This is a genomic window from Gemmatimonadota bacterium (assembly GCA_009838645.1).
Taxonomy (GTDB): domain Bacteria; phylum JAAXHH01; class JAAXHH01; order JAAXHH01; family JAAXHH01; genus JAAXHH01.
In genome coordinates, this window is record VXRC01000035.1 from 1 (window position 1) to 57,671 (window position 57,671).

At 63.1% G+C, this 57,671-nt stretch carries 49 protein-coding genes, 1 tRNA gene and 3 pseudogenes; 20 read left to right on the top strand and 33 right to left on the bottom strand.

What is annotated here, in order from left to right:
• Window positions 1-132 precede the first annotated feature (132 nt).
• Together F4Y38_09860 and F4Y38_09865 are read left to right on the top strand one after the other, a co-directional pair.
• On the top strand, window positions 133-864 hold the full coding sequence (locus F4Y38_09860; protein MXY49580.1) for an iron transporter FeoB: 732 nt from the start codon (window positions 133-135) through the stop codon (window positions 862-864).
• A 4-nt stretch (window positions 865-868) separates the two neighbouring features.
• Complete coding sequence (locus tag F4Y38_09865) at window positions 869-2,287, top strand: ferrous iron transporter B (protein MXY49581.1); 1,419 nt, start codon at window positions 869-871, stop codon at window positions 2,285-2,287.
• Here the strand turns inward: F4Y38_09865 and cysN are convergent.
• From cysN to cysC, 3 genes are all read right to left on the bottom strand, one after another.
• Window positions 2,265-4,187 (bottom strand): sulfate adenylyltransferase subunit CysN, encoded by a 1,923-nt coding sequence (gene cysN / locus F4Y38_09870; GenBank protein ID MXY49582.1) that lies wholly within the window; start codon window positions 4,185-4,187, stop codon window positions 2,265-2,267. The genes F4Y38_09865 and cysN overlap by 23 nt on opposite strands.
• 117 nt (window positions 4,188-4,304) lie before the next feature.
• A complete protein-coding gene (cysD, locus tag F4Y38_09875; protein ID MXY49583.1) occupies window positions 4,305-5,210 on the bottom strand; it encodes a sulfate adenylyltransferase subunit CysD in 906 nt (301 codons plus the stop codon).
• Window positions 5,211-5,218: 8 nt separating this feature from the next.
• Window positions 5,219-5,836, bottom strand: coding sequence for an adenylyl-sulfate kinase (gene cysC / locus F4Y38_09880; GenBank protein ID MXY49584.1), 618 nt, complete (start codon window positions 5,834-5,836; stop codon window positions 5,219-5,221).
• Window positions 5,837-5,977: 141 nt separating this feature from the next.
• Here cysC and F4Y38_09885 point away from each other — a divergent pair, with 141 nt between their 5' ends.
• The 10 genes from F4Y38_09885 (at window position 5,978) to F4Y38_09930 (ending at window position 21,066) form a co-directional block, all read left to right on the top strand.
• On the top strand, window positions 5,978-7,522 hold the full coding sequence (locus F4Y38_09885; GenBank protein ID MXY49585.1) for a TolC family protein: 1,545 nt from the start codon (window positions 5,978-5,980) through the stop codon (window positions 7,520-7,522).
• A gap of 3 nt (window positions 7,523-7,525) precedes the next feature.
• Window positions 7,526-8,734 (top strand): efflux RND transporter periplasmic adaptor subunit, encoded by a 1,209-nt coding sequence (locus tag F4Y38_09890; GenBank protein ID MXY49586.1) that lies wholly within the window; start codon window positions 7,526-7,528, stop codon window positions 8,732-8,734.
• Window positions 8,731-12,012, top strand: coding sequence for an efflux RND transporter permease subunit (locus F4Y38_09895; protein ID MXY49587.1), 3,282 nt, complete (start codon window positions 8,731-8,733; stop codon window positions 12,010-12,012). The genes F4Y38_09890 and F4Y38_09895 overlap by 4 nt, the downstream gene beginning before the upstream one ends.
• Window positions 12,013-12,179: 167 nt before the next feature.
• Window positions 12,180-15,770, top strand: coding sequence for an AAA family ATPase (locus F4Y38_09900; GenBank protein ID MXY49588.1), 3,591 nt, complete (start codon window positions 12,180-12,182; stop codon window positions 15,768-15,770).
• Between the two features lie 167 nt (window positions 15,771-15,937).
• On the top strand, window positions 15,938-16,522 hold the full coding sequence (msrA, locus tag F4Y38_09905; GenBank protein MXY49589.1) for a peptide-methionine (S)-S-oxide reductase MsrA: 585 nt from the start codon (window positions 15,938-15,940) through the stop codon (window positions 16,520-16,522).
• A gap of 85 nt (window positions 16,523-16,607) precedes the next feature.
• A complete protein-coding gene (locus F4Y38_09910; GenBank protein ID MXY49590.1) occupies window positions 16,608-16,970 on the top strand; it encodes a hypothetical protein in 363 nt (120 codons plus the stop codon).
• Window positions 16,967-17,701, top strand: a complete 735-nt coding sequence (locus F4Y38_09915) for a DUF2953 domain-containing protein (GenBank protein ID MXY49591.1) — start codon at window positions 16,967-16,969, stop codon at window positions 17,699-17,701. Before F4Y38_09910 ends, F4Y38_09915 begins: the two co-directional genes overlap by 4 nt.
• Window positions 17,702-17,775: 74 nt before the next feature.
• A complete protein-coding gene (locus tag F4Y38_09920; GenBank protein ID MXY49592.1) occupies window positions 17,776-19,491 on the top strand; it encodes a dihydroxy-acid dehydratase in 1,716 nt (571 codons plus the stop codon).
• Between the two features lie 86 nt (window positions 19,492-19,577).
• Window positions 19,578-20,204 carry a phytanoyl-CoA dioxygenase family protein gene (locus tag F4Y38_09925; GenBank protein ID MXY49593.1) on the top strand — a complete coding sequence of 209 codons (627 nt, stop codon included), beginning with the start codon at window positions 19,578-19,580 and terminating at the stop codon, window positions 20,202-20,204.
• Window positions 20,137-21,066 carry a sugar phosphate isomerase/epimerase gene (locus F4Y38_09930; GenBank protein ID MXY49594.1) on the top strand — a complete coding sequence of 310 codons (930 nt, stop codon included), beginning with the start codon at window positions 20,137-20,139 and terminating at the stop codon, window positions 21,064-21,066. The genes F4Y38_09925 and F4Y38_09930 overlap by 68 nt, the downstream gene beginning before the upstream one ends.
• Here the strand turns inward: F4Y38_09930 and F4Y38_09935 are convergent.
• From F4Y38_09935 to F4Y38_09980, 10 genes and pseudogenes are all read right to left on the bottom strand, one after another.
• Complete coding sequence (locus F4Y38_09935; protein ID MXY49595.1) at window positions 21,053-21,706, bottom strand: tetratricopeptide repeat protein; 654 nt, start codon at window positions 21,704-21,706, stop codon at window positions 21,053-21,055. The genes F4Y38_09930 and F4Y38_09935 overlap by 14 nt on opposite strands.
• A gap of 54 nt (window positions 21,707-21,760) precedes the next feature.
• Window positions 21,761-21,833 (bottom strand) — tRNA-Gly (locus tag F4Y38_09940).
• Between the two features lie 382 nt (window positions 21,834-22,215).
• Window positions 22,216-23,304 (bottom strand): D-alanine--D-alanine ligase, encoded by a 1,089-nt coding sequence (gene ddlA, locus F4Y38_09945; protein ID MXY49596.1) that lies wholly within the window; start codon window positions 23,302-23,304, stop codon window positions 22,216-22,218.
• A 23-nt stretch (window positions 23,305-23,327) separates the two neighbouring features.
• Window positions 23,328-24,686, bottom strand: coding sequence for a radical SAM family heme chaperone HemW (hemW, locus tag F4Y38_09950; protein MXY49597.1), 1,359 nt, complete (start codon window positions 24,684-24,686; stop codon window positions 23,328-23,330).
• Window positions 24,479-25,186: a signal peptidase I gene (lepB, locus tag F4Y38_09955; GenBank protein ID MXY49598.1), complete on the bottom strand. Its 708-nt coding sequence runs from the start codon at window positions 25,184-25,186 to the stop codon at window positions 24,479-24,481. Before lepB ends, hemW begins: the two co-directional genes overlap by 208 nt.
• Window positions 25,187-25,229: 43 nt before the next feature.
• Entirely contained in the window at window positions 25,230-27,047 is a 1,818-nt protein-coding gene (gene lepA, locus F4Y38_09960) for an elongation factor 4 (protein ID MXY49599.1), read from the bottom strand.
• A 196-nt stretch (window positions 27,048-27,243) separates the two neighbouring features.
• Entirely contained in the window at window positions 27,244-27,822 is a 579-nt protein-coding gene (locus F4Y38_09965; GenBank protein ID MXY49600.1) for a hypothetical protein, read from the bottom strand.
• Between the two features lie 34 nt (window positions 27,823-27,856).
• Window positions 27,857-28,456: a sigma-70 family RNA polymerase sigma factor gene (locus F4Y38_09970; GenBank protein MXY49601.1), complete on the bottom strand. Its 600-nt coding sequence runs from the start codon at window positions 28,454-28,456 to the stop codon at window positions 27,857-27,859.
• A 120-nt stretch (window positions 28,457-28,576) separates the two neighbouring features.
• Window positions 28,577-28,777: a hypothetical protein gene (locus F4Y38_09975; GenBank protein ID MXY49602.1), complete on the bottom strand. Its 201-nt coding sequence runs from the start codon at window positions 28,775-28,777 to the stop codon at window positions 28,577-28,579.
• A gap of 369 nt (window positions 28,778-29,146) precedes the next feature.
• Window positions 29,147-29,224 (bottom strand): annotated as a pseudogene (locus F4Y38_09980) (glutaredoxin family protein).
• Window positions 29,225-29,292: 68 nt separating this feature from the next.
• Here F4Y38_09980 and F4Y38_09985 point away from each other — a divergent pair.
• The 5 genes and pseudogenes from F4Y38_09985 to F4Y38_10005 all read left to right on the top strand — a co-directional run bounded on the left by F4Y38_09985 (window position 29,293) and on the right by F4Y38_10005 (window position 31,944).
• Window positions 29,293-29,460 (top strand): annotated as a pseudogene (locus F4Y38_09985) (PspC domain-containing protein).
• 264 nt (window positions 29,461-29,724) lie between these two features.
• Window positions 29,725-29,949 carry a PspC domain-containing protein gene (locus tag F4Y38_09990; protein ID MXY49603.1) on the top strand — a complete coding sequence of 75 codons (225 nt, stop codon included), beginning with the start codon at window positions 29,725-29,727 and terminating at the stop codon, window positions 29,947-29,949.
• A gap of 251 nt (window positions 29,950-30,200) precedes the next feature.
• On the top strand, window positions 30,201-30,461 hold the full coding sequence (locus F4Y38_09995; protein MXY49604.1) for a hypothetical protein: 261 nt from the start codon (window positions 30,201-30,203) through the stop codon (window positions 30,459-30,461).
• 6 nt (window positions 30,462-30,467) lie between these two features.
• Window positions 30,468-31,151 carry a 5'/3'-nucleotidase SurE gene (surE, locus tag F4Y38_10000; protein MXY49605.1) on the top strand — a complete coding sequence of 228 codons (684 nt, stop codon included), beginning with the start codon at window positions 30,468-30,470 and terminating at the stop codon, window positions 31,149-31,151.
• Between the two features lie 73 nt (window positions 31,152-31,224).
• A complete protein-coding gene (locus F4Y38_10005; protein ID MXY49606.1) occupies window positions 31,225-31,944 on the top strand; it encodes a sulfotransferase in 720 nt (239 codons plus the stop codon).
• A 74-nt stretch (window positions 31,945-32,018) separates the two neighbouring features.
• Here the strand turns inward: F4Y38_10005 and F4Y38_10010 are convergent, their stop codons facing one another.
• The 20 genes and pseudogenes from F4Y38_10010 to F4Y38_10105 form a co-directional block, all read right to left on the bottom strand.
• Entirely contained in the window at window positions 32,019-33,218 is a 1,200-nt protein-coding gene (locus F4Y38_10010) for an aminotransferase class V-fold PLP-dependent enzyme (GenBank protein MXY49607.1), read from the bottom strand.
• A gap of 67 nt (window positions 33,219-33,285) precedes the next feature.
• Window positions 33,286-34,137, bottom strand: a complete 852-nt coding sequence (locus F4Y38_10015; GenBank protein ID MXY49608.1) for an SH3 domain-containing protein — start codon at window positions 34,135-34,137, stop codon at window positions 33,286-33,288.
• Between the two features lie 20 nt (window positions 34,138-34,157).
• Complete coding sequence (locus tag F4Y38_10020) at window positions 34,158-36,068, bottom strand: protein BatD (protein ID MXY49609.1); 1,911 nt, start codon at window positions 36,066-36,068, stop codon at window positions 34,158-34,160.
• Window positions 36,069-36,072: 4 nt separating this feature from the next.
• The gene (gene asd, locus F4Y38_10025; GenBank protein MXY49610.1) at window positions 36,073-37,131 is read right to left on the bottom strand and encodes an aspartate-semialdehyde dehydrogenase; all 1,059 of its coding nucleotides are present in this window, start codon (window positions 37,129-37,131) and stop codon (window positions 36,073-36,075) included.
• A gap of 27 nt (window positions 37,132-37,158) precedes the next feature.
• Window positions 37,159-38,292, bottom strand: coding sequence for a hypothetical protein (locus F4Y38_10030; GenBank protein MXY49611.1), 1,134 nt, complete (start codon window positions 38,290-38,292; stop codon window positions 37,159-37,161).
• The gene (locus F4Y38_10035; protein ID MXY49612.1) at window positions 38,279-39,688 is read right to left on the bottom strand and encodes an aspartate kinase; all 1,410 of its coding nucleotides are present in this window, start codon (window positions 39,686-39,688) and stop codon (window positions 38,279-38,281) included. Before F4Y38_10035 ends, F4Y38_10030 begins: the two co-directional genes overlap by 14 nt.
• A gap of 72 nt (window positions 39,689-39,760) precedes the next feature.
• Window positions 39,761-40,453, bottom strand: a complete 693-nt coding sequence (locus tag F4Y38_10040; GenBank protein ID MXY49613.1) for a tetratricopeptide repeat protein — start codon at window positions 40,451-40,453, stop codon at window positions 39,761-39,763.
• Between the two features lie 3 nt (window positions 40,454-40,456).
• On the bottom strand, window positions 40,457-41,467 hold the full coding sequence (locus F4Y38_10045) for a VWA domain-containing protein (GenBank protein ID MXY49614.1): 1,011 nt from the start codon (window positions 41,465-41,467) through the stop codon (window positions 40,457-40,459).
• A gap of 43 nt (window positions 41,468-41,510) precedes the next feature.
• The gene (locus tag F4Y38_10050) at window positions 41,511-42,518 is read right to left on the bottom strand and encodes a VWA domain-containing protein (GenBank protein ID MXY49615.1); all 1,008 of its coding nucleotides are present in this window, start codon (window positions 42,516-42,518) and stop codon (window positions 41,511-41,513) included.
• A 6-nt stretch (window positions 42,519-42,524) separates the two neighbouring features.
• On the bottom strand, window positions 42,525-43,547 hold the full coding sequence (locus F4Y38_10055) for a protein BatD (protein ID MXY49616.1): 1,023 nt from the start codon (window positions 43,545-43,547) through the stop codon (window positions 42,525-42,527).
• Window positions 43,516-45,294 (bottom strand): DUF4340 domain-containing protein, encoded by a 1,779-nt coding sequence (locus tag F4Y38_10060; GenBank protein MXY49617.1) that lies wholly within the window; start codon window positions 45,292-45,294, stop codon window positions 43,516-43,518. The genes F4Y38_10055 and F4Y38_10060 overlap by 32 nt, the downstream gene beginning before the upstream one ends.
• 13 nt (window positions 45,295-45,307) lie before the next feature.
• Window positions 45,308-46,927, bottom strand: coding sequence for a hypothetical protein (locus tag F4Y38_10065; GenBank protein MXY49618.1), 1,620 nt, complete (start codon window positions 46,925-46,927; stop codon window positions 45,308-45,310).
• Window positions 46,928-47,053: 126 nt separating this feature from the next.
• Entirely contained in the window at window positions 47,054-47,827 is a 774-nt protein-coding gene (locus F4Y38_10070; GenBank protein ID MXY49619.1) for an ABC transporter permease subunit, read from the bottom strand.
• Between the two features lie 2 nt (window positions 47,828-47,829).
• Window positions 47,830-48,777, bottom strand: a complete 948-nt coding sequence (locus F4Y38_10075; protein MXY49620.1) for an ATP-binding cassette domain-containing protein — start codon at window positions 48,775-48,777, stop codon at window positions 47,830-47,832.
• A 112-nt stretch (window positions 48,778-48,889) separates the two neighbouring features.
• The gene (locus tag F4Y38_10080; protein ID MXY49621.1) at window positions 48,890-49,771 is read right to left on the bottom strand and encodes a DUF58 domain-containing protein; all 882 of its coding nucleotides are present in this window, start codon (window positions 49,769-49,771) and stop codon (window positions 48,890-48,892) included.
• Window positions 49,768-50,781: a MoxR family ATPase gene (locus F4Y38_10085; GenBank protein MXY49622.1), complete on the bottom strand. Its 1,014-nt coding sequence runs from the start codon at window positions 50,779-50,781 to the stop codon at window positions 49,768-49,770. Before F4Y38_10085 ends, F4Y38_10080 begins: the two co-directional genes overlap by 4 nt.
• Before the next feature lie 9 nt (window positions 50,782-50,790).
• Window positions 50,791-51,258, bottom strand: a pseudogene (locus F4Y38_10090) (hypothetical protein).
• 89 nt (window positions 51,259-51,347) lie between these two features.
• Window positions 51,348-52,997, bottom strand: coding sequence for a chaperonin GroEL (gene groL, locus F4Y38_10095; protein MXY49623.1), 1,650 nt, complete (start codon window positions 52,995-52,997; stop codon window positions 51,348-51,350).
• A gap of 77 nt (window positions 52,998-53,074) precedes the next feature.
• Window positions 53,075-53,362, bottom strand: a complete 288-nt coding sequence (locus F4Y38_10100; GenBank protein MXY49624.1) for a co-chaperone GroES — start codon at window positions 53,360-53,362, stop codon at window positions 53,075-53,077.
• Between the two features lie 597 nt (window positions 53,363-53,959).
• Complete coding sequence (locus F4Y38_10105) at window positions 53,960-54,676, bottom strand: hypothetical protein (protein ID MXY49625.1); 717 nt, start codon at window positions 54,674-54,676, stop codon at window positions 53,960-53,962.
• Between the two features lie 195 nt (window positions 54,677-54,871).
• Here F4Y38_10105 and F4Y38_10110 point away from each other — a divergent pair, with 195 nt between their 5' ends.
• The 3 genes from F4Y38_10110 (at window position 54,872) to F4Y38_10120 (ending at window position 57,510) form a co-directional block, all read left to right on the top strand.
• On the top strand, window positions 54,872-55,912 hold the full coding sequence (locus F4Y38_10110; GenBank protein ID MXY49626.1) for an Ldh family oxidoreductase: 1,041 nt from the start codon (window positions 54,872-54,874) through the stop codon (window positions 55,910-55,912).
• A gap of 41 nt (window positions 55,913-55,953) precedes the next feature.
• A complete protein-coding gene (locus tag F4Y38_10115; protein MXY49627.1) occupies window positions 55,954-56,964 on the top strand; it encodes a Gfo/Idh/MocA family oxidoreductase in 1,011 nt (336 codons plus the stop codon).
• Window positions 56,965-57,051: 87 nt separating this feature from the next.
• Window positions 57,052-57,510 (top strand): hypothetical protein, encoded by a 459-nt coding sequence (locus F4Y38_10120; GenBank protein MXY49628.1) that lies wholly within the window; start codon window positions 57,052-57,054, stop codon window positions 57,508-57,510.
• The last annotated feature ends 161 nt before the right edge of the window (window positions 57,511-57,671 follow it).

Genomic DNA, 57,671 nt, shown 5'->3' on the forward strand with positions numbered 1-57,671 from the left:
AAGAGACCGCCCCCGGGGCCGCCCGCCCCACCCTCACCACCCGGATCGTCCGGAGCCCCTGGGTCGTCAGGAGCGACCGCGCCGCCCGGTCACGACTGCGCGTCGTGCGCGCTGCAGGAAAACCTGGTGCAGATGGGCGTTACACTGGACCGATGGGACTATGTCATCGCCCTGGCGGGGAACCCGAACGTGGGAAAGAGCACGGTCTTCAACGCCTTGACCGGACTGAAGCAGCATACGGGGAACTGGCCCGGGAAGACGGTGAACCGGGCCGAAGGCGGCTTCGAGTTCAACGGCAGCAGGTACAAGATGATCGACCTGCCCGGCACGTATTCCCTGCTGTCGGCGTCCATCGACGAGGAGATCGCCCGGGACTTCATCCTCTTCGGACGCCCCGACTGTACGTTGATCGTCGTCGACGCCACCATGCTCGAGCGCAATCTCAACCTCGTGCTCCAGGTGCTGGAGATCACGGAAAGAGCGGTGGTCTGCCTGAACCTGATGGACGAGGCCGCGCGCAAGGGGATCTCGGTGGATCACCGTTCGCTCTCCCGGGAACTGGGCGTGCCGGTCGTGCCCGTGTCGGCCCGGAAGAAGGAAGGACTGGGCCTTTTGATGCGCACGGTCGCCGACGTGATCCAGGGCGAGATCAAGAACGCGCCGCGGCGCATAACGGGCAACGACGAACTCGACCGGACGGTGGATTCAATCACGGGCATGCTTCAAGCATCCTATCCGGACCTGCCGAACCCCCGCTGGATCGCCTTCAGGCTGCTCGACGGCGACTACCGGGTGCGCCGGGCCCTGGAAACGGGCGAATTCAGCCGGATGGGCATCCAGGCCGGTGCAATGGACGGGAAATGAAATCATGAGCGAGACTTCGACAAAAACCACGGCCGGCGAGGACATTCTCGGACGGGTCGAGGAGTTGCAACGAGGCCTGGATGGATCGTACCGGGATGAAATCGTCGAGGCCATCTACCAGGATGCCGAGGCCATCACCCGGAAGGTGGTCCGCACCGACGAAACGGCCTCCTATCCCTGGGACCAGAAGCTGGACCGCATCGTGACCTCGAGGATCTGGGGCCTGCCGTTCATGGCCCTGCTCCTGGGTGTCGTCTTCTGGGTCACCATATCGGGCGCCAACGTGCCCTCCTCCATGTTGGCCGAAGGACTGTTCTGGCTGGGTGCGCGCGGCGTCGAGTTTTTCGATTGGTTGGGCATGCCCTGGTGGGTCACCGGGTTCATCTGGCACGGCGTATACCGGGGGCTGGCCTGGGTGATCGCCGTCATGCTGCCGCCCATGGCGATCTTCTTTCCCATATTCACCATACTGGAAGACCTGGGATACCTCCCCCGCGTGGCCTTCAACGTCGACGCCCTGTTCAAAAAGGCGGGCGCCCACGGCAAGCAGGCCCTCACCATGAGCATGGGACTGGGCTGCAACGCGGCCGGGGTCGTGGCCTGCCGTGTCATCGATTCGCCCCGGGAGCGGCTGATCGCCATCCTCACCAACAACTTCATGCCCTGCAACGGTCGGTGGCCCACGCTGATCATACTCGCGACCCTGTTCGTGGCGGCGGCCTTCCCGCCGGCCTTCGCGGCCATGGCCGCGGCGGGCTCCCTGGTCCTCATCGTCCTGATCGGCGCCGCGACGACCCTGCTGGTGTCGGCCGTACTGTCCCGGTCCTTCCTCAGGGGCGAAGCCAGCAGCTTCACGCTGGAACTCCCGCCCTACCGGCGTCCCAGCATCCTGCGCGTGCTCTACACCTCGCTGATCGACCGGACGATCTTCGTATTGTGGCGGGCGGTGGTCATGGCCGTGCCGGCGGGCGGCGTGATCTGGCTGCTGAGCAACATCCACGCCGGGGGACAGAGCCTGACGGTCTGGGTCTCGCAGTGGCTGGAACCCGTGGGACGGGCCATCGGTCTCGACGGCGTGATCCTGCTGGCCTACATCATCGCCATACCCGCCAACGAAATCGTGGTCCCGACCATCATCATGGCCTATACCGGCGCGGGCATGATGATCGAACTGGACACGATGGCGGAACTGCAGCATCTCCTGGTGAACCAGCAGGGATGGACGCTCCTCACCGCCGTCTGCCTGATGCTCTTCTCCCTGCTGCACAACCCCTGTTCGACCACCATGTGGACGGTCTACCGGGAAACCAGGAGCGTGAAGTGGACCGTGGTGAGCGGCCTCATGCCCCTGGCCATCGCCTTCCTCCTGCTCTTCATCGTCGCCCAGACCGCCTACTGGATCATGGGGCTGGCGGGATGGTGAGCAGGTAGCCTTTCTCCTTCAACACCGCTACGACGCGTGAAACGGAACGGTCCACCGGGTCGGTCTCGGACGCGACCTTCACCGCCGGGTCAAGCGGCCTTTCGTAGGGGTAGTCCACGCCGGCGAGATTGCGCAGCAGACCCCGGTCCGATTTGACGTAACAGCCCGTGGTATCGTGCTTCCGGCACCAGTCCAGCGATGCGTCGACGAAGACTTCTACGTACCGGTCGGCTCCGATCCGCTCGGCCACCTGGCGGCGACCTTCTTCGCTCGGCGAGATGAAGGAGGCGACGACGATGAGACCTGCGTCGTTGAGCACACGGGCGCACTCGGCCACGCGCCGCAGGTTCTCGGCCTGGTCTGCCGCCGAGAAGCCCAGGTCCCGGCTGAGCCCGCTGCGGACGACCGAACTGTCCAGCACCACCACCGAGTATCCCTCCTCGTACAGCGCCGCCTCGAGTCCGAAAGTGACGGCCGACTTGCCCGATCCCACCAGTCCCGTGATCCAGATCGTGCAGGGCTTCTGCCCATAACGCGCAATCCGCCGGTCCGGGTCCACCAGGCTGGACCGCTTCGACGTGGAGGCCCGGGGCTTGGAACCGGCGTCCACGTCCATGGGCACGCGGTCTTCCGGCAGCCGGTCGATGATCATGCCCGCAGCCACGGTATGGTTGGTCAGGTAGTCCACCAGGATGAAACTCCCGGTCAGCCGGTTGTTCTGGTACGCGTCGTGGAAGAGGGGCCGGTTCGAGGTCAGGGCCACGCGGCCGATATCGTTCAGCGTAAGACGTGAAACATCGACTTTGTGCAGCGTATCGACGTCGATCCGGTAGTCGACGTGATCGATGCTCACGCGTGCGGACTGCGTGGTCTGCTTGATCAGGTAGTGACGGGACGGCTCCATGGGCACCTCGCCCATCCAGACCATCATGGCTTCGAACCGTCGGTCCACGTGGGGCAGGTTCTTCGGATGGACGATCATGTCGCCCCGGCTTATGTCCACCTCGTCCTCCAGCTGCAGCGAAACGGACATGGGCGGATAGGCCTCATCGAGGTCGCCGTCGAAACTGGACACGGACTTCACCCGCGTCCGGTTCTGCCCGGGCAGGACCAGCACTTCATCCCCGGGCCGGACCACGCCGGACAGCACCGAACCCGCGTAGTACCGCGCGTTCTGATGAGGGCGGATGACGTACTGCACGGGGAAGCGCAGGTCCACCAGGTTGCGGTCGGTCAGGAACTGCACGTCCTCCAGGATATCCAGCACGGTCTGCCCGTGGTACCACGGCATGCGGCCGCTCTTCTCCACCACGTTGTCGCCGAGGAGGGCGCTTACCGGGACGAGCCGGATATCGCTCACGTTCAGCTTGGCGGCGTAGTCCAGGAAGACACGGCGGATGTCGTCGAAAACCGCTTCGCTGTAATCGACCATGTCCATCTTGTTCACGGCGACGACGAGGTGCTGGATGCCGAGCAGGGACGTGATGAAGGCGTGGCGGCGGGTCTGCGTCAGCACGCCGTTGCGCGCGTCGACGAGCACGATCGCCAGGTTGGCGCCGGACGCGCCGGTCGCCATGTTCCGCGTGTACTGTTCGTGGCCCGGGGTGTCGGCGATGATGAACTTCCGCTTCGGCGTCGAGAAATAGCGGTAGGCCACGTCGATGGTGATGCCCTGCTCCCGCTCGGCCTTGAGGCCGTCCAGCAACAGGGCCAGATCGGGCGCTTCGTCCTTGCGGGACAACTTCCTGAGGGAGGCGAGGTGGTCCTCGTAGATGTTCTTCGAGTCGGCCAGGAGCCTGCCGATCAGCGTGGACTTGCCGTCGTCCACGCTGCCCGCCGTACTGAAGCGCAGCAGTTCCTTTTCTTCGTTCTGGGTCAAAAAAGCCTGGATGTCGGTCATATCAAGTTGCGCTGCCGGTCGAAGAGCCGAACCGCCGTCTCAGCGGCCGAACCGCCGTCTCAGCGGCCGATCCGCCGCTTCGGTGGCCGGACCGCCGCTTCGGTGGCCAATCCGGCTTCAGAAATAGCCCTCCCGTTTCTTCAACTCCATCGACCCTTCCTGGTCGTGATCGATGATGCGTGTGGAACGTTCCGATATGCGCTCCACCATCATTTCCTCGATGATCTCTTCGACAGATGTCGCGGTGGATCTAACGGCTCCGGTGCAGGGCGAGCAACCCAGCGTGCGGAACCGGCATATCATGGCGCGGGGGGTCTCGCCGGGCAGCACGCGGGCCTGCCCCTCCACGGGGATCAGCTGCTCCCCCCGGACCACGACCTCGCGCTCCCGGGCAAAATAAAGGGGTACGACCGGGATGTTCTCCCGGTGGATGTACATCCAGACGTCCAGCTCGGTCCAGTTGGATAGGGGGAAGACCCGGATGGACTCCTCCTGGCCGATGCGGCAGTTGTACAGGTTCCACAGTTCGGGCCGCTGGTTCTTCGGATCCCACTGGCCGAAGCGGTCCCGGAAGGAGAAGAACCGTTCCTTGGCCCGCGATTTCTCCTCCTCGCGCCGGGCGCCGCCCAGCGCGGCGTCGAAGCGCCCTTCCCTGAGCCCGTCGAGCAGGGCCTGCGTCTTAAGCAGTCCGCAGCACCTTTGCGTGCCCAGGTCGTAGGGATTGGCGCCTTCGGCGATGGCTTCCTCGTTGCGGTGGACGATCAGGTCCGCCTCGTATTCCTCGGCCATGCGCCTTCGGAAGTCGTACATCTCCTCGAACTTGTACCCGGTGTCCACGTGCATGAGCGGGAAGGGCAGTTTCTGCGGATAGAAGGCCTTGCGCGCGAGGTGCAGCATGACCGAGGAATCCTTGCCGACCGAATACAGCATGACGGGCCGCTCGAATTCCGCGGCGACCTCGCGCATGACGTGGATGCTCTCGGCTTCGAGCTGCATCAGGTGTGAGATGGAATAACGAGGCATGAAAGGATCTACAGACAGGGTGCGATGTGGTCCATGACCATCTTCTCGGATTCCGCGGCCGTCAGCCGCGAGGTGTCGATGCGCAATTCCGGTGATTCCGGTGCTTCGTAGGGATCGTCAAGTCCGGTAAACCCGCTGATCTCGCCCCGCCTCGACCTGGCGTACAGTCCCTTTACGTCCCGGGACTCGCACACTGCCAGGGGCGTGGACAGGTGCACTTCGATGAAACGCACGCAGCGCTGCCGTACTTCCTCCCGGGCTTCCCGGTAAGGCGAAATGAGCGACACGATCGTGCAGATGCCGTTTCGCTCGAGGACCGATGCCAGGTAGCCGACGCGGGCGATGTGGGCCATGCGACCGGGTCTGTCGAACCCCGTGCCGGGAAAAACGGCCCGGATTTCATCTCCGTCCAGCCGTTCCGCCTTGATCCCGCCCTCAAGCAGGCGTCGGTGGATCCGGTCCGCGATCGTGCTCTTTCCCGATCCGGACAACCCGGTGAACCACAGGACAAAGGGTTTCTTCGCTTCGCGCGGTCTGTCCCCCACGCCTCGTCTCCCGCGTTGCCTCCGCCAGGTCGGCGGGCCGTCGATCAATCTGGGTCGCCTGGTCCACCTGGTTACCCCCATCTGTCGCCACCCAGTGCATTCCGTCTACGGCGCATACCATATAATGCAGCCGCGAACGAATTGCAACATATATATGAATTGGGCCGCAAGGGTTTATTTCGCGGGCTGTCCAACCATGAAATGCCTTGACGGAAACGGCGGATGTTCCGAGTTTCTTCTGTGTTCGACGTCCGTCCGGTTAGGCGCATGACAGGGATCGCCGCCATCGCCCGGCAGGAGGTTTTCTTGCGATCAGCCATGGCCATGCTCGTGTTTGTATTCGTCTCCGCGGCGCTGGTATCGAGTTGCGCCTCAGCGCCGAAGCCGCAGCATCCGTCCCTGGAAACCCCCGTACCCCTCCAGTGGACCGCCGCGCCGTCGGAAGGCGGTATCATCGATGAGCGCTGGTGGTCGGATTTCAGCGACTCCCGGCTGGACGGGCTCATCGACGAAGCCCTCTCCCGCAATTTCGAACTCAAGTCGGTCACCGGCCGAATGCAGGCCGCGCGGGCCCAGGCACGGATCGTAGGCGCCCCCCTGCTGCCCCAGGTCAGCCTGGATTTCAACCGTACCAGGACACGCCGGAATTTCATCGGATTCCCGATCCCCGGCGGGAACGGCGGTGTGCTGAAGACGACGTCGACGAACTACGGCGTATCGACGAATATCAACTGGGAGATCGACCTGTGGGGCCGGCTGAGCGATGACAAGGCGGCCGCGCTGGCGGATCTGCAGGGTACGCAGGCAGACCTCTATGGCGTCCGGTCGTCCGTGGCCGGTCAGACCGCCAAGGCGTGGTTCGCCGCCATAGAAGCCCGCCGCCAACTCGATCTGGCCCGGGCGACGAGAGATAATTTCAGCGAGGTGAACGAACGGATCGAGAACCGGTACGCGCGCGGACTCAGACCCGCCCTCGACCTCCGCCTTTCGCTGGCCAACGTGGCTGCGGCCGAGGCCGTCGTCCTCCAGCGGATGCAGGCCTTCGACGGCGTCGTCCGGCAGCTCGAGATCCTGCTCGGGAGGTATCCTTCGGCCGAACTCGCCATCGCTTCAGACCTACCCCCCGTACCCTCGACCGTGCCGGCCGGACTGCCCGCCGATCTCATCGCGCGCCGGCCGGACCTGATGCTGGCCGAGCGGCAACTCGCCGCGGCCGGCGCCCGTATCGGCGTAGCGAAGAAGGCGCGGTACCCGGCCATACGCCTGACCGGTTCGGGCGGGACGTCCACCGCCGCGCTGACCGACCTCCTCGATGGCGATTTTATCGTCTGGAGCCTCGTGTCCAGTCTGCTGCAACCGCTGTTCCAGGGTGGACGGCTCAGTGCGGGCGTGGACCTGGCGGAGGCCAACAGGGACCAGGTCCTGGCAAACTTCGCGGACCGGGCCCTGCGCGCCTACGGGGAGGTGGAAACCGCCCTGGCGGCGGACGGGCTTCTCCGGCGGCGCGAAGCCGCGCTCCTGGAAGCGACGACGCAGGCGGCGGCCGCCCGTGAACTGGCGGAATCGCGTTACCACGGCGGACTGAGCGACGTGATCACCATGCTGGACGCCCAGCGGCGGGCCTTCGATTCCGAGGGACAGTACCTGGCCGTGCGGCGTCAACGGCTGGACGCCCGGGTAGACCTCTACCTGGCGCTGGGCGGCGGATTCGAACGAATGGCAACGGAGACCGCCGATATAAAAGATATAGGTGATTTACAGGAGTAGAGGATGAACAAGTGGCTTAGAATATCCCTTCCGCTGGCCATTGTCGCGGGATCGGTGCTGATCATGGTCTTCCTGGTCCGTAGCCGGCCCGTGGTGGAAAGCAGGATGCCGGACGTCCCGCCTCCGCTGGTTCGCACGGCCGTCGCGACGCTGGACACGGTCCGGCTCACGGTACGGTCCCAGGGCGCGGTGATGCCCAGGACCGAGAGCGCGCTTTCGGCCGAGACGGACGGTCAGATCGTCTTCGTATCTCCTTCTTTCGTTCCCGGCGGGTTCTTCGAAAGAGACGAGTTGCTGGTGCGCCTCGACCCGCGCGACGCGGAACTGGCGGTCACGCGTGCCGCCGCGGATACGGCCCGGTTCGCCACCGCGCTGCAGATCGAGCAAGAGGAAGCCCGCCTCGCCGAGGACGAATGGCGCCGGCTGGGATCGGGCGCACCCATGCCGCTTGTCCTGAGAGAACCTCAACTGGCCCAGGCCCGGGCCAACCTGGAAGCGTCCGTCGCGGCGCTTCAGCAGGCGAAGCTCAACCTGGAACGAACGGAGATCCGCGCGCCGTACGCCGGCAGGGTAAGGAAGAAGAATGTGGACGTGGGCCAGTTCCTCCGGCGTGGCGAAGCGTTGGCGACCATCTACGCCATCAACTACGCCGAGATACGGCTGCCCATTCCCGATGAAGAACTGGCATTCTTCGACACGCCCATGCAGTTCCGCGGCGAGATGGCCCGCGCCGCGGGGCCCCCGGTCGTGATCAGCGCCGAATTCGCCGGCCGCCTGCACCGGTGGGACGGCACGGTGGTCCGCATGGAAGGCGAGATCGACCCCATGAGCCGGATGGTCTACGCGGTGGCCAGAATCCAGAATCCTTACGGACGGGGCGCGAATCCCGACCGGCCGCCCCTGGGCATCGGCATGTTCATCGAGGCCGAGATCCTGGGCAAGCGCTATCCCGATGTGGCGGTATTGCCCCGGACGGCCATGCATGGCGAGAACCGGATCGCCGTCATCGATGACGAAAACCGGCTTCGGTTTCGGCGCGTCGAGATCCTCAGGATAGCGTCCGACCAGGTTTACATCCAAAGCGGGATCGAGGCCGGCGAACGCGTCTGCCTGTCCGCTCTGGAAACCCAGGTGGACGGCATGGAAGTGCGGGTACTCGAATCGAGTTCGTCCGGAGCCGTCGTACAGGATGAGGAAGGCACGGGCAGATGAACTACGTACTGGCCTGGTTCGCACGGAACAACGTGGCGGCCAACCTGCTCATGATGACGATCATCGTGGGTGGACTGCTGATGATATCCCGGCTGAAGGTCGAGATCTTCCCCGAGTTCGAGACCGACATCGTCATCATCACGGTCCCCTACCTGGGCGCGGCGCCGGCCGAAGTGGAAGAAGCGGTATGCGTCCGGGTGGAAGAAGCCATTCAGGACCTGGACGGCATCAAGAAACTCAGTTCCACCGCTTCGGAGGGGGTCGGCAGGATCCAGGTCGAGGTGGATCCCGACGCCGACGCCCGCACGCTGCTCCATGATCTGAAGTCCCGCGTGGACGCCATCGACACCTTCCCGGAGGAAACGGAGAAACCGGTGATCCAGGAGATCATCTTCCGGCGCCAGGTCATCGACGTCGCCGTGGCCGGGCGGCTGGACGAACCGTCCATGAAGCGCCTGGCCGAAGAGATCCGGGAAGACCTGCTGGCCCAGCCGGAGATCAGCCATGTAAACCTGGCGAGCGTCCGTCCGTACGAGATATCGATCGAGGTTTCTGAAGCCGCGCTCCGCCGCTACGGCCTGACGTTCTCCGAGGTCGTCGGCGCCGTGCGGAATTCCTCGCTCGACCTGCCCGGCGGATCGGTGAAGACCCCCGGCGGCGAGATCCTGCTCCGATCGAAGGGACAGGCCCTGGTCGGAGCCGAATTCGACCGGATCGTGCTGCGGTCCCGCTCCGACGGCACGCGGCTTCTCCTCAGCCACGTGGCCCGGGTCGTCGACGGATTCGCGGAAACGGACGTCTTCTCCCGGTTCGACGGAAAACCGGCCGCCCTGGTGAAGGTCTTCCGCGTGGGCAACGAGAACATCCTCGACGTCTCCGGCGCCGTGCATCGGTACGTGGCCGCCAGGCAGGCGGAACTGCCGGACGGCGTCGAGTTGATCACCTGGCAGGACCAGTCCCGGCTCCTCGAAAGCCGGCTCGACCTGATGATCAGAAACGGCCAACTGGGTTTCCTGCTCGTATTCCTCTGCCTGGCCCTGTTCCTGCGCATCCGGCTGGCGTTCTGGGTCGCCCTGGGTATCGTCATCTGCTTTCTCGGCACTTTCTGGATGATGCCGCTGGTGGGCGCTTCCATCAACATGCTCTCGCTTTTCGCCTTCATCATGGTGCTCGGCATCGTGGTGGACGACGCCATCATCGCCGGGGAGAACATCTACGCGCACCAGGAAAAGGGGGTGGAGCCCGCGACGGCCGCGCGGATGGGCGTACAGGAGATCGCCAAGCCCATTACCTTCGCGGTCCTGACGACCATCGTCGCCTTTATGCCCATGTTCTTCGTGGACGGGCTCATGGGGAAATTCTTCGAGATTTTCCCCATCGTGATCATCCTCATGCTGCTTTTCTCCCTGATCGAGTCCCTGCTCATACTGCCCACTCACCTGCGCCACGGTCAACCGAAGAAGAAGGAAAGTCCGCTGCCCCGTACGTTCCTGCTGGTCAGGCCTTTCTACCTCGTACTCTTCTACGCCGACAAGTGGCTGTACGAACTGCAGGACAACGTTGCCCGGCATCTCCGGCGATTCGTGGACGGCGTCTACGTTCCCCTGTTGAAGAAGGCCCTCTCCTGGCGGTACCTCACCCTGTCCATTGGCGTCGGCGCGATCATCCTCACCACCGGGCTCGTGGCCGGCGGCATCCTACGTTTCGTGTTTTTTCCGACCGTGGAGAACGAATTCGTCTCGGCGCACCTTACCCTGGCCGAGGGTACGCCCGCCGAGGTCACCGACCGGTATATCGGGCTGATCGAGGAAAGCGCCGTACTGCTGCAGAGACAGGTCGGCGACGAAATCGCCCGTGACGACCCCGGGAGCGATACCGAGGTCATACGGAACATCATGGCGGCCATCGGCGAACAACCGAACGCCGCCCGGGCGCAGCAGAACGCGGGGGGCATAGTCGGGTCCGCCAGGTCCTCCCACATCGGTGAGGTTGTACTGGGCCTGTCCCCGTCGGAAACCCGGAACATCAGCGGCGAGGAAATCGTGAACCGCTGGCGGGAGCTCATCGGTCCGATTCCCGATGTGGTGGAACTCTCGTTCACCTCCTCCCTGTTCAATGCGGGCGAGGCGATCAACATCGAACTGTCCAGTCCCGATCCCGAAGCGCTGCTGCAGGCGACCGCCGAGTTGAAAGGCACGGTGGCGAATTACGACGGCGTCATGGACGTGGCGGACGATTTCAGGCCGGGTAAGCAGGAGATCAGGCTGAACGTAACGCCCGAAGGAGAGGCCCTCGGCATCACCATGGCGGGGCTGTCCCGGCAGGTCCGGCAAGCCTTCTTCGGTGAAGAAGCCCAGCGGATCCAGCGGGGCCGTGACGACGTCCGCGTGATGGTGCGTTATCCCGAATCGGAAAGGCGGTCCCTGGGCGACATGGAAAACATGCGCGTTCGGACGCCGACCGGCATCGAAGTGCCCTTCTCGCTCGCGGCGCGCGCGGAGATGGGAAGGGGCTATTCCAGCATACGGCGGACGGACCGTAAGCGCGTCATCACCGTCACCGCCGACGTGAACGACGCCGTCGCCAGTTCCAATGACATTCTCAGCGACCTCACGTCGTCGTACTTGCCGTCCCTGATGGCCAGGTACCCAGGCCTGACCTACACCCTGGAGGGACAACAGCGCAACCAGCAGGAGTCCATCGAAAGCCTGAGCTTCGGATTCCTGGTCGCCCTGCTCGTGATCTACGGACTGCTGGCCATCCCCTTCAAGTCCTACGTCCAGCCCATGATCATCATGAGCGTCATCCCCTTCGGCATCGTGGGGGCGGTCTTGGGCCATCTGATCATGGGATTCGCGATTTCGCTGCTCTCCCTCTTCGGCATCGTCGCGCTGTCCGGCGTCGTAGTGAACAACAGCCTGGTGCTGGTGGACTTCATCAACCGCGGGCGAGAACGCGCGGGGCCCGACGCGGACCTGCACGAGATCATCCGCAGTGCGGGGGTCGCCCGGTTCCGGCCCGTGCTGCTGACCTCGATCACGACCTTCGCCGGGCTGATTCCGATCCTGATGGAGAGGAGCCTCCAGGCACAGTTCCTCATCCCCATGGCCATATCCCTCGGATTCGGCGTGCTGTTCGCAACCGCCATCACGCTGATCCTGGTGCCCATCTGCTACTACATCCTCGAAGACGGGCTCGCCGTCCTGTCCAGCGTCCGGAACCGGTTGAGCGGACAGGTCCTGAAGTCGGGCGAAACGGCCGAATCGCCGGCTTCCTGACCGCCCGCCCTCATCGCCCGGGCCGACTCGTCCGGAACATACAAACTCCTTGCCCGTACCCGCGCATTTCCCCATCTTTCAAACAGGTGCGGCAACGCCGGAAGGACCCGGAACCGGGCACTTGCGGCGCATGGAATCCGTGACGGGTCAACGAACAGGGGAACGCCTTGCCCTTCCACGCTGATCTGCATCTCCACTCCCATTACTCGAGAGCGACCAGCAAGAACCTGAACCTGGAGCACCTGTACAAGTGGGCCCAGCTGAAGGGCATCCGCGTGGTGGGCACCGGGGATTTCGTTCACCCGGGCTGGATGGATGAGCTGGAGGAGAAACTGCAACCGGCCGAGGAGGGCCTGTTCCGGCTGAAGCCCGAGTTCGAGAGGACGATGGACGGCCAGGTGCCGGCCGCCTGCCGGGCGCCGGTTCGTTTCATGCTGACGGTCGAGATATCGAACATCTACAAGCGGCTCGGCCGCGTGCGGAAGGTGCATAACATCATCCTGGCGCCTGGATTCGAGGCCGCCAAGTCCCTGCAGGCCCGCCTCGGCGCCATCGGCAATATCCGATCGGACGGACGTCCCATCCTGGGACTGGACTCCCGGGACCTGCTGGAGATCACCCTCGAGACCGACCCGATGGCCTGCCTCATCCCCGCCCACGTCTGGACGCCATGGTTCTCGGCCCTGGGATCAAGGGGAGGATTCGACCGGATATCGGACTGTTACGGCGACCTCACGGAGCACATCTTCGCCGTCGAGACCGGCCTGTCGTCCGATCCGCTCATGAACTGGCGGCTGGAGCAGCTCGACCCCTACGTGCTCGTATCGAACTCCGACGCCCATTCGCCCGGAAAGCTGGGCCGGGAAACCACCCTGTTCGATACGTCCTGCGACTATCCCGCGATCTACAGCGCCCTGTCCGATCCTGAAGACGAGGGACTGACCGGGACGGTGGAGTTCTATCCCGAAGAGGGCAAGTACCACTATGACGGGCACAGGAAGTGCGAGAGAAGGATGCACCCGAGGGAAACGATCGACGGGAAGGGCCTGTGTCCGGATTGCGGCAAGCCCGTGACCGTGGGGGTTATGGCCCGCGTGGAAGCGCTTGCGGACCGTGAGGAGGGGAAGAAGCCCCCCCGCGCGCGCCACTTCTTCAGCGTGATACCCCTGCCCGAGATCATCGGCGAGGCGAAACAGGTCGGACCCGCTACCAAGACGGTGGATACGGTATACCAGGCAATAGTCTCGCGACTCGGCAGCGAACTCGACATCCTCCTGGACATACCGGAAGACGACATCGCACAGGTCGGCGGTACCCTGATCGCCGAGGGCATTCGCCGCATGCGCATCGGAGAGGTGGATATCCTTCCGGGGTATGACGGTGACTACGGGGTGATCAAGTTGTTCAACCCGGAGGACCGGCTTGGAGCCGACACGCAGATTGCCCTGCTGGAAGATCTTCCCGTGAAGGAGAAGAAGCGGGTTCGAGCGGATCCCGTGCCGGACGATACGCCGGAGATGGAGGAAGAAGATACGCCGGTGGTGGCCGAAACGTCCCCGGTTAGCACTAACGGGAAGGCCGAAGTCGAGGTTCCGGCGCCGACCGTTCCGAAGACTACGGCGTCTGCGGACCCGGCGGAAACCGGCCCGGACGGAGTGGGCCCGGTGGAAACGAATCCTGACGCGGCAAGTCCGGTGGAGGCGGACCCGGCGGAGACCGGCCCGGACGGAGCGGGCCCTTCCGTGGCCGTCCTGGAGGCGCTTGACGCTCCGGAAGACGCGACATCGATGAGCGGTCCACTCAATGAAGATCAGCAGAAGGCCGTAACGCACCGCGAGGGACACCTGCTCATCGTGGCGGGGCCCGGCACCGGAAAGACCCACACACTGACCCACCGCATGGCGTACCTGGCGCGTCACGAAACCACGCCCGGCCGCATGCTGGCCGTGACCTTCACCAACAAGGCCGCCGGAGAGCTGAAGGCGCGACTGGGCGCTCTGCTCGACGGACAGACCGGCACGGCCGCCATGGTCGGCACTTTCCACGGGATCTGTCTGGCCCTGATGCGCCAGTGGTCCCGCCATGCGAGCATCCCCTTCAGCCTGAGCGTGGCGACGCCCGACGACCAGGAGCGGCTGGCCCGCGCGCAGTGGCCGCTGGACAACGCCGTGCAGCTGAGAAGGCGGCTGGAGGAGGTCGCCCGATGGAAGGCGTCGGGCCGAAGCGGTGAAATCCCGGAAGCGGTGTCGGCGTACACCCGGCTTCTGCGCCGGCATGGGCTCCTTGATTTCGACGACGTCATTCTGGAAACCACCAAGCTCCTGAGGTCGGACGAGCGGTTCAGGCAGAATGTGCACGAGCGGTTCCACTACGTTCTCGTGGACGAGTACCAGGACATCAACCCGGCCCAGCACGACCTGCTGAAGATCCTGGTGGAAGGCGGCGCGCGGATGACCGCCATCGGCGATCCCAACCAGGCGATCTATGGTTTTCGCGGAGCGGACACCCGCTACTTCCACTCCTTCGAGGAAGATTTCCCAGGAGCTGAGGTTCGGTACCTCAGCGAGAACTACCGATCCGCGGCTAACTTGCTCGATGCCTCGTCCCAGGTCATGCGGGCTTCCGGCGCTTCCACGGCGCCGCCGCCGGTCGCCGCGCTCTATGTCCAGGGACGCCTGGTCATCCGGGAGACCCGTTCGGACCGGGCTGAAGCCGAATACGTCGTGCACCAGATCGAACGGATGGTGGGCGGCACCAGCCATTTCTCCCAGGACTCGGGGCGGCTGGAACACGGGGCGGACCCGGGCGAGGAGCGATCCTTCGGCGACATCGCCGTACTGTACCGCGTGAACAGTCAGCATACCGCCCTGGTGGAAGCCTTTGAACGCAGCGGAATACCGTACCGCGTAGCGGGGGATACGTCCCTTATCAACAGGCCGGGCGTGCAGGAGATCGTTACCCTGCTTCAACTGGGCGACGGACGGACCGTCACCACCGGCTCGGCGCTGCGGTGCCTGTCTTCGACGATCGACGGGCTGGGGGACCGGACCGTGGAACTCATCGAGGAACTCTGGAAAAAGCGCAACCAGATCACGATCGACCACGTGAGAGAACTGATGGATCATCCCCGCCTGCTCATGAAGCGATCCAGGAACGGCGTGGAAGCCCTGTTGAGTGACCTGAAGACGATCAATACCGACCTGGAGAAGCGGACGGCGGGCCACATATTGGAGAACCTGGCGCGCTCTTCCATCTGGGACAAGCTGAAGTGGCGTTATCCCAGGGCGGATGACAGCCTGCGCGAGCTCGCCCGGTACGCACGAATCGAAACGGAATTGCCGGTCATGCTCGACAAGCTGCTGCTCAGCCAGGAGTACGACGCTTTCGGCGAAGCGTCGGAGCATGTGAACCTCATGACCCTGCACGCGGCCAAGGGACTCGAATTCCCGGTCGTCTTCGTAGTGGGGTGTGAAGACGGTTTGGTGCCCCTGCAACACGGAGGCGAGGCGTCGAACGTGGACGAGGAGCGCCGCCTGTTCTACGTGGCCATGACCCGTGCGAAAGAACACCTTTACCTGGTTCGGTCCGGGAAGCGCATGCTGTTCGGCGAGGTGCGTGCCACCCGGCCGTCACCCTTCCTGACCGACATTGAAGAACAGTTGAAGCAGTACGACCGTCCGCAAGGTCCGCACAGACCGGACCGGCGGCGGAAAAAGGCTAAATCCAAACCGACCAACCAGTTGAGCCTGTTCGGCTAGAACGGTCCTCCGCGCAACCCGGAAGGGTCCGTTTATTGTGAAAGGAGATCCCCATGTTCAATGCGAAGCGCATCGTGCCGATCGCGATCATCACGGCACTGTTCGCCTTTACCATGTATACCGTGGCCCGGTCCGGCGGCGAACCCGCGGCGCGGTCAGGGGAGACCATGAAGGCCGGACAGACCGGCGAGGCCGGACAGGCCAGGCAGACAGGGCAGACCATGCGGTCCGGCGAAATCGCGCTGGCGACCTTTGCCGGGGGCTGTTTCTGGTGCATGGAGCCGCCCTACGACGAATTGGATGGCGTCATTTCGACCATCGCGGGTTATATCGGCGGAACAACGCCAAATCCCACTTACGGGCAGGTAACCACCGGCCGTACGGGACACACCGAAGCCATGGAGGTCCGTTACGACCCGTCGAAGATTACCTACCAGGAACTGCTGGACGTCTTCTGGGTGAACATCGATCCCACGGTGGACGACCGTCAGTTCTGTGACAGGGGCGACCAGTACCGTGCCGGGATCTTCTATCACGACGCCGAACAGAAAGCGCTGGCCGAGGCATCCAGGCAGAAGATCATCGATTCCGGCCGGTTCGACCGCGTGGTGACCGAGGTCACCCCGGCGTCGACGTTTTACCGGGCCGAAGAATACCATCAGGATTACTACATCAAGAACCCGTTGCGGTACAAGTTTTACCGGTACAACTGCGGCCGTGACCGCCGCCTTGAGGAACTGTGGGGCGACTGACGGGATCATCCGCGACGGACCCGGCGACCGGACATACGCACCCGGCGACCGGACATACGCACCGATAACCAATTGGAGACCTTGCATGGCTGATCTGGAAAACCTGATAAAGACCACACTGAGTGAAATGAGGGAGATGACCCGGGCGCAGTCCGTCGTCGGCGATCCCGTGGAGGTCGGGGAGACTACGGTCGTCCCCCTGGTCCGGCTCGGTTACGGCTTCGGCGGCGGTGGAATGTCGGGGAAGGAAGGGGACCGGGGCGGCAGCGGCGGCGGCGGCGGCGTACAACCGGTGGGCGTGTTGGTCGTCAGGGACGGTGAAGTCCGTCTGGAGCGCATGGCGGGCCAGTCCGGGTTCTCCTCGGCCACGAACTCGATGGCGGATCTCGTGAAGTCGGTGCTGGACCGGTGGCTGAAACACCGATCGGAAAAGAAAGCTGAACCTTGATCCCTAACTTCGAACCCTATCTGCTCATACCCGTCGCCCTCCTGCTCTCGGTGTTGATGCTACTGGCGGTTCCCGTGACGATCACCTTCTCGGTCGTTCGCCGGGAGGGTTTCTCGGGCAGGATCACGTTCGGGTGGCTGTTCGGACTGTTCCGCATCACCCCTTCCCTATCGACCGGCGCCGGCCGAAAACGAAAGCGCAGGCGTCCGGTCCGCGCGGCGGCTGAATCGGCCGAATCAGGTAGAGCGGACGAACCAGGCGGACCGGAGGCCCCGTCCGCGAGCACCTCGGCCGACGGAAAGGCCGATGGAAAACGTGCTCCGTGGGAACGCTTGCGCCGGGTACTGAAGACGAGGGGATTCGTCCGGGGTATGCTGATATTCCTGCGTGATATGGCCAGGTGCGTGCGTTTCGTGTCCCTGCACGTCGCGGGCCGTTTCGGGCTGGACAATCCCTGTGACACGGGCCGCCTCTGGGGCACTTTCTGCGCCCTTACCGGACTCCTCCACGGCACCGAGCGCGTGCGGCTGCGGGTCGAACCCGATTTCGACGAGGCGGTCTTCGAACTGGACGGCCGGGGCGAGATCCGCATCATCCCAGTCGCCCTGTTCCTTCCCTTCATTCGGTTCTTCCTTGCGCCCGCCACGCTGCGCGCGGCCTGGTCGGCGGCCAGGCGGACCGGGCGGACCGGGCGGACCAGGCGGACAGGGCGGACAGGGCGGTCCGGGTAACGCCAGCCGCCTGGTCGGCGTCCGGCCAGACCCGGTAACGCCAGGCCATCCACCGATCAAAGTCAGGAGCATGCATGTCATCGTCTCTTCGCAGCGCCCACTGGTTCGGCCCCAGAGACAAAGTGGGGTTCATTCATCGAAGCTGGATGAAGAACCAGGGGCTTCCGGACCATGTCTTCGACGGCCGGCCCGTCATCGGCATCTGCAACACCTGGTCGGAACTGACGCCGTGCAATGCCCATTTCCGTACCATCGCGGAGCGGGTACGCCGGGGTGTCTACGAAGCAGGCGGGTTCCCGGTGGAGTTTCCCGTCATGTCCCTGGGCGAGCCCCTCATGCGGCCCACCACCATGCTCTTCCGCAACCTGGTCAGCATGGACGTCGAAGAGACCATCCGAGCCAATCCCCTCGACGGGGTCATCCTGCTCGTCGGTTGCGACAAGACCACCCCGGCCCTGCTCATGGGCGCGGCGAGCTGCGACCTGCCCACGCTGGCCATCTCGGGCGGGCCCATGCTCAACGGCCGGTTCAGGGGACGGAATATCGGGTCCGGTACGGACGTCTACAAGTTCAGCGACGAGGTGCGCGCCGGGACGATGAGCGAGGAGGAGTTCCTCGAAGCGGAATCCTGCATGAACCGGTCCACGGGACACTGTATGACCATGGGCACGGCCTCCACCATGGCCAGCGTCGTGGAGGCGCTGGGCCTGGGCATGCCCGGCAACGCCGCCATCCCCGCGGCCGACGCCCGGCGGATGAAGCTGGCCCACGAAGCGGGCTCGCGCGTGGTGGAGATGGTCCGGGAGGATCTGCGCATGTCCCGCATCGTCACGCGCAAGGCCCTGGAAAACGCCATCCGGGTCGTCGGAGCCGTCGGGGGTTCCACCAATTCGGTCGTGCACCTGCTGGCCATCGCGGGCCGCCTCGGCGTCGATCTCTCTCTGCAGGACTGGGACAAACTGGGTTGCGACATCCCGTGCATCGTGAACCTGATGCCGTCGGGGCAGTACCTGATGGAAGATTTCTACTACGCGGGCGGATTGCCGGCCGTGATCCGCGAACTGGGCGACCTGATCCATCGCGACGCCCGGACCGTGAACGGCAGGACCATAGGGGAGAACACGGCGGGCGCACCCTGTCACGACCGGGACGTGATCCGGACGCTGGACGCTCCATTGGCTCCGACCGGAGGACTCGCCGTGCTCCGGGGCAACCTGTGTCCCGACGGCGCCATCATCAAGCCCTCGGCGGCGTCGCCCGGACTGATGCGGCACCGCGGCCGCGCCGTGGTATTCGAAAACATCGAAGACCTCCACGACCGTATCGACGATCCGGAACTGGACGTGGAAGCGGATGACGTCCTGGTGCTTAAAAACTGCGGACCGAAGGGATATCCGGGCATGGCCGAAGTGGGGAACATGCCCCTGCCGTCGAAACTGCTGCAACGGGGCGTCACGGACATGGTCCGCATATCCGACGCGCGCATGAGCGGCACGGCCTTCGGCACCGTCGTACTCCACACGGCGCCGGAAGCCGCCGCGGGCGGCACGCTGGCCCTCGTTCAGGACGGCGACATGATCGCGCTGGACGTCGAACGGCGCCGCCTCGAACTCGAAGTGCCCGATGATGAACTGGCCCGGAGGCGTGCCCGCTGGTCCCCTCCGGTACCCGTGATGGACCGGGGATACTGCCGGTTGTACGTGGACCACGTGCTCCAGGCCGACCGCGGCGTGGACTTCGATTTCCTGGTCGGCGGAAGCGGCGCGCCGGTGGCCAGGGATTCGCATTAGCGCTTCAGCTTCAGGGAGGCGGATATGCTCAAGGTGCCGGACGAGGCCCCTTCATACTTCGCTGAGAATGGTTTTCTCCTCGTCGAATCCGTATTCACGGTGGAAGAGATGGCGGCCTGCAAGACCGCGGCGAAGGAGCTGGTGCAAAACACCTCGGGGCCGTCGGGCGTTCACGTGTGGATGTGCGACACCATCCCGCCCCTCTTCGCGTCGATTTCCTGCGACCCCCGGATGGCGGCCATCCTGCGGCCGCTGATCGGCCGCGCATCGAGTTCCTCAGCGCAAAGCCCGTGTTCAAGTCCTCGTCGGTCCACTTCGCTTCGCCCTGGCACCAGGACCAGGCGTACTGGGGCGGCGCGACCAAGTGGTCCGCCTGGATCGCGCTCGAAGACGCGAACGCGGAAAACGGCTGCCTGCGGGTTATTCCCGGCTCCCATCGGCATCAACGGGATCATGCGTCCGTGCGGGACGCAAGGGGGTTCACGAACCGCGTCCCGGACGACGAACTCGAGGGCGAAACGATCATCGAAGTGGAAATGAAACAGGGGGACGTGCTGGTGTTTCACGACCGGCTGCTGCACAGTTCCCATCCGAACCGGTCCGGCCGGGAACGCTGGTCCTTCATCCCCACCTACCGGAACGCGGATGTGCCCGATACATCGACGGTATGGACCGCTTCGAAACCCATGGACGCGCCTGGCCGGCGCGCATAGCCGAGGGCGCGCCTGGCCGGCGCAGCCTGATCCAACCCAAGGAGTCGAAATGAAAATCGCACTGCAGGAAGGCCTGCTTCCAGGCGGCACGCTCGACGAAAAACTGGATTTCGCCGAGTCATTGAATGTCGAAGGTCTCGAGATATCCGGAAGGGGGCCGGCCCGGCGGATCGACGAATTGGAATCCGCGCTGCGGAACCGCGGCATCAGGCTGGTCTCGCTCTGCGGCCAGGGCACCTTCGACTTCCTGGACCCGGACTTCGACAAGCGGAACCACAGCGTTGCCGAGGCGAAGGAGAACCTGCAGGTGTGCGGGCATTTCGGCGCCGTCGGTCTCATCCTGCCGCCCATATTCGGGCCGCCGCGCCTCCCGGACCTCACGCCGCTGGCCGACGCCGTCACCCTGGAAATGCAGTTGCTGACGGAGATCGTTCGGGACCTGGCCGCATTCGCCGCGGAGCAACAGACGAAGGTGTTGCTGGAACCGTTGAACCGTTACGAGGAGCACTTGCTCAGGCAACAGGAGCGGGGCATCGAAATTATCCAGCGGGCCGGCGATCCGCCGTCGGCCAGCCTGCTGTGCGACTTCTTCCACATGCACATCGAAGAGACGGACACGCCGGCCACGCTGCGACGCATCGGAAGCCGTTACGTGGGCCACGTGCACATGGCCGATAACACCCGCCAGGAACCGGGCTCCGGGGACATCGACTGGAAGGCGGGACTTTCCGCTCTCAGGGACATCGGTTACGATGGATACCTGGCATATGAATGCGGCATCACCGGGGACAGTGATACGGAAAGAAGGGAAACCCTGTCCAGGTCCGTGCAGTTCATTCAGGACATCATCAAGGAAGGATGATGTCCCGGTTTTCGTAGCGCAGACGCATCAGGAATTCGGGGCCCAGGGTCTTCCAGATGCGCGTCACCGAGGAACGGGCCTCGATATGGAGGGGGTCCAGGGTGATTGCCTCCATGTAGGCGTCGTGGGCATCCTCCAGCCTGTCCAGCTTCTCCAGAGTCCGGGCCAGGTCGACATAGCTTTCCACCGCCCACAAACGGTCTTTGTCCCTGGTAATCGCCTCCCGGAATTCGGCCACCGCAGCTTCGTACTGGCCGGCGGCGTCATAAAGTCGGGCGGCCATCAGCCAGCACGGCACGTAGTCCACGTCCCTGATCCGGGCCATGTGCACGTAGCGGATCGCCTCCTTGACGTCTCCCCGCTCAAGGAAAAGGCGGCTCATTCCCACGTAGGCCGGAGCGTAGCCGTCATCGAGCCGCATGGTCCTGCGCAATGCCGCTTCCGCCTCGTCATGGGCACCCGATTCCAGCAGGCTCAGCGCCTTCGCGTATTCGACCTCGGGCGTATCGAGCGAACCGGAGTACTGCATGGTCTTCGCGCCGCACCCGGCGAACCCCAGGGCCACGATGGCCAGGGCCGCGATGGCCAGTCCCAGGCCGGACAGGCCCAGGCCGGACAGGCCGACCGCCGTTCTACTCACGGTACCTCCTTCACAAGAAAACGCCCTGTGGTCCGGAACGCCACAGGGTAGACAGGCGGGAAACGGGGCTCGAACCCGCGACCCTCAGCTTGGGAAGCTGATGCTCTGCCAACTGAGCTATTCCCGCGGGATGGGCAGGACCGAAGACGGCCACTGCACAAGGTATTCTAACCGGGCGACCGACGCCGTGTCAAGCGAAATCCGATCGGCGTTACGCCCGTCCCACGGCAATGCAGTTCGCGCGCGATGGACAGGAGATTACGCCAGTGCCGACAACGACCACATTCGTGTCAATGATGATGGGCCCGGGGTATGTCCCAAAACGAAATTTATGTTGATTTTTATTTCAATCAACATTGACAATATAAAAAAGTCTGTGAAACAACCATACTGCCGGGCGAGGCGCTTTCGGGCGAGGCGCTTTCGGGCGAGGCGCTTTCGGGCGAGGCCCATCCGGGCGAGGCCCATCCGAGCGAGGCGCGGGCAGGCCGGACATCCTGACGCGCGGATCAAGTCTCTAGAGTCTTCTCTTCATCGAACCGCTCCAGCGCGAGCTTGATCAGGCGGTCGATCAGGTCGGCGTAGGAAACGCCGGCGACTTCCCACAGCTTGGGAAACATGCTGATCCGGGTGAACCCGGGAATGGTATTGAGCTCGTTGACCAGGACTTCGCCGTCCTCCTTCAGGAAGAAGTCCACCCGGGACATGCCCTCGCAGGCCAGCACCCTATGGGCCCTTACGGCGGTCGCACGGATCTCATCCGTCAGTTCCGGCGGCAATTTGGCTGGAATATCCAGTTCGGCGCCGTGCTCGTCGATGTACTTCGCCTCGTAAGAATAGAACTCATGGGTGGGCCGTACCTCGCCCAGGCCGGATGCTTCGGGCCGGGCATTCCCCAGCACGGCGCATTCGATCTCGCGGCCGCTTACGCACTCTTCCACCAGGATCTTCCGGTCGTACCGGAACGCTTCCCGCACGCCCGCTTCGAATTCACGGCCATCGCGGGCCCTGGTGATGCCGACGGAGGAACCCAGGTTGGCGGGCTTGATGAAGCACGGCATCCCCAGCCGGCCCCGCACTTCATCGAAGGAGATCCGGTCTCGATCGGAGGATACGAAGGTCATGAACTCGGCGATGGCGATGCCCGCATCCCGCAACAAGCGCTTCATCACGTCCTTGTCCATGGACACCGCCGATCCCAAAACACTCGAACCGACAAAGGGCAGATTGGCCAGCTTGAGCAGGCCCTGTACCGTGCCGTCCTCGCCGAAGGGACCGTGAAGCACGGGGAAAATGACGTCTATGTCTCCGGCCGGTCGGTGCGTCGTCGTGGTCGTTACCGGATCGCTGGGCGCCCCGGGAGCGAGGGTCACCGTCTCGCTCAGGCGGTTCAGGGCGATCTGCTTCGGATCGTGGGCGTTGAGCAGGAATCCCGCCGAATCGCCCAGGTGCCACTGCCCGTTACGGTCAATGCCGATCAGCACGACCTCGTACCGGTCCCGGTCGATGGCGTCGACGATATTCCGCGCCGACTGCAACGAGACCTGGTGTTCCGCCGACCGCCCCCCGCACAGGATGCCTACCCTGATCTTCTTCATGCCGTCTTCACTTTCTGCACGGCCTACATGAGATATTCGCAGACGCTGTCGGCCAGGGCGAGACCTCTCCGGGTCAGGCAGAGCCGCGATCCGCGTTTCGCGAGCAACCCCTCGCCGGCCAGGGCATGGATGGCCGGATCCCGGTCGTCCATGGCGTCGTCCCCGTAGCGGTCCCGAAACAACCGGGTATCCAGGCCATCGACGGATCTCAGGCTCAGCAGGATATACTCGTGTATACGTTCGTCCACCGAAAGCGTTTCATCCATGTCGGTGGCTTCTCCCCGCACATCCATGGCACGCAGGTAGTCGGCGAGGCCGCGCGCATTGGCCAGTCTCCGTCCGTCCATGCGCGTGTGGGCCGACGGCCCGAGCCCCAGGTAATCGCCGCCCTTCCAGCAGGATACGTTGTGCCTGCAAGCAAATCCCGGTTTCGCCAGGTTGGAGATCTCATAATGCCGGAAGCCGGCGTCGGTGAGCCGGTCCAGGGCCTGGAAGTACAGGGCCGTGTGCCGCCCTTCGTCCGGCAGGTCCAGCGCCCCCTGTTCCGCCAGCCGGGCGTATTCCGTCCCCGGCTCGATGGTCAGGCCGTAGACCGAACAGTGCTCGGGATCCAGGGAAACCGCCCGTTCCAGCGTATCCGCCCAGTCCGCCGCCGTCTGGCCGGGCACGCCGAACATGAGATCGAGATTGACGTTCCGGAAACCGGCTGCCCTGGCGGACGCGAACGCCTTTTCGGCCCGGTCCGCCGTATGGCGACGACCGAGTTTCAACAGGATTTGCAGGGAGAAGGACTGGACGCCGATGGAGATCCGGTCGACTCCGAGTCCGCGAAGCCGCTTCAGCTTGGGGATGCTGACCGTTTCCGGGTTCGCTTCCACCGTGATTTCGGCGTGGGAGGCGATCCGGAATCGATCATGGATCGTCTGGAAGACGCGGTCCAGCTGGCGGTCCGTGAGGCAGGTGGGCGTGCCGCCCCCCAGGAAGACCGTGTCGAAGACGCCGTCGGCCCAGGGTAATTCGCGGCCGCGCCGCTCCGCCTCGGTGTCCAGGGCGCCCAGTAACTCATCCACCCGGCCGCCTTTGAGCAATTCAAAGGAGAAATCGCAGTATGGACAGGCGTGGCTGCAGAAGGGTATATGAACGTAGAGGCCGGCCAATGCGTGTGCGCCCCGATCTACATGACGATTCTTCCGATGCGGTTCCAGCGGACCCGCCACGGAACATGCACGATGTTGTACCCCAGTACGTAGACCAGCGAGGCGACGCTTTCCAGGGGCCTGGACGACTGCCACACCAGTTCGGGGTCCTCCCGGTGGCGTTCCCAGGACCAGTAGATGATGAAGGCGTTGCCCACCACGTCCTCCCGGTCCACGAATCCCCAGTACCTGCTGTCGGAACTGTAGTCCCGGTTGTCGCCCATGACGAACAGGGCGTCCGCCGGGACGATCTTGGGCCCCCAGTTGTCCCGCGTGCTTCGGGTCGCCGCCCTGACCGACGGGTCATCGAACTTGACCTGCGGCGGATTCTCCACCATCACGTCGTCCACGTATACGCGCTTGTCCCGGATTTCCACCTTCTGGCCGGAGACGGCGATACATCGTTTGATGAACATCTGCGCCGGGTTGCGGGGATAGGGAAACACCAGGATATCGCCGGGTTCGGGATCGCGCCAGGCAGGCATGCGTATATCGGTGAACGGAATGCCGGGACCGTAGATGAACTTGTTGACCAGCAGGAAGTCCCCCACCTGGAGGGTGGCCTCCATGGACTCCGACGGTATGCGAAACGCCTGGACGACCTCCGCCCGTATGAAGAGGAAGAGCAGTACGGTGAACAGCAGGATTTCCACGTACTCTCTGAGCAGCGACTTGTTTCTTGCCAAGGATTGAAATCCTCCAGGGACCGGGGCGTCCCGGTCCGGACGTTCAGCCGCCCACTGCCGCGCCTTCGCCCCGTATATCCAGTACCGCCAGGAAGGCTTCCTGCGGCACTTCGACGTTTCCCACCTGCTTCATGCGCCGCTTGCCCTCCTTCTGCCGTTCCAGGAGCTTGCGCTTCCGCGTGATGTCGCCGCCGTAGCACTTGGCCGTGACGTTCTTGCGCAGGGGACGGATCGACTCCCGCGCGATGACCCTGCCGCCGATGGCGGCCTGGACGGCGACCTCGAACATCTGCCGCGGTATGATCTTGCGCAACCGCTGGCACAGCTCGCGGCCCCACTCGTAGGCCTTGTCCTTGTGGATGATGATGGACAGGGCATCCACCAGGTCGCCGTTGAGCAGCAGGTTCAGCCTGACCAGGGGCGAGGCGCGGTACTCCAGGAAGTCGTAGTCGAAGGAGGCGTATCCGCGGCTGATCGATTTCAACCGGTCGTAGAAGTCGAAGACGATCTCCGACAGCGGCAGTTCGTACTGCAGGGCGACCCGGGTTGGATCGAGGTATTCCATGGCCTTGTAGATGCCCCGGCGGTCCCGGGTCAGTTTCATGATGTTTCCGATGTAGTCGTGCGGGACGACGATCTGGGCCTGGATGAACGGCTCTTCCACGGCGTCGATGTACGCGGCATCGGGCATGTCGGCCGGGTTGTCCACCTTGAGCACCTCGCCGGCCGTGGTCGTGATCCGGTACTCTACGCTGGGCATAGTGGCCAGGATCGTCAGCCCGTACTCCCGTTCGAGGCGCTCCTGCACGACTTCCATGTGGAGCAGCCCGAGGAATCCGCAGCGAAAGCCGAATCCAAGGGCCACCGACGTCTCGGGTTCATACACCAGGGCGGCGTCGTTCAACTGGTACTTCTCGAGGGCCTCCTTCAACGGTTCGTAATCTTCCGAAGTCGCCGGGTAGAGTCCGCTGAACACCATGGACTTGGCCTCCCGGTAACCGGGCAGCGGTTCGTCGCAGGGCCGGACGGCGTCGGTGACCGTGTCGCCCACGCTGGCGTCGGCCACGTTGCGGATATTTCCGATCAGATAGCCCACCTCTCCGGCCGTGAGCGCATCCACGGGCGCCTTGTCAAAACGGAGCACGCCGGTCTCGGCGACCTCGAACCGCTTGCCGTTGGAGCACATCATGATGTGCATGCCCGGCTTTATTTCGCCGCTCACGACGCGTACGTAGGGCACCGCGCCACGGTACTGATCGAAGATCGAATCGAAGATGAGAGCCCGCAAGGGACCGTCGTCGGGTTCCGGGGGCGGGATACGGTCCAGGATGGCCTCCAGCACCGCTTCGACCCCGATTCCGTCTCTCGCGCTGGTCAGTACCACGTCTTCGGGGTAGACGCCCAGCAGATCCACGATCTGGCCCGTCACGACATCGACCCGCGCGTTGGGCAGATCGATCTTGTTGATGACCGGGATGATGGTGAGGTCGTTCTCCAGGGCCAGGTACAGATTGCTGATCGTCTGCGCCTCGATGCCCTGTACGGCGTCCACGATCAGGAGCGCGCCTTCACAGGCCGCGAGGCTCCGGGAAACCTCGTAGGAAAAATCGACGTGTCCGGGGGTATCGATCAGATTCAACGCGAAGGACCGTCCGTCCGGCGCATCGTAGGACATGCGGATCGCGTGGGCCTTGATCGTGATGCCCCGCTCTCGCTCCAGATCGAGATTATCGAGCATCTGGGCACGCATCTTCAGGGGAGACACGGTACCCGTCATCTCCAGCAGGCGATCCGCCAGGGTCGATTTGCCGTGATCGATATGCGCGATGATGGAGAAGTTGCGAATGTGTTCCGTCGACATGTAAAAACCGTCCGGTCATCCTGAAAGCAGGGGTATCCGCCGCCTTAGCAAACCGTATGCAACAGGGTGAAATAAAACGATTAAGGCGCGGAATGTCAACAGGTATGCGGGATGGGAAGGGCCCGTTTCATGGGTGCGAAGCGGGGGTTCCCGGGCAGGGTGCGCGGCGGTTATTCAGCCCGTTCGGGTAGGCGTTTCAGTACCGTCTGCCGATCCGGAAGCTCGAAATGCCGACATCCAGGTTCTCGGCCGCGCGTATGAGCAGGCAGCCCACCGCGAGTGTGGTGGCGACCAACAGCAAGGAACCCCAGTCGACCGAAGCGGAGACCGGATCGGGTAGGTGGGCCAGGACCGCGCCGGCCTGCGCCTGCAGGTAGGCCTGGATATCTCGAAACGCGGTCGTCACCGGTCCGGCTACGGTCTGGACGGGCAGAAGGCTCCCGGCGATTTCGGCGAGTGATGCGCGGTACAGCCAGATCAGTGCGGCGGCGGCCAGCGTGAAGGCGAAGACGAGACGGGGAAAGATCAGGGCCGGCGCGAACCACGATGACCGCGAAGGCGCGGGCAACTGCTCCATCACTTTGGACAGGAAGGCTTCGGTGGGTTTGGCGGCCGGAGTCGTTTCGACCGTCTCGATCAACGCGTCGAGAACCGCCGCCTCCGACCTGCAACGTTCGCAGCCGGTAAGATGGGCATCCAACAGGCGGCGCTCTTCCGGGGAAAGCGCCCGGTCGACCGCCTCGTACACCATTCTTTGTGCGGATTCGCAGTTCATGATCGTTCGGTTCCGGGGATGCCGGGTCCAGAGCCTAACTCAGCGTATCGGGCTCGATGGACCGGTAGATCAGTTTCCGCAATGCGGCGCGGGCGCGGAACAGCCGGGCCTTGACGGTGCCGATCGGCAGTTCCAGCGCTTCCGCGATCTCATCGTATGACAGGCTTTGCATATGATACATCGAAATCACCGCGCTGTAAATAGGCGGAAGCGCCGCCACCATGTTTCTTACCTGATCCCTGAATTCAGCCTGCTCGAACCGTTCCGCGGGGTCCGCCGACGGATCCGGCAACTGCATCGGCAATCCGTCTTCGTCGTCCTCAGGCTCCGAAAGGGAAGTCGTGGACAGATCCCGCCGGGAACGGCGCGCCGAACTCAGGCTCACGTTTACGGCGATGCGGTAAAGCCACGTAGAGAACCTGGAATCCCCGCGAAACCGGTCGAGACTTCTGTAAGCGCGGACGAAAACGTCCTGCGCGGCCTCTTCCGCGTCTTCCCGGTTCCCGACGATCCGCAACGTCATGTTGAACACGGAAACGCTGTGCCGCTCGACGAGACGGGCGAAGGCCGGCCGGTCTCCCTCCCGGGCCCTTGCGACGAGCTCCTCATCGCTCAAATCCATGGGTCGCCTCATCCTGTCTCAAGCGCATCACAGCCATGAACAGGGCCGTTTCGCCCGACAGATTCGACCCCTTACAGGGATCCCGGTCGGTATCCCTATTGATTATATGACTATCGGGAATCTACAAATGTTTCAGCATACGGTCATGCTTTTCTTATGGCGGTAACGCCAAATCAATTTAACTTTCAGTTTCTGAAACAAAACGGTCGACTTTCGTGTCGAAACCTTGAGAAGCAGGTCAGGGTGGTTGACCGGCAGGGCGATCTCCGATCGGAGGCAGGATATGGATAACTGGAAAGCCTGGGCAGCGTTTTTCGTCAGCGTATGCGTCATGGTCGTTGTCCTCGCGAACCTGGATTACGAGGAGGCAGCCATCCTGGCCATCGCCGTCTCCTTCGGACTGGGCGTCGTCTGCGCGTTGCTGGGGTATTTTAAAAGAGGACGGGAAATCAGACACCAGGAACGCATGGCGATGATCGAGAAAGGGATCTACATCGAAGCCAGGAAGCACGAGTCCGGCGCTCCCTCCCTGGCCGTGGTGCTCCTGGTGGGCATCGGCCTGGCCACGGTCATCGCGAGCGATGTGGAGTTCTTCGGCTTCGTCCTGCTGTTCGTGGGCATCGGCCTGATCGTACGCGCCAGGTTGCAGCACAACCGGAACCAATCGCAGGAAGTCCTGCCACCGGCCCAACCCGCGAGTCCACCGGCCGCGGAAGAGCCACCGGCCGCGGAAGAGCCGCCGGCCGCGGAAGAGCCGCCGGCCGCGGAAGAACCACCGGCACCGGAAAAAGAGGAAAGGTAGCGCAGCCGTGCCCGACAAAACACTCTACAGATCCGCATCCAACCGGATGATCAGCGGCATCTGCGGCGGCCTGGCCGAGTACTTCGACGTGGACGCTTCCGTGCTGCGTATCGCCATGGTGGCCTTCACGGTCATCACCCTGCCTGTATTCGGCCCCTTTGTCTTTCTGGCCTACCTGGTATGCGTCTTCATCATACCACGGGATCCGGGCCTGGCCCCCGCGGCGACCTCCGATTCGCCTGTTGATTCAGAGAATTCGGACCAGCCGAAACAGGGCGCGCGGCAGGTTGCGGAGAAACAGCCCACCAACCGGAACAACAGCATGGTCCTGGGCGGCCTGTTCATCCTGCTGGCCGTGATCGTACTGACCTGGTCATATGCGCCGGATTTCGGGCGGTTCTCCTTCTTCCTGCCCATGGTTCCCATCGTGGCCATCGGCGCCGCGGTATTCATTTTGTTCGTCTACAGAGGGCAGATCATGGAGTTCTTCAAACATCGACGGCTGTACAGGCTGAATGAAGGCAAGAAGATCTTCGGCGTTTGCAACGGCCTTGCGGATGCCTTCAACCTGGACCCCACACTGATGCGTATCGGGTTCTTCATCGCCTTTCTGTTTTCCATTGGAACGGTAACGCTGATCTACCTCTTCATGGCCTTCATCATGCCCGAGGGACGTCCCGAGCTTCCCGCAGAAGACAGATAGCATATGATGTACCGCTTCAAACCGATCGACCGCCGGTAATTGGTCCGCACCCCGCGTCCGGTTCCGGCCTCAAGTTTCCCCGGTCGGTTTCGGACCGGACCCCCGGCGGATTCTGGCCCAGGCCCTCCGGCGAGTTCCGGCCCAGGCCCTTGAATCGGCTTGACAACCTACATTCATACGACTAGCGTATTGCGCGATTAGTCAGTATCCGTGACCGGTCGCTTTTTTTGTGCCTTATCGACGTAATGAGTATGAGAAGAAAGCACAATCTACGCCTGGCCCGCGTCATACAGTGCATCAGCGGCGTACTCGCCGTCCTGACGATTTATCCTTTAGTCCGCCTGATCTACCCCTGCTGTCGCCGGCTGAAGGGTACGGGCAACCACGGGGAATCGGGCGGCAGGGGCGACGACCGGAAATCGGGCGGGCGGCACGCATCCGGCCTGCACTCACCCGGCTCATCCGAACCGCCTGGCGGACCATCGGGAAAATCCATTGCCCAGGATAAGTAGGCCGCTGTGAAATTGATTGTCACCAACGACGACGGCATCGAGGCACCGGGTCTGCTGACGCTCGAGGGCCTGGCGTCGCAGTGGGGTGACGTGGTCGTGGTCGCCCCGGCGGAAGTACAGTCGGGCGCGGCACACCAGTTGACCAACAACCAGCCCATTCGCGTAGATGAACTCGGGAGCCGCCGGTACAGGGTCTGGGGCACGCCCGCCGACTGTGCGCGCCTGGCGGTCAACCAGCTTGCGACCGACGGGGACTGGGTGTTGTCCGGTATCAACGACGGGGGCAATCTCGGGGTGGACGTCTACGAATCCGGCACGGTGGCCGCCGCCAGAGAGGCCGCCATCCACGGCTGCAAGGCCATGGCGCTGTCCCATTACACGGCGGACGGCCGGAAGATCGACTGGCCTCTGGCCGCGGAACGACTGCGGCCGGTCCTGGAACGCCTGCTGCGCGAGGACCCGGAACCCGGGGTTTTCTACAACGTCAACCTCCCCCACCCGGATCACCACGAATCCCGCCTGGAGGTCAAATCCACTCCGGTGGACACGAGTCCCTTCCGTATCACGTTCACGCCGACCGATAACGGTTACCTGCATACAGGGATCTATCACGAACGGCACCGGGAGCCCGGTTCCGATATCGACCAGTGCTTCAGCGGTCATATCTCCCTGTCGAAGATCCGGGTCTGATCTATCCCACCGATTTCCTGAAGAAACCTGCTGGTCCTGTTCAAACGGCAGTCACCGTCCACCGAGTCAGACCATGCCCATCATTACCATTATTGGCCGGGGGCACTCCGGCACGCGGGCCATGTCCCACACGCTCTACACGAGCGGTGTCTACATGGGCCGGACGATCAACGCCTCGGGCGACAAGGTGCCACCGCACGACCTGTATGACGCCTGCCGTATCTTCGCGAAGTACGTCCGGTGGGCCGGCGGCACTTCCTGGGATTTCTCGAAGACGCTGGAGATGGACATCGACCCGGAATTCGTGGAGAAGGTGGAAGCCTACCTGGCGGACGTGCTGGAAAACGGGGATCCTTTCCGCGGATGGAAACTGCCGGAAACCACGCTCATTTATCCGTGGATCGTCCGCATGTTTCCCGATATCCGGTACATTCACTGGATCCGGGATCCGAGGGACGGCATCCTCGCCCGGCACAGGACGGACGATCTCGGTGACTTCGGCATCGCCCGTCCAGACACGGCGGACATCAGGCGGCAGCGGGCGATTTCATGGCTGTACCAGTACCGGCTCATGAAGGCGACGCCGGCGCCCGGCCACCTCGTGACCATCCGGTTCGAAGACTTCGTATTGAAACAGGAAGAGACCCTTCGCCGGCTTGAAGCCTATCTCGGCATCCCCCTGAGCCGTATCGTCGTGCGGCCCGAAGCGGTGGGGCGGTGGAAGAAGGCCGAAGGCGCGCTCCCGATGGACCTGCTGGGCGAAGCGCTGGCCGAGCTGGGATACGAGGTCTGAGCCGGCGGCCTGGCACAAGGTGCGGCAGCCGTGTCCGCCGGACCGGGCTGCGCGGCTGGAAGCGCCCGCCGCGCTTAACGTCCCTCCCGCCGTGCCAGTTCCTTCAGCTTGTCGACGCACCGGTCGATTTCGTCTGTCGTGTTGTAGTAGTGAGTGGAGATACGGAGGCCCCTGTGGCCGTCCCGGTCGTGGTCGTCCACGTGGAGATGCGCTTCCTCCTCCATGGGCCCGCGCCACCGCGCCGCGTCGATCCCGTCGAATTCGAAGATGGTGGAACCCGGAGACGAGATGTCGTGGGACAGGCTGGTGAGCAGCCGCAGCCCGGGGACCTCCAGGAGAGCCTTTCTCAGGTAGTCCGACAGCATGCGCAGGCGCCGCTCGATATTGCCTATTCCGATGCGGTTCAGGAAATCCAGGGCGGTGCCTAGAGCCGCGCGCACGGGCAGGTCGTAGGTCCCCTGTATTTCGTAACTGCGCGCGTCGCCGCCGGGTTCGGCCGCGGGTGCGTAGAGGGTGCTGAAGGCGGGCTGCATGGCGCGGGTGACATGGAGGAATCCCGTGCCGGCGGGACCGAGGAACCACTTGTGCAGGCTGTTGGTATACAGGTCGCTGCCGACCTCGGCCAGGTCGACGTCCAGCATACCCACCGCCTGGGCGCCGTCGACGGCCGATACCAGCCCGTTCTCCCTGGCCATGGCGCAGAGACTTCCGACCGGATACAGGTAACCGCCCCGGGTGACGTGACAGAAGAAGAGCACTTTCGTCCGCCCGTCGATCGACGCGGAGATACGCTCAAGGATGTCGTCCGCTCCCACCAGCGGGCTGGGGATATGGACTTCCCGGACCTCGATACCGTATCGTTCCGCCCTTACCTTCCAGGGCCGCACCGCGCTGGGATGCTCCTGCGTGGTCATCAGGACCCCGTCCCCCGGCGCCAGGTCCAGTCCGTTGACTATATGATAGAGTCCCTCGGTCGCATTGCGCGCCAGGGCGATTTCACCCGTCTCCGCACCCAGGAAACCCGCCATGGCCGGCCTGAGCTCGGACTCGATGTAGTTGTGGAAATCCCGCTTGGCCTTCGACGGGTTCTCGGACATCAGGCGGAATCCCGCGGCGACGGCATCCCGAACGGGCTTGGGTGGCATGCCCAGGGCGGCGTTGTTCAGATAGGCGTGGCCCGGTTCCAGGATGAACTGGGACCGGACCTGGGACCAGTAGGCCTGGTCACCGGGATCGATGGGCTGGGTCTGCGGTTCGGAAATGGAAGTAAACATGGCAATGTTCCGTTGTCCAGTGGACGGTTTGAATGCTCAAAATGAATCGGGGATGGCGCGTCGCGGGTCAGATGCCCTCGATATCGTCCTTTGAAAGCCAACCGTTCTTTCCGTCCGGCAGGCGGATTCGGAGCCAGTCGTCCCGGTGTTCGACCAGCTGGACCTTGGCGCCTTCGTGCAGCGTGAAAACCGGTTCGAATGATGCGTCGGGACCCGTTCTGACCACGGCCGTCGGCCTCAGGACGATCGCCTCCTCGTTCACCAGGCTGTCGTAGATCTTGATGCCCAGAAACCCGGTGGCCATCAACAGCACGAGGCAGGAGACCAGGAGCGCGTAACCGGTCGCGGACCGCGTGCGCGGCCGCCTTGCGAACAGAAAGCCCACCAGCGTCAGCGACGCGAGGAAACCGGCCGAGGTGGCGGCGACCGTGGCTTCGTTCACCGTTACGCCGTCCAGCGCTTGCCGGCCGAACCACGGCACTTCGCCCGCGATCTGGTCCGACGTCCGGTCCTTCGCGAGGTCCAGGTTGTTGTGCAGGTCCCCGTCCCTGGGCATGAGGCGGTTGGCCCGCTCGTAGGCCAGGATGGCCAGACCGATCCGATCCTGCTTGTAATAGGCGTTCCCCAGATTGTAGTACACGTGACCATTGCGTACCCCGCGTTCTATGATGCGTTCGTACGTCCGGCTGGCCTCCGTGAATTTCCCGCCCTCGTACAGCAGGTTGCCCTGACGGTACAACTCCGCGGTCTGCCGGTCCACCGGGTCTTCGGCGCAACCGGCGGTCGCGAATCCGATGGCCAGGACGGCCACACATAACCCCGGCACCAAACCCAGCCTTGGGACCAGGTGTCGAAAACCCCTTGTTTCCGGTCTCCGGTCCGGTTTCGAGGCGGACACCGGCAGGCCATCCGCGCGCATATCGGATATCGGGATGGCTTTCAACGGTCTCGGGATAACTGGGATTCGATGGATTCGATACCGTCCCGGGCCTTGTCGTGCAGGTCACCGGCGTGTTCCGCCGTATGCGCCGTCGGGGCGAACCGGGCCAGGTCGCAGGCGTCCAGGCAGTCCCTGACCAGCGCAGTCGTGTCTACGTCCACGCCCCGTACCCTGAGCAGTTCGACGACGCGCGGCGACGTCAGGCCGGCCGTCGGCAGGTTGCACTTGTCGGCGACGTAACCGTACAACGCGTTTGAAATGCCGGTGAAGGCCTGGTCAAGCGTGCCCCGTTTCAGCTGCTCCCGGGACCGTCGCAGCAGGCTGTGGGCGGTACTTCTCGCCCGGCGCCGCCGGGCAAAACCGGTGTCGCCCCGCAGGCGATGGGCGTGGGACCGGTACAGGACCGTCGCCAGGATCGCCGCGACAGGCAGGACATGCAGCAGCAGGTACCAGGTCGACTGGAACAGGATCTCGCCCTGGTCGCCCAGGTAAACCGTTTCGGGCTTGATGTACTGGATATCTTCACGGATCTGCCGGACGATCGATCTGCGCGGCGTGCCGACGACGGCCGCCTGCGTTCCGCTGGCCGGCAGGACGGAAATCGTTACCGGTTCGGTCGATGCAACCCGATAGGAGTCCGTGTCGGGATCGAAGAACGGAAAGACAAGCGAAGCGATGGTATGGTCGCCGGGTACCGTGGGGATGAGCACGTGATCCCAGGTCTTGGTACCGGAAATCCGCAGCCTGTCTGACGCGTATTCCGCCCGGTTGCCGGACTGGTATTCCTTGAAATCACCGAGCGGCGGCAGAACAGGATCCTCGACGATCTTCAGATTGCCTTCTCCGGTCAGCTCGATCGTCAGCGTCACGGGCTGGTTCACTTCCGTGGTGGCCTGATCCACCATAACCTTGAGCGAGAAGTCGCCCACCGCGTTGCCGAAACCGTCGGGGCGACCCTCGCGCGGCAGCGGCAGCACCTGCACGGTCTGCTCGCCGGACACCACCCTGATCTGACGCGTATTCGAGAAAAACGTGTCGAAAGGATCGGACAGAAAGCTGTCAAAAAGGCTTCTGCGGGAGCGTTCGGCCTGCACGTCACAGATCATCGACAGCGGCTCGAGGGTCAGTTCCCCCGTTACGGTAGGGAACAGGGCGATCATACGCAGCGTTGAAACGGCGTACCTCCGGCCGCCGATGATCTCTTCCTTGAAGTCGAGGTGATGGGCGGAGAAGAGTTCCTCCATCCAGAAGCCTGTGTAGGAGGGGACTACGTCGTAACGGGCGTTCGACAGGCCCAGGCGGGTGTACAGCGTATAGGTCACCGTCACCTGCTCACCCAGGTAGGCCCGCCGCTTGTCCAGGTTGGTCCGGATGTAGACCGTATCTTCCAGGTCCGGTGTGCCCGCGGCATCCTGCGAGGAACCCGCGGCCGAGGACTGACCCGCGGCCGTGGACGGTGAACCGCCGGACGGCGCGGCACGGGTTACGCCCGGTTGCGAAGAACCGGGGGCGGCCGGCGTAACCTCGATCGTGATCGGCGTCGTTTCGTGGGTGACGCCGTCAAGCGTCACTTCGGCCGCGTCGATGACGAAGGTGCCCGTACTCCGGGGTTTCAACTGGTAGATGAACCGCACGGACCTGGAAGAGGACAGTTTGCCGTTCACCAGATTGAAGCTGGAGGAGGAGGAAGACGTGCTGCCGATGACGATAAACGGCTGCATGTCGGCCAGGACGGGTTTCGGGACGTCGCCCAGTTCGGACCCGGAAACCGAAACCGTCAGGATCAGCGTCTCGTCGACGGTCATCCGGGTACGGCTCACCTCGGCGGTGACCGAGATTTCCTGGCCTGGCACGGCCCGGGCACCGAGCAGCAGCAATACGACGAGACCAGTCTGCATATATCGTTTCATGCGTTCAATCCAGGTATCCCTGGGTCCGCAGGAACTCCGCGTTCAGGATGGACGTACCCGCGGCCCCCCGGACGGTGTTGTGTGAAAGTACCACGAATTTCATGTCCAGCACCGGACAGGGCCGGATCCGGCCCACCGTCACGGCCATGCCGTTTTCGGCGTCGCGGTCCATCCTCGGCTGCGGCCGGTCCGGTTCCTCGCGTACGATGACCGGGCGGGCGGGAGCGAAGGGAAGGCCGAGTTCCTGGGGCGGTCCCCGGTGGTTGCGCAACGCCTCGGCGAGACCGTTCGTATCGGTCTTGGTCTCCAGAGCGACGGAAACGCATTCCATGTGACCGTCCTGGACGTGTACCCGGTTGCACTGCGCGCTGACGACGATCCCGGCATGCTCGATCCGGTTATCCCTGAACCTGCCCAGCAGCTTCAGGGTTTCCCGCTCCATCTTGTCTTCTTCTTCCCCGATGTATGGAAGCACGTTATCGAGGATCTCGAGGGAGGGAACGCCCGGGTAGCCGGCTCCGGACAGGGCCTGCAGGGTGGTGACCGCGACCTGCCGTATGCCAAAACGTTCGACGATCGGCTTGAGCGCCATCGTAAGGCCGATGGTAGAGCAGTTCGGATTGGTCGCGATGAACCCGCGGTCATACCCCCTGCGTTTGCGCTGATAGTCGATGATCGCGCAATGGTCCCCGTTGACCTCGGGAACGAGCAGCGGTACGTCCTCGTCCATGCGGTGGTTCTTCGAATTACTGACGACGGCGTAGTCGGCCGCCGCGAAGGCCGCCTCGATCGGGCCGGCCACCGCGGAATCCAGGCCCGAGAACACCAGGTCGCAGTCCAGTCCCGGTTCGCACAGCGCAACGGGCAGCGCGCGCACGGCCTCCGGGACCGGCGTGTCCAGCCGCCAGGTCACGGCTTCCGCGTAGGGTTTGCCGGCCGACCTCTCCGAGGCCGCGACGGCGGTTATCCTGAACCACGGATGGTCTTCGAGCAACTGGACGAACCGCTGCCCGACCGCTCCGGTAGCGCCAAGGACCCCTACTTTGATTTCATTCGTCGACATTTCATGCTCCCGGATCAGGTATGGAGGTCATGGATGATCGCCGCCGGGCAGCGTCCTTGCCGCCTTGATCAGGTCTCCGAACAGGCCGCCCGCCGTGACCTCCGGCCCCGCGCCCGGCCCCCGCACGATCAGCGGGTTGTCCCGGTACCGCTTCGTGGTGCACACGACCATGTTGTCCGGACCGGCCAGGCTTCCCAGGGGACTGTCCCGGTCCACGTTTTCGAGGCCTACCCGGCACGTGCCGTCCTCCACCGTGGCGACGTACCGCAGCACCTGCCCGCGTTCTCCGCCGGATTCGACCCGCTGCGTGTAGGCCGCGTCTTCGCCGGTCAGCATGGCCATGAACGCGTCCACCGACGGCGCGTCCAGCAGCGCGTCGGACACCATGCCTTCGATCTCCAGGTCGTCGAGTTCAAGGCGGTATCCGATTTCACGGCCCAGGATCAAGGCCTTCCGGGCCACGTCCATTCCGTTCAGGTCGTCCCGTGGATCGGGTTCCGTGTACCCGAGTTCCTTTGCCTCCCGCACGATCTCGGAGAAGGTCCGGCCGTGGTCGAGCTGGGAACAGATGTATCCCAGCGTGCCGCTCAGGCATCCCGCGATCCGCGTTACCTCGTCCCCGGTATCTACCAGTTCCCTGACGGTGCTGACGATGGGCAGGCCGGCGCCGGCGGTCGTTTCGTACCAGTACCGCATCCGATCGGCACGGCCCAGCCGCCGGATCTCTTCATACGCGGCGCTCCGGTCGGTGATGGGCTTCTTGTTGGCCGTTATTACCGGGACGCCCCGGCGAAGGCAGGCCAGGTGCACTTCCGTCATTTCGGCCGACGTGGTGTCGACAACGCACAGGTTCCCGGGCGGATCGCCCGGACCGCCCGGACCGCCCGGACTGCCCAGCAGGCGATCGATCATGGCGGCCGCGCCCGGGTAGTCCTCGCGGCTGTCCCCGTCTTCGAGCAACCGGTCCAGGCCGCCGGGGCCGCTTAACGCCTTGTTGAGACCCCCTGGATTGAAAACCAGCCGGTTCCTGCCGCAGATGCCGATGTATTCAAAGGAAAGGCCGGTGGCTTCGGCCAGGGAGCCGGCGCGGTCCGCCACCTGCCGAATCAAGGCGCCGCCGATATTGCCCTTTCCGAACTGAAACAGTTTAATCGAGCTCAAAATCTCCGTTCCCTCCCAGTCCGAAGGACGCGTGCACCAGTTGAACGGTCTTTCGCAGGTCGTCCCGACCGATGATGAATGAAATGTTCAGCTCCGACGATCCCTGGGCGATGGCGATAATGTTTATTCCGTGTTCGCCGAGAATGCCGAACGTGCGGGCCGCGATGCCCGGGGTACCCTTCATGCCGCCGCCGACCACGGCCACCACGGCCAGGTCGGATTGAACCGAGATCTCCTCCAGGCTGCCTTCGGCGACCTCGTGGCGGAATTCCTCCTTCAGCGCCTGGACCGTTCCCGGGCCGTCTCCTTCGCCGACGGCCAGGCAGATGTCGTGTTCCGAAGAAGCCTGCGTAATCATGACGACCTGGGTCTTGCGGTCCGCCGTAGTCTTGAACAGCCGCGCGTGGGTATCCGGCGTTCGGCTCAGGCTGGTGCCCTCCACCATGATCAGGCAGAGCCGGTCGATACTCGTTACGGCCTTCACGCCCAGCGGTGCGGCACAGGTCCGCGACGTGATGAGCGTACCACTGCTTTCCGTCCGGAAGGTGTTCCGTATCCGGATGGGAATCTCCTGTTTCACCGCGGGCAGCATGGTCATGGGATGGAGCACCTTGGCACCGAAATAGGACATCTCCGAGGCCTCGAGATACGAAATCTCCTTGAGGACGCGGGCGTCCTCGACGATCCTCGGATCGGCCGTCATCGCGCCGTCCACGTCCGTCCAGATCCATACTTCCTCCGCGTGCAGCGCACTGGCGACCAGGGAGGCGGTATAATCCGAAGCGCCCCGGCCGAGGGTCGTGGTCACGCCTTCGTCGGTGGATCCGATAAACCCCGTAACGATCGGAATGCGGCCGCCCTTAACCATCGGCGCCAGGCCCGCCGAAAGCCGCCGTTCCGTCTCGGCGAAATTCACCTCCGCCTCGGTGTAGCGCTCGTTCGTCTTCACATACTCCCGCGCGTCGACGGGCAGGGACGACAGGCCGGCCGACCTGAGCGCGGCCGAGACGACGACGACGGAAAGGCGCTCGCCGAAGGAACTGACCAGGTCGGCCGACCGTGGGGAAAGCTCCCTGAGCAGCGTGATGCCGTGCAGGATGCCGGACAGTTCGTCGATGAGCCCGGCACAAACCTCGAGGGCCCGTTTCCGCTCTTCTCCTTCGGCCAGGGCGCTGATCGTCTCGTCGTGGCGTTTCCTCAGCGCCGAGAGGGAAGCCGTGGGTTCCGTACCCTCGCAGGCCTGCGCCGCCATGGCGCGAAGGGCGTCGGTCACCTTGCTCATGGCGGACAGGACCACCACCGTATTGTGTTCGCGGTACATTGCGACGATCTCGACGACTTGTCGAATGGCCTCCACGCCGCCCACGGAAGTGCCGCCGAATTTCATGACGATCATAGAGCTACCATCGCGATTCCCCGATCAGCTTAGTCCGCCTGGTCCGACCAGTCCGTCCGGTCCCCGGACCGGTTACCAGTCTTTCTCCGGATTGACCTGCGTGGCCTGTTGTCTGCGCAGCCGGCGCTGGATGTCCTGCTCGTCCCTGTTCAGGGCGTTCAGCAGGCGTTCCGCCTCCGCCCTGCTCAGTTCCCCCTCCCGGGGCGGCGGCTGCGCTTCCGGGCTTTCCTCTTCATCGGGTTCCGGTCCCCCGTTGTTCCGGTCGCCCGGGTCTTCCCGGTTGTCCTGGCCATCCTGGTTGGCCTGGTCCTCCCGCCGGTCCCGCCCGTTCCTGCTTTCCTGTTCCTCCTGCTGCTGAAGCTGCCGCATTACGTATTCCAGGTTGTATTTCATGTCGATATCGTCCGGCTCAATCCGCAGGCCCGCCTTGTAGGCCTCGATGGACTCCTCCAGCCGTCCCATGCGATAGAGGCTGTTTCCCATGTTGTACCGGGCCCGGCCACCAACCGGCGCCTCGCCGTCCAGCGCGTTCACGAAGGCCTGTACGGCCGAGGGATACTGCTCGGAGCGGTACAGCGCGTTGCCCCGGTTGTAATGCAGTGCCGGGTTCTCGCCGTCCTCCGCCAGCGCCTCGTCATAAGCCGCCAGCGCCTCATCGTATTTTTCCTGTTGATACAGTTCGTTTCCGCGGGCGTTCTTCGCGGCCGGCTGCCAGCCGAGAAACAACAGGATGACCAGGATTGCGCTCATGGTATCGGGTTCCATTCCCTACGATTCGTCGAGCAGGCCACGGTCCCGGATCACGGTGTCCGCAACCAGGAGCAGCAGGCCGAAGAACAATATATATTGGAAACGTTCGACGTACTGCGTAAATTCTCTGCTCTCGAACTCCGCCTTCTCCAGTGACGCGATGGTGTCGTATACCAGGTCCATCTCGTCTCCACCGGGCGTAGCTCTGTAGTAGGCCCCTCCGGTCGTTTCCGCGATTTGTTCCAGCGTAGACTCGTCCAGCCGGCTCATGACCACTGCGCCGGACCGGTCCCGCATGTGGCCGGCGACCCTGCCGTCCTCGTCCGTAACCGGTATGGGTACGCCCTGCGGCGTGCCGATACCCACCACGAAGACGCGAACCCCCTGGGCCGCCATCTCCGAGGCGACGGGAAGCGGGTCTTCCTGGTGGTCTTCTCCGTCGGTGATCAGCACGACGGCCTTGTTCCCCTTGTGATCCTGCCGAAACGACCGGCCCGCGATGCGCAACGCCTCCGCGATGGCCGTACCCTGGGTACCCACGGTCCGGGTATCGATGCCGTTCAGGAAAAGCTCCACGATGCTGTAGTCGGTGGTCAGCGGACACTGGAGAAAAGCGGACCCGGCGAATACCACCAGACCGATCCGGTCGTTCCGAAGCTTCCCTGCCAGGGATCGGACGGCGTATTTGCCGCGTACGAGGCGGTTCGGCCGGACATCCTCGGCCAGCATGCTGTTGGAAACGTCCAGCGCGACCATGACCGAGAACCCGGTCTGGCGCACGGTTTCGGACCGGGTCCCGAACTGCGGCCGGGCGAGGGCCAGAACGAAACAGACCAGGGCGAGGAGCACGAGGGCCGCCTTGACCGACTGCCTTCTCGCCACGGTTGAACGGGACAGCCTGCCGATCAGTTCCGGTTCTCCCAGCTGCCTGAGGGATTCGCGCCTGCGCCGGAACCGCGCGGCGTAGAACAGGACGAGCAGGGGTGCGGCCGCCAGGAGATAGAGGAATTCAGGTTGTGCAAACTGCATGTCGGCTCCTCGGCCGATACACGCCGCCACCGGGCCGTACGTGCTACGGCAGTCTTCTAAGCCGGGTGTGCGACAGCACGATATCGGCCAGTAAGAGAAAAATGGCCGGCAAAAGGAAATACCCGAACAGTTCGGTGTACCTCGAGTACGCGATGACCTCCATCTCCGTGCGTTCCAGTGCGTCTATCCGCTGGTAGATGTGGGACAGCATCTCGGCATCGGTCGCCTTGAAATAGAATCCTCCCGTGATCCGCGCGACCTCCCTGAGCGTCCCTTCATCGATTTCCGTGAGGGCGAGGCTGCCGTCCCGATTGCGCGCGTACGTGCGGCCCAGCACGGGGTCGTCGACCGGGATGGGCGCGCCGCCCTCTTTCCCGATCCCGATCGAGTAGATCTTGATCCCCAGCGCGTCGGCCGCCTTGGCCGCGGTGATGGGGTCGATCGCCCCCGTGTTGTTCACGCCGTCGGTAAGCAGAATGACCACTTTGCTTTCGGCGGCGCTCTGCCGAAGCCGGTTGACGGAATTGGCAATACCCATCCCGATGGCCGTACCGTCTTCAGTCAACCCGATCTCCACCTGGTCCAGCAGACCGAGCAGGACGTCGTAATCCAGCGTAAGCGGGCATTGCGTGAAGCTACGTCCCGCGAAGACCACCATGGCGATCCGGTCGTTTTTCCGTTCCCGGATAAAGTCGGAGATCACGGACTTGGCCACGAAAAGCCGGTTGCGGGGCTTGTAGTCTTCCGCCCCCATGCTCCCGGATATATCGAGCGCCAGTACGATGTCGATCCCCTCCGTCATCACTTCCGCGCCTTCAGTGCCGGTCTGCGGGCGGGCCAGGGCGAGGATGGCCAGGCCGATGGCCATGGCGCGAAGTGCGGTGGGAACGTGGCGGTACTTCAGGGCGGACGCGGGTTTCAGCCGGTTGACAAAGGAGATATCCGAGAAGCTCAGCCCGCCCCGGCGTGCCTTCGATTGCCGGCGGTACGTCCATAGGAGCACCGGCAGGATCACGAGCAACACCAGGATCATGGGCGTGGAAAAGAACATGGGGCATCAGTCCTGTGCAGTGACTTCCGGCACTTCGGGTGGACGTGTCCGCTCGACGATCTCCCGTCCTTCCCGCAGCGAAAGCAACTGCCGATGCGTTTCCGGCGTATACCTGGCGAATTTGACCATGTCGCATTCTTCGAAAAGATCCCGGACGACCCGGGATTCTTCGTGGCCGACCTGGCGCGCGTTCAATGCCGCCAGCAGTTCGGAGGTCGTGTATTCCATCGCGGCTATCCCGTAGCGCCCGGACAGGTACCGGCGCAGGATTTCCGACAGCGCGGAATAGTGTGCTCTCACGCGTCCCTGGGCCAGCCACTCCTTCAGGGCCAGCCGTTCCAGTTCTTCCAGGGCGATCTCTTCGGGCGGGCGTTCGATCGCCGGGACCGAACCTCGCGGGTCCTCCCGGTTCCTTCGGCGCCTGATGTACAAGAAGACGGCCGCCGTGACGGCGAGCAATACCAGTCCGGCGATCAGCCAGTAGTACCAGGGCGCCCCGCCGGGGATGTCCACCTGGGATTTCAGATCGCGTATATCCGCGGCATCATCGTCGATTACGCTGACGACGGTAACCGGAACGGCTTCCGATTCGGCGGATATTTCGGTGCCATCCGACAGGACGCACTTGAGCGAAAAGGGCGGGATGGAATGCTCGCCGGTACGGTACAGGGTGAGTTCGTACCGGAGCACATCGATGTTCGCGCCGCCGGGTCCGGAAAGGGGTCCTGCATGCTCGAAGGACAGGAGTTCGAAACCTTCCGGAGGCGTCCCGGATTCCGGCCATTCGATCGCGGAGTTGCCGGGACTCTTCACGGTGACCCGGTACAGGAAGGGATCGCCCACAGTAATCCGGCCGCTGTCCACCGAGGCCTCGATCGAAAACCCGGGATCTCCTTCCTGCGGTCCCGGGAAGGCTCCGGTGTCGACCGGGTCCGTCGCGACGGCCACCAGGACGGTGGCGAGTAAACAGGAACGCCTCACCGCATGCCGCCTCACGTCACGATTTCGGTGTCTGGGCGACCATTTCATTGATCCGGGCGATGAACCCGGCCCTGGCCAGAGACACGACGGGGCTGTTCCTTCGCTTGACGTAGACCAGGTTCTCGTCCCCGGGGAGGGATCTGCCTACCAGGAGCGACAAGCGCTCTTCCGGCACGTTGTCCCGGCCCCCGACCTGCAACGTAAGTTCCATGACCGGCCGGTCCAGTCCGAAGGTTGTCAGGTCCGCATCGGGGTCCGCCGTTACGAAGGCCTCCGAATACAATGAATCCAGCTCGCTGAAGGCCCGGCCGACCGAGATCGCGTCCGCGTCTCCCGTTGAAGGCTCTTCCAGTTTCCACACGACTCTCTGCTTCTGGTCGCGGCGCACCCGCAGCCGTTCGTCGGGTGTGACCACTTCGAACATGTGTACCTCGTAGCCCTTGAACCGCAGGATCTTGTTGTCGCGCAACTCGATCGCGGAGGCCGGCATACGCTGCAGGCTGGCAGCGTCCACCGCGTAGATCCATTCTTCCGCAGGATCCATGACGTAGGTGTACTGCCCGTCGCCGGAGTTCCTACCGATCATGATTTCCTGGGGGTTCACCCGGTCATCGATCGTAAGCGAAAGGCGGGCGGCCGGTTGCTCGAAACCGTACCCCGCGCTGTTGCCGTCCGTCGCCGGGATATGGTCCCGCACGCGCATGATCTCCAGGCTGTCCAGCATGGCCGTGATGAACTGGTCGTTCGCTCTCAGCTCGTAGGGCGTGGTCATCCGCCAGTCTTCGAAGGCATGCTTGACCAGGGTCACGTTCTCGTCTCCGATGTTCATCGAGAAAGTGGGGACCCTGTAGGACTGGAAATCGAAGGCCGTGAGGCGCCGGTAGAAGTCGGGCTCCCGGTCCAGTTGCCGCGGGATCGACGTCGAGACCGAGTATACGTTGCGCCTTTCACTGGTCATGGCGTAGACCTGGCCCATCTCCTCATTGCCCAGTGAAAGCGTATGGAGAACGCTGCCGTCGCCGGATTTCACGGTCGCCGTCATCACCGGATCCGCCAGGCCGTATCCTGCCAGGGAAGTCGGCGCGTCGTCGATGAAGGCAATGGCCGTGGCGGCGGTGATCGTACCCAACGCGTTGATCACTTCATCGCGCTCCGCCGGCAGCCGGTACGGCGCTTCCACGCGCCAGGTCCCGAAGGGGTCCAGCCTGAGGACGACGCGGCGGCCGCCCTTTTCGAGGACAATCTCCTCCACCTCGTCCTGTTCGACCCGCATCAGCCTGCGGTCCCGCAGCGCATCGGTCGTCTTGCGCAGGTTCCCGTTGATCTGCGCGGAAATGAGAAACACCCGCCGCGTGCCCTGTTCCACGGCGTAGTGGGCCGCGCCCGTCGGGTTCACGTCTCCCAGCAGTAATACCATGGGCCTGTCGAGACCCCGGATGACCTCGACGGTCGCCGACGGCTGCTCGAGGCCGTACTCCGAAAGGACCTCCGCCGAATCGGCGATGGTCCGGGCCGGCGACAGGGCGGAGAATTCCCGCAGCAGCGTAACCACGATGTCCGGGTCCGCCGCGTAACGGACCGGATCGGTAATCACCCAGCCTTCCAGCGGGACCTTCTCGATCGTGGTGACCTCGCCGTCCACGGCAACCTTGATCTCGACGACCTCTTCCGCGTTGAGCTCGAACACGCGCTCGGCTACCGCGACTTCTTCTTCCTCGAGCACGAAGAGGAAGAAAACGGCCGCCAGCAATCCCAGGATCACGGCCAGCACGATCGTGTACCGTCCACCGCTCACGGCGCTTCGCCTCCTATTTCCTTCTCCACCACACCACGACGCCCGCGATCAGGATGCCGATGGGCGACAGGATGCCGGTTACGATGAAGATATCCCGCATCTGGCTCAGCGAGATCTGAACCAGCCTGGTGTCGCTGGACTTGGGCCGGATCGCGAGCAGGTCCTCCTCCTGGGCGAGCCAGTTGAGGATGTTCAGGGCCAGGTCGCCGTTGCCCGGCAGCCTGATATAGGTATTGTTGGCAAAAGCAGAGTTGCCGACGACCACGATGCGGGTCTTCAGTTCGTGCTCCTCCGGCCGCATCGCCATCTCCTGGGGCGTCAGCGTCCGCATGTCACTGCGGGGCAGCGACCTGGGGACGGCCGTGATGGCCACGGCGATGGACACGGGACCGGGCTCGTCCACTTGCGGGTCCAGCGCGGGCGTGTATTCCACGGCTTCTTCCGGCGATCCCGGCAGCGTGGTCTCCGCCCAGCTGCGGGCACTGGTCATGGCGATGGTCTGGATCTCCACGGTGTCGTCGGAGGCCGACACCGGTTCGACGGACCGCACCAGTGGAAAGAAACTCACGGTGCTGCCGAGCGGGCGCGTGATGGGATGGGCCGGGTACTGCATGACGGCCGGCATGTACTCGTTCATGCCGGGCAAGCGCCCCACGGCACTCTCGTCGATCACCACGTTGTCGCCGATCCGCACCTTCCAGTGGGCGAGGAGCGCCGACAGGTCGGCGCTATCCTCCGGATAGTCGGGATTGATCAGGAACAGGGCGCGGCCGCCGCGGTCCAGGTAGTCGCGAATGGCTTCCTGCTCGTTGCCCACCAGGTTGGTCCGGGGACCCGCCACCACGAGGACGCTGCAGTCGGCCGGGACTTCCACTTCGCTGAGCAGCGAGAAACTCCGGACGACGTAGCTCTGGTTCTCGAGCAGCTGGAGCAACCTGTTGTAGCCGGCCTGGTCGGTCAGGTTGACGTTGTGCTCTCCGTGGCCTTCCAGGAAGTAGATGGTCTTCTGGCCTTCCCGCGTGACCTTGACCAGCGCGTTGGTCACGTTCGATTCGAGGTAGCGGTTGATGTGCTCGGTCTTGCCCTCGCTTTCGAACACGATCGTTCCGTAGGCGGAGATGTTGTACTGGCGGGCGATGCTGGGTTCGAGATCGGGGTCTATGAATTCGTAGGTGATGTGGTCCGAGTGGTACTGAAACTGGTTCAGCATATCGTCGATCTGGTGCTGTTGCATGGCTTCGGGCCCGCCGGATCTGAAGAATCCAACGATGTGGACGTCCTGGCCGAGGTCTTCCAGCACGCTGATGGACAGGTCCGCGAGGCTGAACCGTTTGTTGGCGGTCGTGTCGTACCGCTGGGAGTACCGCGCGCCGATCAGGTTCACGAAGGCCAGGATGCCGATCACCAGCAGGACCAGGACCGCGGTGTTGGCGCCGTACCGCGTGGTGCGCCGCCCCAGCAGGTTCCACACCGTCTCCCACTCCAGGACCAGCCAGGCCGATCCGATCGCCAGGCCGGCCAGCAGGACGATCAGGACCGTACGCGGCGTCGTCGCATCCGAGACGTAGAGGTACCCGCTGACCAGGATCAGGATGAGCCCCAGGTATCCGGCGGTTGAAACGAGACTCCTCATGTACGGTTTTCTCCCTATTCAGACTAAAAGCAGCTTGAGCGCGCAGGACCGGTCGTTCATTCGGAACCGGTCGTCTATTCGGAACCGGACATCCATTCCGGACCAGTCGTCCATTCGTGACCGGCGTCAGCCCCGCCAGCGTGTCGATTCAACCGACCGGACCGTGATGAACAGGCCCAGGAAGATGAAACTCAGGAAAAAGAGGCAGTCCGTCGAGTCGACGATCCCCTTCTCGAAGGTATTGTAGTGCCTCAGCACGGACAGGTACCCGACCACCTCGCCGAGCATACCGGTCATCGATTCCGCCGCTACATCCATCATCCAGAGTATGAGCGCGGCGCCGAAGCAGATCACGGCGGCCACGATCTGGTTCTCCGTCAGCGAGGAGGCGAAGAGCCCGATGGTGATCACGCCGCCCCCGAGGAGAACGAGACCGAGGTAGCCGGCCCATATGGGGCCCCAGTCGGGATCGCCGTACACCTGGAGCACCAGCGGGTAGATGATCGTCAGCCCGATCATGGCCGTGTACAGGGTGAAGGCCGCCAGGAACTTACCCAGGATCACGTGCCAGTCCCGGACCGGCGAGGTCAGCAGCAGCTCGATCGTGCCGGTCTTCTTTTCTTCGGAAAAGACCCGCATGGTGAGCATGGGCATGAGCGTCAGCACGGCCACGAAACTGATGGTATTGAACAACGGGCGCATAATCATCTCGTTGATGTTGATGCGCTCCATCATCGTCGGGTACTGCGCGACCTGCATGAAATACTGGGTGTAACTCTGTAAGCTATAGAAAAACATGAAACTTACGATAAAAATAAACACGGTCGAAAGTGCGTAGAAGATGGGTGAAATGAAATAGGCCTTCAATTCACGTCCCCAGATGGCCAGCAATCCCTGCATCGTCAGTCGCCCTCCTCTTCCTGGGTCGTCAGCTCGAGGAAGATCTCCTCCAGGCTCATGCCGGACGTGGTGAGTTCCACGAGGTCCCAGTTTTTTCCGACCACCGACGAGGCCACCTCGGAACGGAGATCCCGGCCCGGCAGGACGTCGATGTCGTACTGCCAGAGGCCGTCGCCGATGGAAGACCTGGTCTTCACGTCCACGACGCCGTCCATCTCCTTCAACAGGTCCATCACCTCGCTGACCGGCCCCCGGATCTGCGCCGAGATGGACTGCGACCCCCGCAGCCGCGCGTCCAGGTTGGCCGGCGTGTCCCCGGCCACGATCCGGCCCTGGTCGATGATGACCACGCGCTCGCAGGTCTTGCTCACCTCGGGCAGAATATGGCTGCTCAGAATAATGGTATGGTCCCCGGCCAGGCCCTTGATCACCTCCCGGACCTCGTTGATCTGCTTGGGGTCGAGGCCGTTGGTCGGCTCGTCCAGGATCAGGACGTCGGGATCGTGGATCAGCGCCTGGGCCAGGCCCACCCGCTGGCGAAACCCCTTGGAACAGTGGCCGACGATCCGGTGCTCGACCTCTTGCAGGGCGGCCAGCTCGATCACGCGGTTGACGGCCCTCCGGCGATCACGGGACGGGATGTCCTTGATCTTGGCGATGAACTCCAGGTAGGGACGGACCCGCATGTCCAGGTAGAGGGGTACGTTCTCCGGCAGGTATCCCACCCTGCGGCGCACGTCGAGGGACTGGCGGAACGTGTCGAACCCCGCCACCCGGGCGGTGCCGGCCGTCGCGGGCATGAAGCACGTCAGCACCCGCATGGTCGTGGTCTTGCCCGCGGCGTTCGGTCCGAGGAACCCGAGGATCTCGCCCTTTTCGACCTCGAAACTCACGTCCCGGACCGCGGTGAAATTACCGTACTTCTTGGTCAGGTCCTTTACTTCTATCACGTCAGGCTCCCTACGCCGTTGTCACAACCTTCGCGCAAAACGCGCAGCGATTTTCAAAGTATCCTAATTTATCGCACAAAGTGATGTAAAGCAAGCCTTTGTTGCCATCCGATCACCGCGCGAATTTGCGTTCGCGCAGCTTGAAGAACTGCATCAGCGGATCGATATAGGGCTCGTCCGTGCGGATGTGGATGGCATCCACGCCGGTCACCCTGAACTGCTGGTCGCGCGCTTCGCGGAGGGCTTCGTTGTATTCGGCATACTGCCTGCGCCAGACGGCGTCGCCGGTGTCGACGAGCACCTCTTCTCCCGTCTCCGCGTCCTGCAGCTCGATCAGGCCGATCCCGGGCAGGCTGAGTTCCCGCGGGTCCGTGATCGTGACGGCGACCACGTCGTGCCGTTTGCTGGCCACGCGCAGGGGCTTCATATAGTCTTCGGTCAGGAAATCGGAAAGGATGAAGACGATGCTCCGGCGCGTCAGCAGCCGGTTCAGATATTCAAGTGCCTGCGTGAGGTCGGTGCCGGTGTGGCCGGGCCGGGTGTAAAGCACTTCCCGTATCACCCGCAGGATATGGGTCCGGCCCTTCTTCGGCGGGATGAACTTCTCGATCTGGTCGGTGAACATGAGCAGGCCGACTCGGTCGTTGTTCTGGATCGCTGCGTAGGCCAGCAGCGCGCAGATCTCCGCGGTGATCTCGCTCTTCATCTGGTTCACCGTGCCGAAATGGCCCGATGCGCTGACGTCGGCCATGAGAATGACGGTCAGCTCCCGTTCCTCGATGAAGCGCTTGATATAGGGACGTCCCAGGCGGGCGGTTACGTTCCAGTCAATCGACCGGATCTCGTCGCCCGGCTCGTATTCGCGCACCTCGGCGAACTCCATGCCCCGACCCTTGAAGACGCTGTGGTACTCGCCGCTGAACACGTCGTTCACGAGATGCCTGGTCCGGATCTCGATCTGCCGGATCTTCTGGATGATCTGCCTGGGTATCAAGGGATCTCTACACAGTCGAAGACGCGCTGAAGAATCTGTTCCGAGGTCATGTCCTCGGCCTCGGCTTCGTAGGTGACGATGACGCGGTGGCGCATGACGTCCATCCCGATCGACTTCACGTCCTCGGGCGTCACGTAGCCCCTGCGGCTCAGGAAGGCGTGCGCGCGCGCGGCCGTCGCCAGGTAGATCGTCGCCCGGGGCGAAGCGCCGTACTCCACCAGGTCGCGGATTTCGGCAAGCTCGCCGTAGTCTTCCGGGTTTCGGGTCGCGAAGACGAGGTCGACGATGTACTGCTTGATCTTGTCGTCCATGTAGACCCGGTTGATGATCGATCTCGCCCGGACGATATCCTCCAGGGACACGACCTGGTTCACTTCCGCCGGCTCACCGGACGTCATGCGGTTCAGGATCTCCAGCTCCTCTTCCTTGCGGGGATAGGTCGTCGTCAGCTTGAGCATGAAGCGGTCGACCTGGGCCTCCGGAAGGGGGTAGGTACCTTCCTGCTCGATGGGGTTCTGCGTGGCGAGTACCAGGAAGGGATCCTCCAACGGGAAAGTCTCGTCTCCGATGGTGACCTGGTGCTCCTGCATGGCTTCCAGCAGGGCGCTCTGCACTTTCGCGGGCGCGCGGTTGATCTCGTCCGCCAGGATGAGATGGGCGAAAATCGGGCCCTTCTTGGCAATGAACTCCCCGCTGCCCGCCTGGTAGATCATGGTGCCCGTGAGATCGGCGGGGAGCAGGTCCGGCGTGAACTGGATGCGCTGGAATCGTGCCGAGACCGTCGACGCCAGGGTGCGCACGGCCAGGGTCTTGGCCAGGCCAGGCACGCCTTCGAGCAATATGTGCCCGTTGGTCAGCAGGCCGATCAGGAGGCGTTCGATCATGTACTCCTGGCCGACGATCACCTTGCCGATTTCCGAGATCAGCCGGTCGACAAAGACGCTCTGTTCGTAGATCCTGTCATGGACGACCTTGATGTCGTCCGGTGTATGCGCATTGTCTATGGTCATGTTCATCCTTCAGTTGGAGCCAGGCGGACCGGACGGTCCGGACGGACCGGAGGGACCGGACGGACCAGGCTAACCAGGCTGGCCGGTCGAGCCAGGCTGGCCGGACGGGCCAGGCTGACCGGAAGACGAATCGGCCTTCGAGGAGGCTTCGGCTTTCGACTTGTCACCGGAACCGGACGCGTCGGACGAACCGCCGCTGGACTTGGACCCGTCGGACCTGGATCCGTCGGATTTGGACCCGCCGGACCCGGACGACGAGGATTCCCGGTCGGCCTTCTCGGCCTGCTTGTAGTTCTCGCTCCGGTAGTCCGTCGTGTAGAATCCGTCGCCCTTGAACAGGAAACCCGCCCCGCCGCTGATGAGGCGCTTCACGGCGCCGCCGCATTCCGGACAGGTGGAAAGGGGATCCGCCGTGATCGACTGGAACTCGGAAAACTCGTGCCTGCATTCGTTGCAACGGTACTGGTAGGTAGGCATGCGTTCCTTCCTAACAAAACCGGCGCCGGCTAAGACAGCCGACGCCGGTCTTCACGTACATGAACTGCCCGGCAGGAGGGCCTGGAGGCCTACATCATGCCGCCCATGCCGCCCATGCCGCCCATGCCACCTCCGCCGTAACCGCCCGGCGCGGGAGGTGGCTCCTTCTCGGGAATGTCCGTCACCAGGGTCTCGGTGGTCAGCAGGAGGGACGCGATGCTGGAAGCGTTCTGCAGCGCGATACGCGTCACCTTCGCCGGGTCGATCACGCCGGCCGACATGAGATCCTCGTAGTCGCCCGTATTGGCGTTGTATCCCACGGCGCCTTCCTTCTGCTTCACGTGCTCGATGATGACCGAACCCTCCGCGCCGGCATTGGCCGCGATATGGCGCAGCGGCTCCTCGAGGGCGCGCCGCAAGATGCCGACGCCCGTGGCCTCGTCACCGTTGACCTGCAGCCCGTCGAGCGCACCGCTACCCCTGAGGTATACGACGCCGCCGCCGGGCACGATGCCCTCTTCCACGGCCGCGCGCGTCGCGTGGAGCGCGTCCTCCACGCGGGCCTTCTTCTCCTTCATTTCCGTCTCGGTCGCCGCACCCACGTTGATCACGGCCACGCCGCCGGCCAGCTTGGCCAGGCGTTCCTGCAGCTTCTCGCGGTCGTAGTCGGACGTCGTCTCATCGATCTGGCGCCGGATCTGGCCGATGCGGCCTTCGATCTCGGACTGGGCACCGGCGCCTTCGATGATCGTCGATTCGTCCTTGTCGATCACCACGCGCTTGGCCTGGCCCAGGTCTTCGAAGGTCACGTTCTCCAGCTTGATGCCGATGTCCTCGGTGATCACCCGTCCGCCGGTCAGGATCGCGATGTCCTCCAGCATGGCCTTGCGGCGGTCGCCGAACCCCGGCGCCTTGACGGCCGAGATGCGCATGGTGCCGCGCAGCTTGTTGACCACCAGCGTGGCCAGGGCCTCGCCTTCCACGTCCTCGGCGATGATCAGCATGGACTTGCCCTGCTGCACGACCTTCTCGAGGATGGGCAGGAGGTCCTTCATCGCGCTGATCTTCTTCTCGTGGATCAGGATGTAGGGATCTTCGAGGCTGCACTCCATGCGTTCGGAGTCCGTCACAAAGTACGGGGATATGTACCCCTTGTCGAACTGCATGCCCTCGACCACGTCGAGCATGGTATCCATGCTCTTGGCCTCTTCCACCGTGATGACCCCGTCCTTGCCCACCTTCTCCATGGCATTGGCGATCAGGTCGCCGATCTCGGGGTCGTTGTTGGCGGAAATCGTAGCGACCTGGGCGATCTCGGTCTTGCCGGCCGTCGGCTGGCTGATGCCCTCGATCTCGTCCACCACCGCGGAAACGGCCTTCTCGATACCGCGCTTCAGGGCCATGGGATTGTGACCGGCGGTCACGTTCTTCAGCCCCTCACGGTAGATGGCCTCGGCCAGCACCGTGGCTGTCGTGGTCCCGTCGCCGGCGATATCGCTGGTCTTCGAAGCCACTTCCTTGACCATCTGGGCCCCCATGTTCTCGTAGGGGTCCTGCAATTCGATTTCCTTGGCCACCGACACGCCGTCCTTCGTGACGGTCGGCGAACCGAACTTCTTGTCGAGCACCACGTTCCGGCCCTTGGGACCCAGGGTGACCTTCACCGCCTTGGCCAGGGTCTCCACACCGCTCAACACGGAGCGCCGGGCTTCATCCCTGAATTTCAACTGCTTCGCCACTGGTTCAACCCTCCTTGCATATGCACAGATTCAGCCGCAACCGGACCTTTAAGGTTACGGTTCGGACACTCGATGATCTACGACACGATACCCAGGATGTCCTCTTCCCGCATCATGAGGTATTCGGAATCATCCAGATTGACTTCCGTGCCGGAGTATTTGCCAAAGAGGATCTTGTCGCCGACCTTGACTTCCAGCGACACGCGGTCGCCGTTGTCGCCGACGCGCCCCGGACCGGCCGCCACGACCTCGCCCTGCTGCGGCTTTTCCTTGGCCGTATCGGGAATGATGATACCGCCGCGCTGTACCTCTTCTTCCTCGAGGCGCTTGACCAGGACCCGGTCGCCCAAAGGTTGTACGTTCATTGCTTCCTGCTCCTTTCACTGGTGATAAGAACGCTGATTTTGAAATCAGCACGTTTTGAAATCAGCAACATAGTGAACGATTATCTCGTCCGCTTACTTACATGCAATTACCGTGCCACCATGGATTAGACCGCTCGCCATTCCAAAAAACAAAATCTTAATTGTTTGTTATTTGTAGAGTTATATACATTGTAGCGAAAAGCCGAGTGGTACCGCCCCGCCGCCAAGTCTTCTGCCAATTTGTCACATGTGCCGTATAGTGCCAAAATGGCATTGTCAAAATAACATAACAGGCCATTTTAGTCATGCCTTACTGGCGTGTCAAGGGCATTCGCAATTCTGATTGTCTCCGTATGAAACGCTGAACCGATCCCTTCTACCAAAAAACCCCGCTCCGAAAAGCGGGGTTTGGGACCAAACGATTGTTGGATTTGAGGTCTTAGATACTACCTGGGTTTGGAGGGTGGTTTCAGGGCGCTACCCACATTGGGAGGTTTCGGATTCGCTGGTTTGTTAGGGTTAGGTTTCGGTCTGAATCCCCTTGTTTCTATGTTCCTGCGGGTTGGTCCATACCCTTTTTCCGGAGGTTGGGATACTTTATTCAATTGACTCCTCCTCTTCCTCAATCGGGATGAATTCTACTGAAGATACCTCCCCACTCGAAAGGAAAACACCACGACCCTGGGGAATCCAGTTATTCTGGTTATCAATTTCGTAAACTTCAGATATGTAGATATCCTGGTTTTCTATATCTGACGAAGCGAAACAATCAGAATCAAGCATCCCTCCAAACTGAACACCGTTTTTTAATGTAATCAGTACAAACTGTTCAACGGTCTCAGAAAAACACCATTCCCATGCTGTCGGAGTAGGTTGAATAGGGTTCAGTTTAAATAAACTCAGAATCCTGTAAACGTAACCCTTTGTTGCTACCCAACCGGAAATCAACCCGACTAGAATCGGGACAATAACGACACAGATTAACGCTTTGAATTCGTCAACCGATGTGATGAGAAAGTGTGCTTCCGTAAAATTCAATATCAACATCCCCAGTGGGAAAATCAATACCAATAAAACCAACCAGTAAACCGTCGAGACAGTCAGATAGGAAAGAAATCCTGCGGGGTACGGAAGGATGCTCCCTTTGACAAACTGTGACCTCACAAAAACAATGATAACCCCTGGTACTACTGCAGCTATGAACAGAACAAGCGTGGAACTCGGAACAGGACCATGCCACTTTTCAATTAAATCGTTGAAAATCGATTCCACTATGACCTCTTTGTAGTCAGTCTCCACTACTGATTGAGCCACGTTGTTCCCTACCGATAGACAACATCGGGTATGTCATATAAGTAATCAGTTGTTTTTTGGGCATGAGTTCTCGTATGTGGACTCGTTTTCTTTCCAATGCATCAGTAGAAGACTATTTTCATTCCAAGATCGAAAACATAAGTTTGTATCCACTTCCCTCCCCGCCAAGCTTACGGAATTCACAGGAGCTTTTCCATGCCCGTAGTGCCCTTCGACCAGCTCAACAGCCTGAGCCGCGCGGTCTTCGAGGCGACCGGCATCCCGGCTGAAGACGCCCATATCCTCGCCGATCACCTGACGACCAGCAACCTGCTCGGGCACGATTCACACGGCGTGTGGTTCATGCCCCGCTACGTCCCGTCCCTGAAGTCGGACTATAAGCCCTGGGAGGACCATATCGTGATGGCGGACCGGCCCGGATTCGCGCAGATAGACGGGAACGGCGCCAACGGCATCGTGGCGGTGACGAAGGCCCTGGCCCTGGCGGTGGAAAAAGCGCGCAGCGCCACGATCGGCATGATCGCCCTGCGGAACGTCTCCCACATCGGCCGGCTGGGGGACTTCCCCCCGCGGATCGCCGAACAGGGCATGATCGGCATGGTGGGCCTCAACGGCGGCGGCGAATTCGTGGCGCCCTACGGCAGTGCAGACCGGCGCCTGCGACCCGAGCCCATTGCCTTCGCCGTGCCCCGGGAAAAGGGGCCGCCCCTCATGCTGGACATGACGCTCAGCGTGGTCGCGGGCGGCAAGGTAGAACAGAAGATCGAGCGCGGCGAGCCCATGCCGGACGGGTGGCTGATCGACCAGCAGGGCCGCTACGTGAACGACGGCAGCCGGTATCACGCCGAGCCGGACCAGGTGGCCGTGCTGCCCCTGGGCGGCCTGCAGTTCGGCCACAAGGGACACGGCCTGGCCATGATGATCGAGATGATTATCGGTCCCCTGTCGAACGCAGGTTGCACGGGCGGCAAGGGCGGCGGCGGGATCCTGATCGCCGCATTGGATATCGAAGCCTTCATGGACCCGGCCGATTACAAGGCGGAAATCGAAGCCCACGTGGCCTACGTGGGTTCGGCGAAACCCCTACCGGGATTCGAGAAGGTTTACGCCCCCGGCGAGATCGAGGAGGACGTCCGGCAGCAGCGGCTTGCCGAGGGCATCTACATCCCGGACAAGACCTGGAACACGATCTCGGAAACCGCGGCCGAGCTTGGCGTGGAAATGCCGACTGTATAGCGCGCAATCCGTGCGTCGCACCGCAGAAACAGGAGAACCCTATGCCCGACAGACCGGTACGCGTAGCCGTCTACGGAACCGGCCGGTTCGCCCAGGCCACCCACCTGCCCAACCTGAGCCGGATCGACGGCGTCGAGATCGCGGCGCTGTGCGATATCAACGAAGACGCGCTGCGCGAAGCGGCTGCCCAGTTCGGGGTCGCCCGCACCTACACGGACGCCCACGCGATGCTGGAGGCCGAAGACCTCGATGCCCTCTGGTCCATCGTGCCGGCCTTCGCCCGCACCGACGTGGAAATCGCCGCGGCCGAACGCGGCATCCAGCTCTTCAGCGAGAAACCCCAGGCCATCGACATGGCTCTGGCGAAGTGGATCGACGCGGCCGTGCGGAAGGGCGGCGTCATCAGCACGGTGGGCTTCCGGGAACGGTACCGGCCCATCTTCCAGGAAGCCCGGCGGCTGCTCCGGGACAAGCGCGTTGTGCACGTCCGCTTCCAGCAGATCTCGCATAACCCGAAACCGGCCGCCGCTCCCCCCACCGCATGGTCGCACCAGGTGGAGAAGGGCGGCGTCCGCTTCTTCGACTGGGGCGTGCACGCCACGGACTACACCCGGTTCATGACGGGGCAGGACGTCCTCAAGGCCCAGGCATTCCTGTACCATCCGGAGGAATACCATACGCCGCTCTCATCGTCCTTTCATTATCAATTGTCGGAAGGCGCCACGGCGACGCTGACCTTCATCGAATCCGATCCGACCGGCCCGGGCGAAGAGCCCTATTTCAAGATCTATTTCGACGGCGGGAGGCTGGGTGTCTTCGGTTATGAACGGATAGAGGTGAATGACGAGGTCGTCTACGAAGCCAATCCCTTCGACCCGTGGTTGGCCCAGGACCAGGCCTTCGTCGAGGCGGTCCGGTCAGGAGACCCGGGGATTCTTCAAAGCGACTACCACGACGGGCTTAGATCACTCGCGCCGATCCTGGCCGGATGGGATTCGGCACGCCGGGAAGGGGACCTCGTGGACGTGGAGCGGTTTATCGAGGAGGCGTGATCCAGGCGTGCAATCCAAGCGGTGCATTCCAGGCGGTGCAATCCAGGCGGTGCAATACATCCAGGGCGCTACATCCGGGAGACGACCATGTACCACAAAAACAAGTGTTGCTACGTTCTGGCTGCCCTGCTGATCGTTATGGGATGCGGCAGCCCGAAGGAAAATCTCACCCATCTGCTTGTTGCCGGCGAGCGACTCGGCGTCGTGATGGAGAGCGAACGGATCGTTTCACTCAATTCGAAGGAGAATGAACCGGTCGTATGGACATTGAACCGGTTCGGCGGGGTGATCGAATCGTGGGATGCGGAGGGTTTGACCGTCGTCGTGGATGACGTCGACGTGCCGGAAGGCCTGCTCGATACATTTTCATCCGATCGCAACCGGCTCGTGGTCGAAATCACGCAGGCTGGAGGCAGGGACGGAAACCTCGGCGTATCCTTCGAGCCCATCGGCGATTCGGGTTCCGGTGTAGTCGTCCGGATATCCGATGATCTGGTGGAAGAGGGCTTGAGGCAGACCGAAGATGGACTGGAATTGAGGATTTAGCGGGCGCAGGTATCCGACTGCTGGGTGCATTGTTTGGCCACCGTCCTGTTTGTGATCCAACTGAGAGTAAGGCCGGGTTAGTCCGCGTGAATCCGACGTTTACGCGAGTACCATAATACGGTACGTTGAAACTGGGATGTATCTTCGCAGTAATAGGTATA

Coding starts and splice junctions, on each gene's coding strand:
- F4Y38_09990 (MXY49603.1), top strand. CDS start 29,725: ATGGAGTTCTTCAAACATCGACGGCTGTACAGGCTGAATGAAGGCAAG.
- cysC (MXY49584.1), bottom strand. CDS start 5,836: ATGGGGGTAACCAGGTGGACCAGGCGACCCAGATTGATCGACGGCCCG.
- F4Y38_10085 (MXY49622.1), bottom strand. CDS start 50,781: ATGACCATAGACAATGCGCATACACCGGACGACATCAAGGTCGTCCAT.
- F4Y38_09865 (MXY49581.1), top strand. CDS start 869: ATGAGCGAGACTTCGACAAAAACCACGGCCGGCGAGGACATTCTCGGA.
- F4Y38_10015 (MXY49608.1), bottom strand. CDS start 34,137: ATGCGCGCGGATGGCCTGCCGGTGTCCGCCTCGAAACCGGACCGGAGA.
- F4Y38_10070 (MXY49619.1), bottom strand. CDS start 47,827: ATGCAGGGATTGCTGGCCATCTGGGGACGTGAATTGAAGGCCTATTTC.
- F4Y38_09910 (MXY49590.1), top strand. CDS start 16,608: ATGGCTGATCTGGAAAACCTGATAAAGACCACACTGAGTGAAATGAGG.
- F4Y38_10115 (MXY49627.1), top strand. CDS start 55,954: ATGCCCGACAGACCGGTACGCGTAGCCGTCTACGGAACCGGCCGGTTC.
- F4Y38_10055 (MXY49616.1), bottom strand. CDS start 43,547: ATGAAATGGTCGCCCAGACACCGAAATCGTGACGTGAGGCGGCATGCG.
- F4Y38_09930 (MXY49594.1), top strand. CDS start 20,137: ATGTGCCCGATACATCGACGGTATGGACCGCTTCGAAACCCATGGACG.
- asd (MXY49610.1), bottom strand. CDS start 37,131: ATGTCGACGAATGAAATCAAAGTAGGGGTCCTTGGCGCTACCGGAGCG.
- F4Y38_10005 (MXY49606.1), top strand. CDS start 31,225: ATGCCCATCATTACCATTATTGGCCGGGGGCACTCCGGCACGCGGGCC.
- F4Y38_10100 (MXY49624.1), bottom strand. CDS start 53,362: ATGAACGTACAACCTTTGGGCGACCGGGTCCTGGTCAAGCGCCTCGAG.
- F4Y38_10010 (MXY49607.1), bottom strand. CDS start 33,218: ATGTTTACTTCCATTTCCGAACCGCAGACCCAGCCCATCGATCCCGGT.
- F4Y38_10040 (MXY49613.1), bottom strand. CDS start 40,453: ATGGAACCCGATACCATGAGCGCAATCCTGGTCATCCTGTTGTTTCTC.
- F4Y38_10120 (MXY49628.1), top strand. CDS start 57,052: ATGTACCACAAAAACAAGTGTTGCTACGTTCTGGCTGCCCTGCTGATC.
- ddlA (MXY49596.1), bottom strand. CDS start 23,304: ATGAAGAAGATCAGGGTAGGCATCCTGTGCGGGGGGCGGTCGGCGGAA.
- F4Y38_09895 (MXY49587.1), top strand. CDS start 8,731: ATGAACTACGTACTGGCCTGGTTCGCACGGAACAACGTGGCGGCCAAC.
- lepA (MXY49599.1), bottom strand. CDS start 27,047: ATGTCGACGGAACACATTCGCAACTTCTCCATCATCGCGCATATCGAT.
- F4Y38_10065 (MXY49618.1), bottom strand. CDS start 46,927: ATGAGGAGTCTCGTTTCAACCGCCGGATACCTGGGGCTCATCCTGATC.
- F4Y38_09890 (MXY49586.1), top strand. CDS start 7,526: ATGAACAAGTGGCTTAGAATATCCCTTCCGCTGGCCATTGTCGCGGGA.
- cysN (MXY49582.1), bottom strand. CDS start 4,187: ATGACCGACATCCAGGCTTTTTTGACCCAGAACGAAGAAAAGGAACTG.
- F4Y38_09970 (MXY49601.1), bottom strand. CDS start 28,456: ATGAGGCGACCCATGGATTTGAGCGATGAGGAGCTCGTCGCAAGGGCC.
- F4Y38_09965 (MXY49600.1), bottom strand. CDS start 27,822: ATGAACTGCGAATCCGCACAAAGAATGGTGTACGAGGCGGTCGACCGG.
- F4Y38_10020 (MXY49609.1), bottom strand. CDS start 36,068: ATGAAACGATATATGCAGACTGGTCTCGTCGTATTGCTGCTGCTCGGT.
- F4Y38_10035 (MXY49612.1), bottom strand. CDS start 39,688: ATGATCGTCATGAAATTCGGCGGCACTTCCGTGGGCGGCGTGGAGGCC.
- cysD (MXY49583.1), bottom strand. CDS start 5,210: ATGCCTCGTTATTCCATCTCACACCTGATGCAGCTCGAAGCCGAGAGC.
- F4Y38_10110 (MXY49626.1), top strand. CDS start 54,872: ATGCCCGTAGTGCCCTTCGACCAGCTCAACAGCCTGAGCCGCGCGGTC.
- F4Y38_09920 (MXY49592.1), top strand. CDS start 17,776: ATGTCATCGTCTCTTCGCAGCGCCCACTGGTTCGGCCCCAGAGACAAA.
- F4Y38_10050 (MXY49615.1), bottom strand. CDS start 42,518: ATGTTCTTTTCCACGCCCATGATCCTGGTGTTGCTCGTGATCCTGCCG.
- msrA (MXY49589.1), top strand. CDS start 15,938: ATGAAGGCCGGACAGACCGGCGAGGCCGGACAGGCCAGGCAGACAGGG.
- F4Y38_09885 (MXY49585.1), top strand. CDS start 5,978: ATGTTCCGAGTTTCTTCTGTGTTCGACGTCCGTCCGGTTAGGCGCATG.
- F4Y38_09860 (MXY49580.1), top strand. CDS start 133: ATGGGCGTTACACTGGACCGATGGGACTATGTCATCGCCCTGGCGGGG.
- F4Y38_09975 (MXY49602.1), bottom strand. CDS start 28,777: ATGACGCATACGCTGACGAAAAACGCTGCCCAGGCTTTCCAGTTATCC.
- F4Y38_09995 (MXY49604.1), top strand. CDS start 30,201: ATGAGAAGAAAGCACAATCTACGCCTGGCCCGCGTCATACAGTGCATC.
- F4Y38_10045 (MXY49614.1), bottom strand. CDS start 41,467: ATGCAGTTTGCACAACCTGAATTCCTCTATCTCCTGGCGGCCGCACCC.